General features: G+C 38.3%; 51 protein-coding genes (2 of these 51 cut by a window edge). 42 read left to right on the top strand and 9 right to left on the bottom strand.

Features of this window, described 5'->3' with window-relative positions; genetic code table 11:
* The 6 genes from purL to purD all read left to right on the top strand — a co-directional run.
* On the top strand, window positions 1-1,519 hold the 3' portion of the coding sequence (purL, locus tag KHA87_RS20550) for a phosphoribosylformylglycinamidine synthase subunit PurL (RefSeq protein WP_213096015.1). Its footprint begins 704 nt before the window's first position; 1,519 of the gene's 2,223 nt are visible here — the last part of the coding sequence; the start codon falls outside the window, past its left edge; its stop codon occupies window positions 1,517-1,519.
* Window positions 1,504-2,925 carry an amidophosphoribosyltransferase gene (gene purF, locus KHA87_RS20545; RefSeq protein WP_213096014.1) on the top strand — a complete coding sequence of 474 codons (1,422 nt, stop codon included), beginning with the start codon at window positions 1,504-1,506 and terminating at the stop codon, window positions 2,923-2,925. Before purL ends, purF begins: the two co-directional genes overlap by 16 nt.
* Window positions 2,926-2,938: 13 nt before the next feature.
* Window positions 2,939-3,979, top strand: a complete 1,041-nt coding sequence (gene purM / locus KHA87_RS20540) for a phosphoribosylformylglycinamidine cyclo-ligase (protein WP_213096013.1) — start codon at window positions 2,939-2,941, stop codon at window positions 3,977-3,979.
* Entirely contained in the window at window positions 3,979-4,578 is a 600-nt protein-coding gene (gene purN, locus KHA87_RS20535; RefSeq protein ID WP_213096025.1) for a phosphoribosylglycinamide formyltransferase, read from the top strand. The genes purM and purN overlap by 1 nt, the downstream gene beginning before the upstream one ends.
* Window positions 4,559-6,088, top strand: coding sequence for a bifunctional phosphoribosylaminoimidazolecarboxamide formyltransferase/IMP cyclohydrolase (gene purH / locus KHA87_RS20530; protein WP_213096012.1), 1,530 nt, complete (start codon window positions 4,559-4,561; stop codon window positions 6,086-6,088). Before purN ends, purH begins: the two co-directional genes overlap by 20 nt.
* 256 nt (window positions 6,089-6,344) lie before the next feature.
* Entirely contained in the window at window positions 6,345-7,601 is a 1,257-nt protein-coding gene (purD, locus tag KHA87_RS20525) for a phosphoribosylamine--glycine ligase (RefSeq protein ID WP_213096011.1), read from the top strand.
* A gap of 118 nt (window positions 7,602-7,719) precedes the next feature.
* Here the strand turns inward: purD and KHA87_RS22735 are convergent, their stop codons facing one another.
* On the bottom strand, window positions 7,720-8,076 hold the full coding sequence (locus KHA87_RS22735) for a YgaP family membrane protein (protein WP_213096010.1): 357 nt from the start codon (window positions 8,074-8,076) through the stop codon (window positions 7,720-7,722).
* 121 nt (window positions 8,077-8,197) lie between these two features.
* Between KHA87_RS22735 and KHA87_RS20515 the strand changes: the two genes are divergently transcribed.
* The 7 genes from KHA87_RS20515 to KHA87_RS20485 all read left to right on the top strand — a co-directional run bounded on the left by KHA87_RS20515 (window position 8,198) and on the right by KHA87_RS20485 (window position 15,454).
* Window positions 8,198-9,940: an adenine deaminase C-terminal domain-containing protein gene (locus tag KHA87_RS20515; protein ID WP_213096009.1), complete on the top strand. Its 1,743-nt coding sequence runs from the start codon at window positions 8,198-8,200 to the stop codon at window positions 9,938-9,940.
* A gap of 80 nt (window positions 9,941-10,020) precedes the next feature.
* The gene (locus tag KHA87_RS20510) at window positions 10,021-11,046 is read left to right on the top strand and encodes a DUF3048 domain-containing protein (RefSeq protein WP_213096008.1); all 1,026 of its coding nucleotides are present in this window, start codon (window positions 10,021-10,023) and stop codon (window positions 11,044-11,046) included.
* A gap of 21 nt (window positions 11,047-11,067) precedes the next feature.
* The gene (locus KHA87_RS20505; protein WP_213096007.1) at window positions 11,068-11,382 is read left to right on the top strand and encodes a YerC/YecD family TrpR-related protein; all 315 of its coding nucleotides are present in this window, start codon (window positions 11,068-11,070) and stop codon (window positions 11,380-11,382) included.
* A 295-nt stretch (window positions 11,383-11,677) separates the two neighbouring features.
* Window positions 11,678-12,628, top strand: a complete 951-nt coding sequence (locus KHA87_RS20500) for an ABC transporter permease (RefSeq protein WP_213096006.1) — start codon at window positions 11,678-11,680, stop codon at window positions 12,626-12,628.
* The gene (locus KHA87_RS20495) at window positions 12,621-13,568 is read left to right on the top strand and encodes an iron chelate uptake ABC transporter family permease subunit (RefSeq protein WP_213096005.1); all 948 of its coding nucleotides are present in this window, start codon (window positions 12,621-12,623) and stop codon (window positions 13,566-13,568) included. The genes KHA87_RS20500 and KHA87_RS20495 overlap by 8 nt, the downstream gene beginning before the upstream one ends.
* Window positions 13,565-14,323: an iron ABC transporter ATP-binding protein gene (locus tag KHA87_RS20490; protein WP_213096004.1), complete on the top strand. Its 759-nt coding sequence runs from the start codon at window positions 13,565-13,567 to the stop codon at window positions 14,321-14,323. The genes KHA87_RS20495 and KHA87_RS20490 overlap by 4 nt, the downstream gene beginning before the upstream one ends.
* Before the next feature lie 183 nt (window positions 14,324-14,506).
* Complete coding sequence (locus KHA87_RS20485) at window positions 14,507-15,454, top strand: siderophore ABC transporter substrate-binding protein (protein WP_213096003.1); 948 nt, start codon at window positions 14,507-14,509, stop codon at window positions 15,452-15,454.
* Window positions 15,455-15,836: 382 nt separating this feature from the next.
* Here the strand turns inward: KHA87_RS20485 and katA are convergent, their stop codons facing one another.
* Window positions 15,837-17,294, bottom strand: coding sequence for a catalase KatA (gene katA, locus KHA87_RS20480; protein WP_213096002.1), 1,458 nt, complete (start codon window positions 17,292-17,294; stop codon window positions 15,837-15,839).
* Window positions 17,295-17,606: 312 nt separating this feature from the next.
* Between katA and KHA87_RS20475 the strand changes: the two genes are divergently transcribed.
* Genes KHA87_RS20475 through KHA87_RS20460 form a run of 4 tightly spaced genes read left to right on the top strand, consistent with a single transcriptional unit; the run spans window position 17,607 to window position 20,216 of the window.
* A complete protein-coding gene (locus tag KHA87_RS20475) occupies window positions 17,607-18,365 on the top strand; it encodes a 2-phosphosulfolactate phosphatase (protein WP_213096001.1) in 759 nt (252 codons plus the stop codon).
* A gap of 2 nt (window positions 18,366-18,367) precedes the next feature.
* Window positions 18,368-19,198 (top strand): aminoglycoside phosphotransferase family protein, encoded by an 831-nt coding sequence (locus KHA87_RS20470; RefSeq protein WP_213096000.1) that lies wholly within the window; start codon window positions 18,368-18,370, stop codon window positions 19,196-19,198.
* A gap of 14 nt (window positions 19,199-19,212) precedes the next feature.
* Entirely contained in the window at window positions 19,213-19,818 is a 606-nt protein-coding gene (locus tag KHA87_RS20465) for a GNAT family N-acetyltransferase (RefSeq protein WP_213095999.1), read from the top strand.
* Between the two features lie 11 nt (window positions 19,819-19,829).
* Window positions 19,830-20,216, top strand: a complete 387-nt coding sequence (locus tag KHA87_RS20460) for a group-specific protein (protein WP_213095998.1) — start codon at window positions 19,830-19,832, stop codon at window positions 20,214-20,216.
* 38 nt (window positions 20,217-20,254) lie between these two features.
* On the opposite strand, the gene KHA87_RS20455 is transcribed toward KHA87_RS20460, so the two are convergent.
* The 3 genes from KHA87_RS20455 to KHA87_RS22490 form a co-directional block, all read right to left on the bottom strand.
* Window positions 20,255-20,434, bottom strand: a complete 180-nt coding sequence (locus KHA87_RS20455) for a hypothetical protein (RefSeq protein WP_213095997.1) — start codon at window positions 20,432-20,434, stop codon at window positions 20,255-20,257.
* A gap of 15 nt (window positions 20,435-20,449) precedes the next feature.
* Complete coding sequence (locus tag KHA87_RS20450) at window positions 20,450-21,715, bottom strand: helix-turn-helix domain-containing protein (RefSeq protein ID WP_213095996.1); 1,266 nt, start codon at window positions 21,713-21,715, stop codon at window positions 20,450-20,452.
* Between the two features lie 175 nt (window positions 21,716-21,890).
* Window positions 21,891-22,016 carry a hypothetical protein gene (locus KHA87_RS22490; protein WP_283249473.1) on the bottom strand — a complete coding sequence of 42 codons (126 nt, stop codon included), beginning with the start codon at window positions 22,014-22,016 and terminating at the stop codon, window positions 21,891-21,893.
* A gap of 457 nt (window positions 22,017-22,473) precedes the next feature.
* On the opposite strand from KHA87_RS22490, the gene pcrB reads away from it, so the two are divergent.
* The 15 genes from pcrB (at window position 22,474) to KHA87_RS20375 (ending at window position 41,152) form a co-directional block, all read left to right on the top strand.
* Entirely contained in the window at window positions 22,474-23,160 is a 687-nt protein-coding gene (gene pcrB, locus KHA87_RS20445) for a heptaprenylglyceryl phosphate synthase (protein ID WP_213095995.1), read from the top strand.
* Between the two features lie 177 nt (window positions 23,161-23,337).
* Entirely contained in the window at window positions 23,338-25,545 is a 2,208-nt protein-coding gene (pcrA, locus tag KHA87_RS20440; RefSeq protein ID WP_213095994.1) for a DNA helicase PcrA, read from the top strand.
* Between the two features lie 23 nt (window positions 25,546-25,568).
* Window positions 25,569-27,575, top strand: a complete 2,007-nt coding sequence (gene ligA, locus KHA87_RS20435; protein WP_213095993.1) for an NAD-dependent DNA ligase LigA — start codon at window positions 25,569-25,571, stop codon at window positions 27,573-27,575.
* 110 nt (window positions 27,576-27,685) lie between these two features.
* Window positions 27,686-28,834, top strand: a complete 1,149-nt coding sequence (locus KHA87_RS20430; protein ID WP_213095992.1) for a CamS family sex pheromone protein — start codon at window positions 27,686-27,688, stop codon at window positions 28,832-28,834.
* Between the two features lie 184 nt (window positions 28,835-29,018).
* Window positions 29,019-30,611, top strand: a complete 1,593-nt coding sequence (aceB, locus tag KHA87_RS20425; protein ID WP_213095991.1) for a malate synthase A — start codon at window positions 29,019-29,021, stop codon at window positions 30,609-30,611.
* A 15-nt stretch (window positions 30,612-30,626) separates the two neighbouring features.
* The gene (aceA, locus tag KHA87_RS20420) at window positions 30,627-31,901 is read left to right on the top strand and encodes an isocitrate lyase (RefSeq protein WP_213095990.1); all 1,275 of its coding nucleotides are present in this window, start codon (window positions 30,627-30,629) and stop codon (window positions 31,899-31,901) included.
* A 159-nt stretch (window positions 31,902-32,060) separates the two neighbouring features.
* On the top strand, window positions 32,061-32,663 hold the full coding sequence (locus KHA87_RS20415; RefSeq protein WP_213095989.1) for a Rok-like winged helix domain-containing protein: 603 nt from the start codon (window positions 32,061-32,063) through the stop codon (window positions 32,661-32,663).
* A 400-nt stretch (window positions 32,664-33,063) separates the two neighbouring features.
* A complete protein-coding gene (locus KHA87_RS20410) occupies window positions 33,064-34,269 on the top strand; it encodes an MFS transporter (RefSeq protein ID WP_213095988.1) in 1,206 nt (401 codons plus the stop codon).
* A 100-nt stretch (window positions 34,270-34,369) separates the two neighbouring features.
* Window positions 34,370-34,660 carry an Asp-tRNA(Asn)/Glu-tRNA(Gln) amidotransferase subunit GatC gene (gatC, locus tag KHA87_RS20405; protein ID WP_213095987.1) on the top strand — a complete coding sequence of 97 codons (291 nt, stop codon included), beginning with the start codon at window positions 34,370-34,372 and terminating at the stop codon, window positions 34,658-34,660.
* A gap of 13 nt (window positions 34,661-34,673) precedes the next feature.
* The gene (gene gatA / locus KHA87_RS20400) at window positions 34,674-36,131 is read left to right on the top strand and encodes an Asp-tRNA(Asn)/Glu-tRNA(Gln) amidotransferase subunit GatA (RefSeq protein WP_213095986.1); all 1,458 of its coding nucleotides are present in this window, start codon (window positions 34,674-34,676) and stop codon (window positions 36,129-36,131) included.
* Window positions 36,132-36,143: 12 nt separating this feature from the next.
* Window positions 36,144-37,574, top strand: coding sequence for an Asp-tRNA(Asn)/Glu-tRNA(Gln) amidotransferase subunit GatB (gatB, locus tag KHA87_RS20395; protein ID WP_213095985.1), 1,431 nt, complete (start codon window positions 36,144-36,146; stop codon window positions 37,572-37,574).
* 886 nt (window positions 37,575-38,460) lie between these two features.
* Window positions 38,461-38,646 carry a hypothetical protein gene (locus tag KHA87_RS20390; protein ID WP_213095984.1) on the top strand — a complete coding sequence of 62 codons (186 nt, stop codon included), beginning with the start codon at window positions 38,461-38,463 and terminating at the stop codon, window positions 38,644-38,646.
* Between the two features lie 70 nt (window positions 38,647-38,716).
* Window positions 38,717-39,280, top strand: a complete 564-nt coding sequence (locus KHA87_RS20385; RefSeq protein ID WP_213095983.1) for a thioredoxin family protein — start codon at window positions 38,717-38,719, stop codon at window positions 39,278-39,280.
* Between the two features lie 537 nt (window positions 39,281-39,817).
* Complete coding sequence (locus KHA87_RS20380) at window positions 39,818-40,624, top strand: arylamine N-acetyltransferase (protein WP_213095982.1); 807 nt, start codon at window positions 39,818-39,820, stop codon at window positions 40,622-40,624.
* Window positions 40,625-40,633: 9 nt separating this feature from the next.
* On the top strand, window positions 40,634-41,152 hold the full coding sequence (locus KHA87_RS20375) for a GrpB family protein (protein ID WP_213095981.1): 519 nt from the start codon (window positions 40,634-40,636) through the stop codon (window positions 41,150-41,152).
* Here KHA87_RS20375 and KHA87_RS20370 read toward each other — a convergent pair.
* The 3 genes from KHA87_RS20370 to KHA87_RS20360 are packed head-to-tail and all read right to left on the bottom strand — an operon-like array spanning window position 41,149 to window position 44,258.
* Window positions 41,149-42,243 (bottom strand): acetyl-CoA C-acyltransferase, encoded by a 1,095-nt coding sequence (locus KHA87_RS20370; protein ID WP_213095980.1) that lies wholly within the window; start codon window positions 42,241-42,243, stop codon window positions 41,149-41,151. The genes KHA87_RS20375 and KHA87_RS20370 overlap by 4 nt on opposite strands.
* The gene (locus KHA87_RS20365; protein WP_213095979.1) at window positions 42,240-43,685 is read right to left on the bottom strand and encodes an AMP-binding protein; all 1,446 of its coding nucleotides are present in this window, start codon (window positions 43,683-43,685) and stop codon (window positions 42,240-42,242) included. The genes KHA87_RS20370 and KHA87_RS20365 overlap by 4 nt, the downstream gene beginning before the upstream one ends.
* Before the next feature lie 15 nt (window positions 43,686-43,700).
* Window positions 43,701-44,258 carry a biotin transporter BioY gene (locus KHA87_RS20360; protein WP_213095978.1) on the bottom strand — a complete coding sequence of 186 codons (558 nt, stop codon included), beginning with the start codon at window positions 44,256-44,258 and terminating at the stop codon, window positions 43,701-43,703.
* A gap of 189 nt (window positions 44,259-44,447) precedes the next feature.
* Between KHA87_RS20360 and KHA87_RS20355 the strand changes: the two genes are divergently transcribed.
* The 9 genes from KHA87_RS20355 (at window position 44,448) to rlmD (ending at window position 53,503) form a co-directional block, all read left to right on the top strand.
* Window positions 44,448-44,993, top strand: coding sequence for an RNA polymerase sigma factor (locus tag KHA87_RS20355; RefSeq protein WP_213095977.1), 546 nt, complete (start codon window positions 44,448-44,450; stop codon window positions 44,991-44,993).
* A complete protein-coding gene (locus KHA87_RS20350; RefSeq protein ID WP_213095976.1) occupies window positions 44,990-45,439 on the top strand; it encodes an anti-sigma factor in 450 nt (149 codons plus the stop codon). The genes KHA87_RS20355 and KHA87_RS20350 overlap by 4 nt, the downstream gene beginning before the upstream one ends.
* Window positions 45,439-46,518: a hypothetical protein gene (locus KHA87_RS20345; RefSeq protein ID WP_213095975.1), complete on the top strand. Its 1,080-nt coding sequence runs from the start codon at window positions 45,439-45,441 to the stop codon at window positions 46,516-46,518. Before KHA87_RS20350 ends, KHA87_RS20345 begins: the two co-directional genes overlap by 1 nt.
* Complete coding sequence (locus KHA87_RS20340) at window positions 46,515-47,426, top strand: hypothetical protein (RefSeq protein ID WP_213095974.1); 912 nt, start codon at window positions 46,515-46,517, stop codon at window positions 47,424-47,426. The genes KHA87_RS20345 and KHA87_RS20340 overlap by 4 nt, the downstream gene beginning before the upstream one ends.
* 161 nt (window positions 47,427-47,587) lie before the next feature.
* The gene (locus KHA87_RS20335; protein ID WP_213095973.1) at window positions 47,588-48,505 is read left to right on the top strand and encodes a diacylglycerol kinase; all 918 of its coding nucleotides are present in this window, start codon (window positions 47,588-47,590) and stop codon (window positions 48,503-48,505) included.
* A gap of 173 nt (window positions 48,506-48,678) precedes the next feature.
* Window positions 48,679-49,686 (top strand): DUF3231 family protein, encoded by a 1,008-nt coding sequence (locus KHA87_RS20330; protein WP_213095972.1) that lies wholly within the window; start codon window positions 48,679-48,681, stop codon window positions 49,684-49,686.
* Between the two features lie 634 nt (window positions 49,687-50,320).
* A complete protein-coding gene (gene thrS / locus KHA87_RS20325; protein WP_213095971.1) occupies window positions 50,321-51,529 on the top strand; it encodes a threonine--tRNA ligase in 1,209 nt (402 codons plus the stop codon).
* 205 nt (window positions 51,530-51,734) lie between these two features.
* A complete protein-coding gene (locus KHA87_RS20320; protein ID WP_213095970.1) occupies window positions 51,735-52,016 on the top strand; it encodes a hypothetical protein in 282 nt (93 codons plus the stop codon).
* A gap of 98 nt (window positions 52,017-52,114) precedes the next feature.
* The gene (rlmD, locus tag KHA87_RS20315; RefSeq protein WP_213095969.1) at window positions 52,115-53,503 is read left to right on the top strand and encodes a 23S rRNA (uracil(1939)-C(5))-methyltransferase RlmD; all 1,389 of its coding nucleotides are present in this window, start codon (window positions 52,115-52,117) and stop codon (window positions 53,501-53,503) included.
* 404 nt (window positions 53,504-53,907) lie between these two features.
* Here the strand turns inward: rlmD and KHA87_RS20310 are convergent, their stop codons facing one another.
* Window positions 53,908-55,959 carry a S9 family peptidase gene (locus KHA87_RS20310; RefSeq protein ID WP_213095968.1) on the bottom strand — a complete coding sequence of 684 codons (2,052 nt, stop codon included), beginning with the start codon at window positions 55,957-55,959 and terminating at the stop codon, window positions 53,908-53,910.
* Window positions 55,960-56,652: 693 nt separating this feature from the next.
* Between KHA87_RS20310 and abc-f the strand changes: the two genes are divergently transcribed.
* On the top strand, window positions 56,653-57,671 hold the 5' portion of the coding sequence (gene abc-f / locus KHA87_RS20305; RefSeq protein ID WP_213095967.1) for a ribosomal protection-like ABC-F family protein. It continues 910 nt past the right edge of the window; 1,019 of the gene's 1,929 nt are visible here — the first part of the coding sequence; the start codon lies at window positions 56,653-56,655; the stop codon falls past the right edge of the window.

Here is a 57,671-nt window from a genome sequence, read left to right as displayed (position 1 = left end):
AAAATCGGATGAGAAACGTCCAGCTGTTCAAGTTGGCGACCCATTTATGGAAAAGCTTTTATTAGAAGCATGCTTGGAATTAGTACAAAATGATGCTCTGGTTGGTATTCAAGATATGGGGGCAGCTGGATTAACAAGTTCTTCTGCCGAAATGGCTAGTAAAGCAGGTTCCGGTATTGAAATGAACCTTGACTTAATACCGCAACGAGAATCAGGAATGACTGCATATGAAATGATGCTTTCAGAGTCGCAAGAACGGATGCTCATTGTTGTGAAACAGGGGAGAGAACAAGAAATTATCAACCTCTTCTTAAAATATGGTTTGGAAGCAGTGGCGGTAGGAAGGGTAACGGATGATAAAAAACTTAGACTGCTTCATCATGAAGAAGTTGTAGCAGATGTTCCGGTGGATGCGCTCGCTGAGGATGCTCCTGTATACTATAAACCTTCGAAAGAGCCGGCTTATTTCCGCGAATTTCAAATGATAGAAAATGAGATTTCAAATGTGGAAGATTATAAGGAAACCTTGCTTCAGCTATTACAACAGCCAACAATCGCAAGTAAGGAATGGGTGTATGGACAGTATGATTACCAAGTTCGTACGAATACAGTTGTTGCACCGGGTTCCGATGCAGCTGTGGTGAGGATTCGCGGAACACGTAAAGCATTAGCGATGACTACGGATTGTAATTCTCGTTATCTATATTTGGATCCGGAAACGGGTGGGAAGATTGCCGTTGCGGAAGCGGCACGCAATATAATTTGTTCCGGTGCAGAACCACTTGCTATCACAGACTGTTTGAATTTTGGGAATCCGGAAAAACCGGAAATCTTCTGGCAAATCGAAAAAGCAGTCGATGGCATGAGTGAAGCCTGTAGGATATTAAACAGTCCTGTTATTGGTGGGAATGTCTCTCTTTATAATGAGACAAAAGGAACAGCTGTTTATCCAACTCCGGTTGTTGGAATGGTTGGTTTAATTGAGGATCTTCAACATATTACAACGCAAAGCTTTAAAAATGCAGGGGATTTGATTTATATCATTGGGGAGACAAAGGCTGAATTTGGCGGCAGTGAGCTGCAGAAATATCAAAATGGAAAGATTTTCGGAAAAGCACCAGATATAGATCTGGAAATCGAGCTCCGTAGACAAAAACAAATATTATCCGCGATTAAAAAAGGAATCGTTTCTTCTGCTCATGATATTGCTGAAGGGGGAACAGCAGTTGCCTTAGCAGAATGCTTATTTGGAACACAAGGATTAGGAGCAAAAGTAATTTTACATGGTAATGCAACGGTTGCATTATTCAGTGAAACACAGTCACGCTTTCTTGTTTCGGTGCAATCAGGAAATAAGGAAGATTTCGAAAAAATGGTTGATCATGCGCAGTTAATAGGGGAAGTAACGAACACGGGAGAGCTTTTCATTAAAGATGAGCAAGAAGAAATAATCGTTCAAACGAAAGTGCAGGAATGTGAACATGCTTGGAGAGGAGCGATTGCATGCTTGCTGAAATAAGGGGATTAAACGAGGAATGCGGTGTATTTGGAATTTGGGGACATTTGGATGCAGCGAAAATCACGTATTATGGGTTACACAGTTTGCAACATCGTGGTCAAGAAGGTGCGGGAATTGTTGTTACTAATGGGGAAAGTTTGTACGGTATAAGGGAAGAAGGACTGCTCACCGAGGTATTTACTGAAGGCAAGCTTGATGGGCTGCAAGGTAAGGCAGCTATTGGTCATGTACGATATGCTACGGCTGGAGGTGGCGGTGCCCAAAATGTTCAGCCGCTTCTCTTCCATTCACAAACCAGCAGCATGGCACTTGCCCATAATGGAAATCTAGTCAATGCAAACGGGCTAAAGCATCAATTGGAATCACAAGGAAGCATTTTTCAAACGAGCTCAGACACGGAAGTGTTTGCACACCTTATTAAGAGAAGCGGATTTATTTCCCTTGCGGATAAAATGAAAAATGCCCTTACAATGGTAAAAGGTGCTTATGCCTTCTTATTAATGACTGAAACGGAATTGATGGTGGCGTTAGATCCGAATGGCTTGCGTCCGCTATCGATTGGTCGTATTGGGGATGCGTATTGTGTGGCATCTGAAACATGTGCTTTCGATATTATCGGAGCTAAATTTGTAAGAGATGTTATGCCAGGAGAGCTAATTACCATCAATGATCATGGACTTCATTCAGAACCATTTACCCTTTCAACAAACAGTGCTATTTGTACGATGGAATATGTGTACTTTTCAAGACCGGACAGCAATATTCATGGAATCAATGTCCATACAGCTCGAAAAAACATGGGGAAAAGGTTGGCGGCTGAGGCATTAATTGATGCAGATGTCGTGACAGGTGTACCTGATTCCAGCATCTCTGCTGCAATTGGATATGCAGAAGCAGCAGGTATCCCGTATGAAATGGGTTTGATTAAAAACCGCTATGTAGGCAGAACGTTTATTCAGCCTTCCCAATCACTAAGGGAACAGGGCGTTAAAATGAAGCTTTCAGCTGTTCGCGGTGTTGTTGAAGGAAAGCGTATCGTTATGGTGGATGATTCTATTGTAAGGGGGACAACGAGCAAACGGATTGTCTCTATGTTAAAGGACGCAGGTGCGAAGGAAGTTCATGTTTGCATCAGCTCACCACCGATGAAGAACCCTTGCTTCTATGGAATTGACACCTCAACTCATGAGGAATTGATTGCCTCTACCCATAGTGTGGAGGAGATTCGTGAGATTATCGGTGCAGACTCCTTAACCTTTTTAAGTGTAGAAGGAATGCTTGAGGCAATTGGCAGAACTAAGGTAAATGATAGCTGTGGCCAATGCTTGGCATGCTTTACAGGAAAATATCCTACCGAGATTTATCCGGATACAGAATTACCTCATGAAAAAGAACTTGTTCGCTAGGAGGACTATCTAAATGGCAAATGCATATCGACAAGCAGGAGTAGATATTGAGGCAGGATATGAAGCGGTTGAAAGAATAAAAAAACACGCCGATCGTACAAAACGGCTCGGAGTTTTGGGACAGCTGGGCAGCTTTGGGGGAATTTTCGACTTATCTGCAATAAATTTGAGGGAGCCGGTATTAGTATCTGGAACGGATGGTGTTGGTACAAAGCTTAAGCTAGCCTTTTTAATGGATAAACATGATTCCATCGGTATTGACTGTGTTGCGATGTGTGTGAATGATATCGTCGTGCAAGGCGCCGAACCTCTTTATTTCCTTGATTATATTGCTTGCGGAAAAGCAATTCCTATTAAATTAGAGCAGATTGTAAAAGGAATTGCCGATGGCTGCGAGCAGGCGGGCTGTGCTTTAATTGGCGGTGAAACAGCCGAAATGCCAGGATTATATGAAGAAGACGAATATGATTTAGCCGGGTTTTCGGTAGGAGCATGTGAAAAAAGTGAACTGATTACTGGGGAATCCATACAAGAAGGCGATGTTCTAATAGGGCTTTCTTCTAGTGGAATTCACAGCAATGGATATTCTTTGGTAAGGAAAATTTTCTTTGAAGATCATACTTTTTCCATAGAGGAAAAACTTCCAAAATTAGAACGCCCGCTAGGAGAGGAATTGCTTACACCTACAAAGGTTTACGTTAAGCCCGTTTTAAAAGCCATTAGGGAGTTTGAAATTAAGGGAATGGCACATATAACCGGCGGCGGTTTTATTGAGAACATTCCAAGAATGCTTAAGGATGATCTAGGCGTGTTAATAGAAAAGGGTTCTTGGCCTATTTTGCCGATCTTTCATGCTCTGCAAGAATACGGAGAAATTCCTCACGAAGAAATGTTTAATATTTTTAATATGGGAATTGGCTTTGTGTTGGCAGTGGATGAATCGATTGCAGACGCTATTATCAAGTTTTTTAAAGAGAACGGCGAATCAGCCTATAAAATTGGCTGTGTTACAGGAGAACCCGGAGTACGGTTCACAGGTAAGGGGACGTTATGATGGTCAAAATTGCGGTATTTGCTTCAGGGAACGGGAGCAACTTTCAATCTATTGTAAATGCCATTAAGTCCGGTCAGCTTGATGCGACAGTGGAGTTGCTTGTATGTGATAAGCCCGAGGCATACGTGATAGAAAGAGCTAAAGAGGAGAGCATTGAGACTTTCGTTTTCGATCCTAAAGATTATAGTTCAAAAACGGATTTTGAAAAGGACATTATACTAGAGTTGCAAAAAAGAGGAGTGCAATATCTTATTCTAGCAGGGTACATGAGGCTGATCGGCCCAACATTGCTTCATGAATATGAGAACAGAATCATCAATATCCATCCATCCTTGCTGCCGTTGTTTCCTGGAAAGGATGCCATTGGTCAAGCAATTGCAGCAGGAACAAGCATAACTGGGGTAACCGTGCATTATGTCGATGAGGGAATGGATACAGGACCAATTATTGCCCAACAAGCATTAATCGTTATGGTAGATGATACAGTAGAGACGCTTTCGGAGAGAATTCACGAAATCGAACATCAGCTTTATCCCCAAACATTACAAACCATATTTTCCAGTGGAGGTGTCAGGCATCATGAAAAGAGCACTTATTAGTGTTTCTGATAAGACAGGTGTAGTGGAGTTTGCAACAGGATTGCGTGAAGCCGGATATGAAATCATTTCAACAGGTGGAACAAAAATGATATTGGAGGATGCGGGACTCACGGTTATTGGAATTGATGATGTTACCGGTTTTCCAGAAATGCTGGAAGGACGAGTAAAAACCCTTCATCCCAATGTTCATGGCGGCCTTTTAGCCAAAAGAACTCCTGATCATTTGAAGCAAATTGCGGAGCAAGGCATTTCTCCTATTGATATGGTTTGTGTCAATTTGTATCCATTTCAACAAACTATTTCAAAGCAGAATGTTACCGAGGAAGAAGCAATTGAAAATATTGATATCGGCGGTCCATCTATGCTGCGCTCTGCCGCCAAAAATCATACCTATGTGACCGTAGTGGTAGAAGCCGATGATTATAGTACCGTGCTGTCAGAAATAAAAGAACTTGGTGAAGTAACACTTCAAACGAAGAAAAAATTAGCGGCCAAGGTATATCGTCATACCGCATCATATGATGCGATTATCGCAGACTACATGACTAATCTTGTTAATGAAGAAAATCCAGAAAGAATTACCTTCACATATGAACGTAAGCAATCTCTTCGTTATGGAGAAAATCCACATCAAAGAGCCACTTTTTATGTGAACCCATTAGGATCAACATTTTCCATCGCACACGCAAAGCAATTGCATGGAAAAGAGTTGTCCTTTAACAATATTCGTGATGCCGATGCAGCTTTGCAAATCGTGAAGGATTTCAAAGAGCCAGTTGCCGTTGCTGTGAAACATATGAATCCATGCGGTGTTGGTGTCGGAAACACTATTCTAGATGCATATAAAAAAGCGTATGAAGCAGACTCTACTTCCATATTTGGGGGAATCGTTGCCTTCAATCGTGAGGTAGATGAAGAAACAGCGAAGCTTTTACATGAAATTTTCTTAGAAATTATTATTGCACCTTCCTTTTCGGAGGAAGCCTTATCGATATTAACAGCAAAGAAAAATATTCGTTTATTGATAGTGGAAGCAAGTAAGAAAAAGAAACAGGAAAATGTGATTGCTTCTATTGAAGGCGGGCTGCTTGTTCAAGACCAAGATACATACACATTAGATAATGCTGAGATTACGATTCCAACCAAACGCGAACCAACCGAAGCGGAATGGCAAGCATTAAAGCTTGGCTGGAAAGTAGTAAAGCATGTAAAATCAAATGCCATTGTCGTTACGAATTCAGATATGACATTAGGAATCGGCGCAGGTCAGATGAATCGAGTGGGAGCAGCAGAAATTGCCCTTCAGCAAGCGGGAGATAAAGCAGAAGGAGCTGCCTTAGCATCAGACGCCTTCTTTCCAATGGATGATACTGTTGAGGCAGCAGCGAAAGCGGGGATTACGGCTATAATCCAGCCAGGCGGTTCCATAAAAGATGCAGACTCTATTAAAAAAGCCGATGAATATGGTATTGCGATGGTATTTACAGGGATTCGTCATTTCAAGCATTAAGAAGTTTCGGTGAATGGATTTAGCGAGCGGACACAGAATCCGTTATTTGAATAAAATACCCCAATTTTTAGAGCTAAGAGGCTATGGTTCCGTTATTTACGAACATAAGGGAATCACTGCTTTTTCCAAAATAACGGAACTATGTCCGTAAACATTGGAATAAAGGCAATTTTGTCACAGATAACGGAACTGGTGTCCACCAAAACTTTATCAATCCAATTGGGACGGAATCCTTCGTACCAGAAAGGTGGGGCAAATGAAGGTATTGGTTATAGGCAGAGGCGGCAGGGAGCATGCCATTTGTAAAAAAGTGAAGGAAAGCAATCTTGTATCAAAAGTATATTGTGCACCAGGCAATGGTGGAATTAGTGAGGACGCAGAGCTTGTTCCGATTTCAGAGGATCAATTTTCTGATTTAATAGCATTTGTTAAAGAAAATCAAATTGACCTAACAATTGTTGGCCCAGAAGATCCTTTAACAGGAGGAATTGTTAACGAATTTCAAGACGCTGGATTGAAGATTTTTGGCCCAAGAAAAGAAGCCGCTATAATCGAAGGAAGTAAGGTTTTTGCAAAGGAGTTAATGCAAAAATACAAGATACCAACCGCAGATTATCAAGCTTTTCAGGAATTCGATAAAGCAAAAGAGTATGTGGAAAAGAAAGGTGCACCGATTGTTATCAAAGCGGATGGACTTGCTGCGGGGAAAGGCGTAGTCGTAGCAATGACCGTGGAAGAAGCCATAGACGCATTGAAAGAAATGATGCTGGATGAAAAATTCGGAAAAGCCTCATCAAGTGTTGTAATGGAGGAATTTTTACAAGGAGAAGAGTTTTCCTTAATGGCATTTGTGAATGGTTTAGAAGTTCATCCAATGGTTATTGCCCAAGATCACAAACGGGCATTTGATGGTGATAAAGGTCCCAATACCGGCGGAATGGGAGCCTATTCGCCCGTACCGCATATTCCTGAGAAGGAAGTAAAACGGGCAATTCGTGAAATATTGCAACCAACAGTACTTGCGATGTTTGGAGAAAACAGGAGCTTTTGCGGAGTTTTATATGCAGGACTCATATTAACAAATGAAGGACCGAAAGTTATAGAATTTAACGCACGGTTTGGAGATCCTGAAACACAAGTTATTCTGGCACGTTTAAAGTCCGATTTTGTTCAATTAGTTTTGGATCTTTTAGATGAAAGGGAACCGGAGATAGTCTGGGATAACAGTTCAGTTATAGGAGTAGTCTTGGCATCAAATGGCTATCCGGAACAGTATAAAAAGGGTATTGAATTACCTAATCTAGATATGCTTTCTATGGGAACCTCAATATTTCATGCCGGCACAGAAAAAAAAGCAGACCAATTTGTATCGAATGGCGGACGAGTGTTAGTAGTTCAATCTAAGGGGAATTCATTAGAGGAAGCAATCGAAAAAGTTTATGAAGAAATGGATAAAATTTCATCTAATGATTTTTTTTATCGTAAAGACATTGGAAGAAAAGCAATTTTTTAAGCTCCAATATATTTCATACCACTATACTCGTGCTTATTAAGCAAGGAATTGTGCTATTCAAAGGACTTTTTGTGCAATGAAAATGCCGGACACATTAACTTGAGTCCGGCGAATACTTTTATTCCAGCACATTTTTAATTGATTCTGCCAATTCCGGAGGGATACTTGACTGCCCTTGCTGTTTATTATCCTGTTTGTTTTGCGATTGCTGTGCATTTTGCTGCTGACTATTCCCTTGGTTTTGTTCCATCATTCCTTGTCCCATCATTCCCTGCCCCTTTTGAAACATTTCTGTAACAGGACAATAACGCACGATGCCCTCCGCAACTTTCATTGCTCCCATAATGATCATAAATAGGTATGATTTGCACCATGGCTTCCTAGAAAGTTTTGCAGTACAGACTGCAACTATCGTTAATCCGCAAGTGATCCGGATGAGCGCATTAATGATTCCGATATTCGGAGATACTTTCATAAAATTCACACACCTTCACAAATATTTTACAATTTTTTTCAAAAACTTTAATGCGTTAAACGGTTTAATATGTTACCATTAGTAACAAACAGAGAGACGATCTCCCTTGGGAGGAATACTTATGCTAGATCAGCGTTACCGATGGAAAAACAAACAAATTCGTGATCATGTCGCAATTGTAGGCGGTCATAAGTCGCCAACATTATTATTAAAAAATACACGTTTTCTTCATTCTGTCCTTCGTGAATGGATGGTGGGGAATATTTGGATTCACGATGACCGAATTGTCTATGCCGGAGATAAACTGCCGGAAAATATTCGTGATTGTGAAGTGATGGATTGTACTGGGCTTACACTAGTTCCTGGTTATATAGAACCGCATGTTCACCCATTTCAATTATATAATCCCCAAACCTTTGCGAGATATGCGTCGCAAACAGGGACAACTACTATTATAAATGACAATATTATGCTGGTTTTGCTATTAGGAAAAAAGAAAGCGTTTTCTTTATTGAAACAACTAAGACACTCTCCAGTAACTATGTATTGGTGGAGCCGTTTTGATTCGCAAACGGAATTACGCGACGAAGAAACGACCTTTTCCCATAGTGAGGTAAAATCATGGCTAGAGCATGATGCAGTTCTTCAGGGAGGAGAATTGACGGGATGGCCAAAGCTATTAGATGGGGATGACTTAATCCTGCATTGGATACAGGAAGCGAAGCGGATGAGAAAGAGAATCGAGGGTCATTTTCCAGGTGCTTCCGAAAAGACACTCGCGAAAATGATGTTATTTGGAGCAGATTGTGATCATGAAGCAATGACTGGTAAAGAGGTATATGATCGGTTGTTGCAAGGATTTACTGTCTCGTTGCGCCATTCATCTATCCGACCCGATTTACCAGTGCTTTTAAAAGAAATGAAAGAGATGGGGATTACTCAATATCAATCGATGTTTTTCAATACAGATGGCTCTACGCCTGCGTTTTATGAAGATGGTATTCTCGATATGACTATTCGCATGGCATTGGAATATGGAATCCCAACGATTGATGCATACCATATGGCATCCTATAATATTGCAAAGTATTATAATATTGATCATTTGCATGGGATGATTGCAACAGGAAGAGTTGCCAGCATCAATTTCCTAGAGAATGAAATGAACCCAACACCAATTCATGTACTTTCAAAAGGAAAATGGCTGAAAAAGGATGGAGAAGCAATTATTCAAGATGAATATATTGATTGGGATGAAGCTGGTTTTTCCCCGTTGAATTTAAACTGGAAACTGGATTATGATGATCTACAATTTTCCATGCCTTTTGGAATTGAAATGGTTAACGATGTGATAACGAAGCCTTATTCGGTCACTTATGATGTTTCAATGGATGAACTGCCGACCGAACATAATGAAAGCTTTCTTGTTTTGCTTGACCGTAAAGGGGAATGGCGAATTAATACGATTATTAAAGGCTTTGCGAGTAAGGTTATGGGATTCGCCTCATCTTTTTCCAATACGGGTGATATTATCTTAATCGGGAAAAATAAAGAAGACATGGCGATTGCTTTTAACCGGATGAAGGAGATTGGCGGTGGCATTGTATTAGTAGAAGAAGAAAAGGTAATCCATGAAATTCCTTTGCCATTAGCCGGTGTAATGTCTAATAAGGATATGGAAACGCTAATAGTGGAAGAGAAACAATTAAAAAATCTGTTAAAAGAACGGGGATATCCTTTTGGTGATCCAATATATTCTTTGTTGTTTTTTTCAGCGACACACTTGCCTTATATTCGAATTACCCAGCAAGGAATATATGATGTAATGAATAAAACAGTACTCTTTCCGACTATAATGCGTTAAAATATTAAAGTGAATGTAGGGAATGCTGCAACAAGCTATTTCAATCAGACATACATTTCAAAGGGGTTGGGAACAGAGTAATGAATAAAAAGTTATTATATAGCTTTGCTGCCATATTATTATTAGCTTTAACTGCATGTAGCCATAAAGAGACTGTGCAGAATCCAAATAAATCACCGGATAGCAGGGAGATTTCAGGAACGGAAAAAGAAGCTCCTAAATATTTATATCCATTGACCGGTACGGAGGCAACAGCGCCATCCGAAGACCGATCTGTTTCAGTCATGATTAATAATTTTCCGGCTGCAAGACCGCAATCTGGATTGGCAGAAGCAGATATCGTTTATGAAGTGCTGGCAGAGGGAGATATTACAAGGTTCTTAGCTATTTATCAGAGTGAAAAACCGAAAAGAATTGGACCTGTCCGGAGTGCTCGGGATTATTTTATTAATTTAGCAAAAGGATACGGGAGTTTCTATGTTGCGCATGGGTACAGTCCTGAGGCAAAAAAGATGCTTTCTTCAGGGTACATCGATAATATCAACGGAATTCAATATGATGGATCTTTATTCAAGCGTTCCAATGATAGAAGGCCGCCTCATAATTCGTATATTTCCTATGACAATATTCTAAAGGGTGCCAAGTTAAAGCATTACAACATGGACACACCTCCTTCTAGTTTGGTTTTTACAAATGAGCCAAATCAAATAGAAGGACAGGATGCGAAAAGTATTATGATTCACTATTCTCATGATGCATCATTTAATGCTGAATATGTGTATGATGAGAAAACAGAAAAATATAAAAGATATTGTGATGGCCAGCAAACCGCAGATCTTGAATCAAAACGTCCAGTTCTTTTAGATAATTTGTTTGTAGTGGTAGCAGAACACAAAATCATTGATAGTAAAGGTAGACGGGACATTAATTTAACATCCGGTGGAAAGGCATACCTTTTCCAAAAAGGAAAATATCGGGAAGTTGAATGGGAAAATGTTGATGGGCGTATTCTTCCATTTGAGAATGGAGTCCAATTGAAGTTTGTCCCAGGAAAGACATGGATTAATATTGTTCCGAGTTTTAATATAGTAGGAATTGATAAGTAGCGGATAGAAGGAGATTAATATATGCAAATTGAAAAGTTAAGGGGAAAAGCTTTAGATCAATTATTTCAATCGATTTTATCATTAAAAGATGTCGAGGAATGCTATCGTTTCTTTGATGATCTTTGTACCATTAATGAGATTCAGGCACTTGCACAGCGCCTGGAAGTAGCAAGAATGCTACAGGAAAAAAAGACATATCATGTTATTGAGAAAGAGACCGGAGCGAGCACAGCAACCATTTCTCGTGTAAAAAGATGCTTGAATTACGGAAACGATTCATATGAAATGGTATTGAATCGAATCAGTGAAAAAAAGCAGGATGAAACGGAGAAATGAAAATATAACTATATAGGCGAAAAGGAGTGGTATACAAATGTATAGCACTCCTTTTTCCTTTGTAAAAGATGTTATATTTGTGGATAAATAGTGAAAACGGTTGAAAAATATTGACATAAAAGAGCCAAATCGTTAATAATATAATTGATAATGAATCTCAATATCAATAAAAAGTGAATCCGATTTGCTGGTATTCATTTTTTTAATGAAGTTAATTGATAATGAATTTCATTTTCATAGCTTATCTACATAAAATAACAGATTACTTCCAAACTGGGAAAGCGAATGGTTTTCTATGAGAAAGATGATTTTGATTTTAATATTTTTTGTCTTAGCCCTCATTTCATTGTTTGTAGGGGTGAAGAACATTACTCCATTTGATCTCTTCCATTTAAGTGAGGAACAGCAGGATATTTTACTCATTAGCAGACTCCCTCGATTGATTAGTATTATCATCGCCGGGATCAGTATGAGCATTTGCGGTCTTATTATGCAACAGCTTTCCCGTAATAAATTTGTATCACCAACAACAGCGGGAACAATGGATTCGGCAAGATTAGGAATCCTCGTTTCCTTAATCCTGTTTTCGTCATCAACTATGCTCGAAAAAATTATTGTAGCGTCCATTTTTGCCTTGGCCGGCACTTTTATTTTTATGAAAATATTAGACAAAATAAAATTTAAAGACGCTATTTTTATTCCGTTAGTGGGCCTAATGTTGGGTAATATTATTAGCTCCATTACAACTTTCTTTGCTTATAAACAGGATTTAATTCAAAGTATTTCTGCTTGGCTGCAGGGGGATTTTTCGATGGTAATGGCAGGGAGATATGAAATGATTTATATTAGCATTCCGCTTGTATTCATTGCCTATCTCTTTGCTAACAAATTTACACTTGCCGGTATGGGGGAGGATTTTTCTACTAATCTAGGATTAAATTATAGACTTGTCGTGAATATTGGGTTGGTTATCGTGGCACTTTCGACTGCTTCAGTGTTACTGACGGTTGGGACCATCCCATTTCTTGGGTTAATCATACCAAACATTGTTTCTATATATAATGGCGATAATCTAAAGAAAAATTTATTCCAAACCGCATTACTAGGAGCAAATTTTTTGCTGTTCTGTGATATATTGGGGAGAATTATCATCTATCCTTATGAAATTCCAATAGGTTTAACAGTAGGAGTGTTAGGAAGCGCTATTTTCCTTTACTTATTAATGAGGAGAAGGGCTTATGAATAATAAAGTGAAATTAACTATTTTAGGATCAACCGCCTTAATCTTAGTAGTAATCTTTCTATTTACAAGTATCGGTAACTATTGGGAGTATGTGGTGCCAAAGCGAGGAATAAAAATCCTGGCGATCATTTTAACAGGAACAGCAATTGCATTTTCAACAGTAGTTTTCCAAACAATAACCAATAATCGCATCTTAACACCAAGCATTATTGGTCTTGATTCTCTTTATATGCTGATACAAACCCTCCTAATTTTTGTTTTCGGTACAACAAGTACGATGGTGATGAATAAAAATATTAACTTTCTAATTTGCGTTATATTAATGGTTTTATTCGCTGGGCTTTTATATAAGTTTCTCTTTAAAAAGGAAGGGAAGAATATTTACTTTCTTTTATTAGTAGGATTAGTGCTAGGCACTTTGTTTCAAAGCTTCTCATCGTTTATGCAAGTTGTTATTGATCCAAATGATTTTATGGTCATACAAGATCGAATGTTTGCGAGCTTTAATAATATCAATACAGAATTATTGACGTTGTCAATTATATTAATAGTGGTCATTTTTATCTATTTTGCACGATTTATAAAATATCTCGACGTGTTGTCACTTGGGAGAGAAGAAGCGATAAATCTTGGGGTTGATTATGATTATGTCGTGAAAACACTGCTAATTATTGTGGCAATTCTAATTTCGATTTCTACAGCACTCGTAGGCCCAATTACGTTTTTAGGATTACTCGTTGCAAATGTTTCCTATCAATTTTTAGGTACTTATCGGCATTCTTATTTAATTACTGGTGCTGTATTCATTAGTATTATTGCCTTGGTAGGCGGTTTGTTAATTGTGGAAAGGGTTTTTACGTTTTCTACTACATTAAGTGTCATAATCAATTTTATCGGGGGAGTTTATTTTATCTATTTACTGTTAAGGGGGAACAAGGCATGATAACCATTCATAATGTTTCAAAAAGGTATGGTAATAAGAATGTTGTAAATGATGTTAGTCTAAATATCGAGAAGGGCAAAATAACTTCTTTTATTGGACCTAATGGAGCAGGTAAGAGTACGCTCTTATCAATGGTGAGCCGATTGATACCCAAGGATTCCGGCGAGATTATCATCGATGGAAAGGAAATTGGTAAATGGAAGCCGAATGAGCTAGCCAAAACACTTTCTATTTTAAAGCAGTCCAATCATATAAATATTCGTTTGACGGTAAGAGAGCTTGTTTCCTTCGGAAGATTTCCGTATTCGAAAGGAAAGCTGACTAAGGAGGATTGGATATATGTCGAAGAAGCAATCGACTATATGGAGCTAGAATCCATTCAGGAAAAGTTCTTGGATCAGCTAAGCGGTGGCCAACAGCAACGTGCCTATATTGCTATGACCATTGCACAAAATACCGATTACATTTTACTGGATGAGCCGTTAAATAATTTGGATATGAAGCACTCTGTACAAATTATGAAGGTATTAAGAAGGCTAACAGATGAACTTGGAAAAACCGTAGTGATTGTAGTTCATGACATCAATTTTGCCTCTTGTTATTCAGACTATATTGTTGCTCTTAAAAACGGAACTGTCGTTCAAGATGGTCCATCACAAAATATCATTGATTCATCCGTTTTAGGTGATATATATGAAATGGATATTGCCATTCAAGAGATAAATGATAACAAAATATGTGTGTATTACGTATAAAGAAAATGGTTTGTATTAGTTGATTAAGAATAAAACTTTGTGAATGAGATATAGAGGGGATAACTTACTAACGGAAGGCGCCCCGTGTTCACTTATCACATCTTTTATTGAGAATGAATTTCATTATCGTTAAATCGATAGCGATTTTTATATATAAATTTTATTAAATTGAGGTGTAAAACAATGAAAAGAAAATCTCTTTTACTTATAATCATTTCTATGTTAGCTATTATTGCAGTGGCTTGTAGTTCTAATAATACAGATAAGAAGAATGATAGTAAGGCCGATATGTTGGTTATTAATCATCTATTAGGAAAATCAAAAGTACCCAAAAATCCCAAAAAAGTAGTTGTATTCGATATGGGGGCGTTAGATACATTAGAAAAACTAGGTCTTTCTGATCGTGTTACAGGCCTACCTCAGGAAACTGTCCCAGCATATCTTGAAAAATACAAGAACTCCAAGTACAAAAATGCAGGAAGTCTGAAAGAGCCAGATTTTGAAGCGATTAATGCAATGAAGCCAGATTTAATTATTATTTCTGGAAGACAACAAGATTCATATGATAAATTTCAAGAAATTGCTCCAACTATCTATGTGGGGATTGATAATAAAAATTATATGGAATCCTTTAAGAATAACGTAACAACAATCGGAAAGATATTTGGGAAAGAAGAACAAGCAAAAAAGGAATTAACGGAAGTAGATAAGGATATAGAAAGTCTGAAGGAAAAAGCAGAGGCAAGCAATGCAAAGGCTTTAATTACGCTCACAACTGGCGGAAAGGTGACAGCGTACGGCCCAGCTTCAAGATTTGGGATTATCCACGATGTCTTTGGTGTAAAGGCAGCGACTGAAGATCTTAAGGCAGACCCCGTTCACGGACAAAATATCTCTATGGAATTTATTTTGGAAAAAAATCCGGATATATTATACGTTATTGATCGTGATGCAGCCGTTGGGGAAGGTGATAATGCAAAAAAAGTCATCGAAAACAGTCTAGTTAAGAAAACAAATGCTTATAAAAATGGAAAAATTATTTATCTTGATCCAGGCTATTGGTATTTATCCGGCGGAGGATTGGAATCTGTATCGGAAATGATTAAAGAAGCGGCAAAGGGCTTGGAATAGGTAACAAAGGGGACACTTAGAAAATCGTTCCGGTATTATTTGAAATGGTAATAACTCATTTAAGAGATATCGTTCAAAGTCTATTTACTTTGAGCGATATTTTTTATCGATATGTCGCATATAACATAGTTTTTTATTCCTAAATATCTGAAAGAGAATCAATTGGACAATCGTAAATTCTTTAGAATTCGATAATATTCTACAATCTTATAGATCAATCAAACGTTTGATTAAAAGGGAAAGAACATCATATATTAAACCATTTCCCGAGAAATAGAATGGTAAAAGCTTGTAGTTTTTGTCACATGAAATTTCTTTTTTTCGACAACTTTTTTATTAAAAAAAGGTATCCATATTCTAATATGGATACCTTTTAAAACTATTATACTAGCTGTGGTACTGGTAAACCGAGGCCTTCTGCAATTCGTGTTCCGTATTCTGGGTCCGCTTTGTAAAAATGAGTGATTTGGCGGAGCTTAATTTCTTCTTTCGTAACTGGTTTCATGGCCGCAACAATGTTTTGGATCAGTCTTGTTTTCTCTTCAGCACTTAATAATCGATATAAGTCACCGGCTTGGGTATAGTGATCATTGTGATCATAAGCAACACTATCGGCAACACCGGATACGGAGTAAGCAGCTTGTTTGTCTTCAGGAGATTCTGTAGGACCCTCATAACTGTTCGGTTCATAGTAGACAGACCCGCCTCCATTATTGTCAAAGCGCATTTGTCCATCTCGCTGATAATTATTCACTTCATTTTTGGCCCGATTGATAGGTAGTAATTGATGATTTGCACCAACACGATATCTATGTGCATCATGATAAGCAAATAGACGCCCTTGAAGCATTTTGTCGGGTGATACATCGACACCTGGCACTAAAGTTCCTGGCGAGAAAGTCGCTTGCTCTACCTCAGCGAAATAGTTTTCCGGATTTTTATTTAATACCATCCGTCCTACCTCCATTAGTGGGTAATCCTTCTGAGACCAAACCTTTGTTACATCAAAAGGATCAAATCGATACGTATCTGCATCCTCTAAAGGCATAATTTGAACATAAAGCTTCCATGCAGGGAAATCTCCCTTTTCGATAGCATTATAGAGATCCTCTGTATGGTAATCAGGATTCTCGCCCGCAAGCTTTGTTGCAACATCTACCGCCAAATTCTTTACGCCTTGTTCTGTTTTAAAATGATACTTAATCCAAACTCCATCACCATCGGAGTTGACCCATTTAAAGGTGTGGCTGCCATACCCATTCATATGACGAAATGTTGCCGGAATTCCGCGGTCACTCATAAGGATGGTAACCTGATGTAAAGATTCGGGTGATAAGGACCAGAAGTCCCAAACGGCATCCGGATTTTTTAAGTGTGTAGCAGGATGTCTTTTTTGTGTATGGATAAAGTCAGGGAACTTTATCGCATCGCGAATGAAAAATACAGGTGTGTTGTTTCCAACAATATCATAGTTGCCATCCTCAGTATAAAATTTTACAGCGAATCCTCTTGGGTCTCGAACCGTATCTGCTGATCCATTTTCACCGGCAACGGTAGAAAAACGAATAAATAAAGGTGTTTTTTTCCCTACCTTTGATAAAAACTTTGCTTTTGTATATTTTGTAACGTCATTCGTAACCTCAAAATAGCCATGTGCACCAGCACCCTTAGCATGTACAACACGTTCCGGAACTCTTTCTCTGTTAAAATGCGCTAATTTCTCAAGTAAATGAACATCTTGCAGTAAAGTAGGACCTCGAGAACCTGCAGTCATAGAGTTTTGATTATCTCCAACTGGTGCTCCCCAGCTAGTTGTAAGCTTGTTATTGTTCGTACTCATTATTAAAACCACCTCTTCATAATTTTATAGCTTACTATTATTATAACTATGCTAAAATAAAAATCAATATTTATTTATAATTATTATTAATAAATATAAAATACAAATACCTTTTAAGATTATATAAATGTGTTGACCCTATATATTTATTAATTTAGCACCGGAAATATGATTGCGAGATGAAAAAAGCCTAGATGAAAATAGGGTGGGGTTATTGATAATAACCTGTTTTATAAAAGAACTAAAGCATTTAGCATTCACCATTTGGGTGGTATAATTTTTAAAAGAGTTTGATTTTTAGGGGGCGATGCATTGTTCGATCAATCTCCTTATCCATGTCGCATTGAGTGGGGTGCACGTGGCGCAAGAGAGGCCGCAGAACGTGGCGATATAATCATAGTTGTGGATATATTAAGTTTCTCCTCTACTGTTGTCACAGCCATTCATCATGGTGCAATTATATATCCATATCCGTTTTATAAGGATGGAAAAGAATTGGAATATGCAATGAAGGTAGGAGCTGAACTTATTTTAGGAAGAGCTGAATCGATAAAATGCGGTAGCCCTACACTATCACCTATTACTTTTAACCATACCCATAGGAATAATAAATATGTATTATGCTCTTTAAATGGAGCACTTTGCTCATGGGTTGCTGGGAAAGCTTCTGTTTTATTAATTGGTAGTTTATTAAATTCTAGTGCTGTAGCTTCATATGCTAATCAATTACAGGATAATACCGGTTCTGCAATTACCATAATTGCTTGTGGTGAGCGTTGGGATAATGTAACTGATGGGGAAAATAGTTTGAGACCTGCAATAGAGGATTATCTTGGAGCGGGTGCAATCTTATCGAATGTAAAGGGAGAATTGTCTCCCGAGGCAGAGTTATGCGCAAATGCTTTTAAAAGTGTGGAACATAGAATTCAAGATTTATTATGGGAATGTGGAAGTGGCCGGGAACTTCGGCAAAAGGGGTACGAACAAGATGTAATTCATGCAAGTAGACTCGATTTATACCCTACTGTTCCTATATTATCCAGTGCTCATTTCGTATCCGTAGAGGTGTAAGGATGGAATCTATTTTAAAAGAATTGATAAAGGAAAAGGTTATCGAAAATAAAATATTGGATATTAGAATGTTAAATGGCGGAACTTCGAGTCAAGTTGGGCTTTTAATAATAGAGGATGGACAAAGAATTGTAATTAAGGCAAACAAGCCCCAAGTAATAGAAGCAGAATCTTACTTTTTGAGTTTTTATCAAGAGATTCAAATGTTTCCAAGATTAATATATACCGACCCTGCCTTCAACTATATTCTATATACATTTATAACTGGTGAGATGAATCCAGGAAGTTATAAAAATGCTTTGAAAGAATTGGTTAGTACGGTAATTAATCATTACGAGCCATTTTCGGAAACACATAAGTGGGGTTATATGGATGCCCCTACTGACTCATGGCAGAATTATTTATTATCGGAGGCAGCGTTTGCGAAAGAGCGTCTGACTTCCGTTTTAAGCAAAGAAGACTATCTGCTTGTCCTTTCATTAATTGGTAAACGTTCTTCGAATGAACCTTTTTTATTACATGGTGACTGTGGAGTTCATAATTTTCTTTTTGAAAATGGAAAGCTTTGTGGAGTCATTGATCCAACCCCGGTTATTGGAGCGCCAATTTTTGATTTGGTATATGCTTTTTGTTCCACACCAAATGATTTATCGAAGGAAACGATAATGGAAGCGGCAATTGCACTAATATTTCCTGTTTCTGAAAATGAAGTAATAGAAAATGTGATAATTGGATTATATATCCGGATCTCTAGATGTATTGCCCACCATCCACATGATTTACCACGATATTTGCAAGCGTGGGATGAATGGAAGAGGATATATTTTGAATGAGAGGGAAAATGGTAATGGGAAAACTATTTAATAATCAGCCTGTACTAGATCATAACCGTCTACAGCTTATACCTATGGAAGAATCCCATGCGAAAGCCTTACTGGATATTAATGACCCAAGTATATGGGACTTTATGTTACTTCGAGTCAGTTCATTAGAAGAAATGGAGAATTGGGTTAATGCAGCTATTAATGGGAGAGAAAATGAACAGCTTCTGCCTTATGTGGTTCGTTTGAAGGAAACCGGAGAAATAATCGGCACTACTCGGACTTATGGGTTTGATTTTCAAAATAGATCCTGCGAAATTGGCTCAACATGGTATGCTAAAAAATTTCAGCGCAGCTTTGTCAATACTGCTTGTAAGTTAACCCTGCTCCAATTTTGTTTTGAAGAACTTCACATGATTCGTGTCCAGTTCAAAACAGATGAAAGAAATGTTCGCTCTCAGAAGGCAATTGAGAGACTGGGAGCGAAAAAAGAAGGAATCCTCCGAAACGAAAGAATTTTACAGAATGGGTATATCAGAAATGCGTGCGTATATTCTATTACAGCAGAGGAATGGCCAGTGGTAAAAAAGGACCTCTTAGCTAAGGAAGATTATTATAAAACACAATCGTAAGGAGAAGAAAAATGAAGTTTTATATTGCTTCAAGCTTTCAAAATGTAGAGACTGTCAGAAATCTTTCTAGAAAACTTGTAGAAATAGGTATGCAGCAAACTTATGACTGGACCCAAAACGAAAGAACCTCAGCAGAAGAAGAATTAAGAAAAATAGGGGTAAAGGAGAAGGAAGCAGTTTTAGAAAGCGACATTTTTATTCTTGTTCTCCCAGGCGGAAAGGGAAGCCATACAGAACTAGGCATAGCCATTGGTTCGAGAGTTGGGAGGATATATATTTTTTCCCCAGGCTCAGTGAGTGGACAGGAGACTTTGGCAACAACTTTTTATCATTTGCCGGAAGTAGAGATTGTTCATGGATCTGTGGGGGATTTGGTGGAATTACTAATAAAAAATTAAAAAAAGATAACATCAGTTATCTTTTTTTTTCTCAATTATTAAGATTCAAATGAATAGAATGATGCGCTAAAAGTAGAGAATAGTTTGGGTTCCTTCTCTCCACCTGCACCTAAGTATTTTACATTATCTTTAGAACTATTTAATTGTGTATGATTAGCAAACACAAACCCACCTACTAGAAATGTACCAATAACAAAAGTCATAATTACCTTTTTCATTTTAGTCGTTCCTCCCTATATTTGCGTTATTTGTTTATATGAAAAGTTGACAAGTTTATAGTAATTTGTAGCGTTTTTATATTTATGAAACTTTTCGAAATGGTTTGCAAGTAGTTCTGCATATTCTGTCAACTTAGCATAATTTTTTTGTTCTTTTAAATATGGAATAAACTCATTAACCATCATATTTTCAAAGTTTTCATCGTCTTTTTCAATTAGATAAAGATAAGTCTTTATTTCATAATAATATGAGAGATATTGATCTTTATTACTATCATTTAACCAACTTAAAGCCTCAGAAATCCTTTTTTTTGCTTCTACAAAGTTATCCCTTCTATATGACTCATCAATGATGGATGTTAAAGCTAAAAGACGGTCATCTAAAGATACATCAATTTCATTTACTATTTTATCTAAATGTTCAATTGCCTTATCAGTATTTCCTTGAACGTAAAATAAATATCCTAAATTTAAATGAGTTAACTGTATTATTTCATTGTCATGAATTTGTTCGGCTAACTTTTTTGCTAATTCATAATTATTAATTGCTTCATCGTGGTTGTTAATTCTACGATAGGAAATTCCTAATAATAAGTGACATTCAGCACAACGTGAAAAATTATATATTTGTCTATAAATTTCTAGAGCTTTATAAGATGATCGTAATGCTAAAGATGTAATCCGTAATTTGCTGTATGTAAGTGCCAATGAATATTCCAAATCTGCAATTTCTTCATCAGAAAGCTCTAAATTAATTACTAGATCCTGTGCAATTGTGTAATATTTAATCGCTTCATTAAACTCATTATTCAGATAGTAGTAGTTTCCATTGAACTTACTCCAATAATATTTTTGCTCTAAAGTAAAAGTTTTATTGAAATCACGAAGGTAATTAATTTGGTCAAGTGCTTGTTTAAAGTCACCTGTTTTTAGAAAGTATCTGATTAAGTGAATCTTTAGTAGAATTTGTAACTCTAAGTCTTCAATTGAGTTAGAATATTCTTTTATCTCTTTATACTTCTCTTTCAATCTTTCTACATCATTATTTGACAATAGCAGTCGGAACCAATCGTGACATAAGGCTTTTGTTTCGTCATCGATTTGTCTGTTGATTTCTATCCCCAGTCTTAGACAGAGGAGCTTGATGACTTCATCGTTAGGTTCGATCTTGCCGTTTTCGATTTTAGATAAATAGGAAATAGAAATGATTCCTTCGGCAAGTTCCTCTTGAGTTAGGTTTTGTTTTATGCGATTTAATTTAATAATTGCACCAATGTTCATATTAACCACCTATAATACATTATAGCGCAAATATTATTTAAAGTGGTAATAATAAGAAAACTTTTAAGAGATTTATTAACTTTTTAATTTGAATATAATGCAGGGAAAGATTATTTCCCTGCGGTATGAAAATATTAGCTTCCAATAATGTATGTCTATTAGTCTGTGTCAATGGTCATACGGACAATTTAACTTTTTGAAGCTTTGGCTCCTTTTTATCATTCAGCAGAATATCAATTTTGTAAATTAAGGAATCAATGTCTTTTTTAGTAATTTTCGATGGGGTTGTTTTCTTACGCATTTTAACTCCTCCTTACAAATTTTTTGCTGGGTGAACTTCTTAATGTTATAATAACACACTTTATAGGACAATTAACTTGGGAAAATAACATGAAATATGGAGCATAAAATACTCATTTTCTTTCAAGTTTTCCTAAAAGAAATAAAAAATTGAGAAAAAAGGATGACTTTTTGCCTATTATTTGATCAACTTAATTTTTAAATAGGACGAAACTGTATCTTCAGTAACAAGTATTTTCAAAGTTTTATATAAGAATATTTCCTAAGGCTCTTTTCTTAAATTTTGTTGTTTTCCAGTTGAAAACCTTAGTAGCGGGATGTTTTTTGTAAAGAATGAGTATCTTTGTTAGAAAAGATGCCCCGAGCTAGGACATAAAATTGCTTGCCGGAAAATCTTTTTTGCAGGTTAACACAAATGCTATAATGATGTATGGAATAAAGGAATGGAGGATCAATCGATGTATGACGTTCGCGAATGGCGACACGCCTTTAAGCTTGACCCGAATAAGGAGATTTCTGATCACGATTTAGAAAAAATATGTGAATCCGGAACGAATGCTGTAATTATTGGCGGTACAGATGGAGTCACATTGGAAAATGTCTTGAATTTAATGGCGCGTGTACGCAGGTATACAGTCCCGTGCGTATTGGAAATCTCCAATTTGGAATCCATCACACCTGGCTTCGATTTATATTTTATCCCAACTGTTTTAAATAGTGAAGATGCAAAATGGATTAAGGGTGTACATCATGAAGCTGTAAAAGAATACGGTGAATTAATGGATTGGGAAGAAGTTTTAGTAGAAGGATATTGTATATTAAATAGTGATTGCAAGGCGGCAAAACTCACACAATCTATAACAAATTTAAGTAAAGAAGATGTGGAAGCATATGCCATGATGGCTGAAAATCTATTTAAGATGCCTATCTTCTATTTAGAATATAGTGGTGCTTACGGTGATGCTGAGATCGTAAAAGCGGTGAAGAAACATTTAACAAATACAAAATTATTTTATGGCGGCGGAATCAAATCCGTAGAGCAGGCAGAAGAAATGATTCAGTATGCTGATGTAATTGTAGTGGGCAATATTGTTTATGAAGACATTAATCAGGCTTTAAAAACAGTCCAAACCGTTAATAAATAACGCTTAATATTAAGACTCTAATGATTATGATTTGAATTTGGACATCTTTTCTTATTTTAATGGAAAAGTATAGCTTTCTAGACATAAATATAAAGCTCATGAAGATTGCTAGTAGTAATAGACACATAAAATAGAAAACGATATAATTAAGAACAAATGTTCTGGTGGTGAAAAGGAATGAAATTTTTAACAGATCGTTTGCTTACAGGATTAAATCCTGAGCAACAGGAGGCAGTAAAATCAACGGATGGACCCCTATTAATCATGGCAGGTGCAGGTAGTGGAAAGACTCGCGTACTTACACACCGTGTCGCCTATTTAATGGTGGAAAAGGGAGTGAATCCATATAATATCTTAGCGATAACCTTCACTAATAAGGCCGCACGCGAAATGAAGGATCGTATCGGAAAAATTATGGGCGGTGCAGCAGAGGAAGTATGGATTTCCACTTTTCACTCCATGTGTGTAAGAATTCTAAGACGTGATATTGACCGAATCGGCATTAATCGTAATTTTACTATTCTAGATCCAACAGATCAGCAATCCGTTATTAAAGGCATCTTAAAAGATAAGAATATTGACCCGAAAAAATTTGAGCCCCGTGCTATTCTTGGAACAATAAGCAGTGCGAAGAATGAATTAGTAACCCCTGAGGAATATTCTAAGCTTGTTGGAGGCTATTATGAACAAGTGGTTAGTGATGTATACGAGGAGTATCAAAGACGTCTTCGCAAAAACCAAGCACTGGACTTCGATGACCTTATTATGATGACGATTCATCTATTTAATCGAGTTCCTGAAACGTTGGAATATTATCAACGAAAGTTTCAATATATTCATGTGGATGAGTACCAAGATACGAATAGGGCACAGTATATGCTCGTTAAAATGCTGGCATCCAGATTTCAAAATATATGTGTGGTAGGGGATTCAGATCAGTCAATTTACCGTTGGCGTGGGGCAGACATTGCAAATATCCTTTCCTTTGAGAAGGATTATCCACGCGCTAAAGTCATTATGCTTGAGCAAAATTACCGTTCAACGAAAAGAATTCTTCATGCCGCAAACGAAGTAATAAAAAATAACGCTAATAGAAAGCCAAAGAAATTATGGACGGAAAATGATGAAGGACAGAAGATTTGCTATTATCGAGCGGATAGTGAACAATCTGAGGCCCAATTTGTGGCAGGGAAAATAAAAGAAATGGTGGATTCGGGTGAGCGCAAATTATCCGATATTGCTATTCTTTACCGTACTAATGCCCAATCACGTGTAATGGAAGAAGTTTTACTAAAATCCAATATTGATTACCACATTGTTGGGGGCATTAAATTCTACGACCGAAAAGAAATAAAGGATATCCTTGCCTACTTACGTTTGGTTGCTAATCCAGATGATGATATCAGCTTGCAACGTGTGATTAATGTACCGAAGCGTGGAATCGGCTCTACCTCCTATGATAAAATTGCCCGATACGCGGCAGATAATGATATATCCGTGTTTGCTGCACTGAAGGAAATTGATTTTATTGGTGTAAGTGCAAAAGTTGCGAAGGCTGCATATGAGTTTTATGAATTAATCAAGAACTATACACAAATGCAGGAGTATCTATCAGTAACGGAGTTGGTGGATGAAATTTTGGACAAGTCCGGCTACCGTGAAATGCTGCAAGCGGAAAAGTCATTGGAAGCACAAAGCAGACTTGAAAATATCGATGAATTCTTATCTGTTACCAAAAGCTTTGAAGAAACTGGAGAAGATAAAAGCTTAGTCGGCTTTTTAACGGACCTGGCCTTAGTTGCAGACATTGATCGCCTAGAAGAAAAAGAGGAAGACAATAATGATGCGATTGTCTTAATGACTCTCCACTCTGCCAAAGGCTTGGAATTTCCGGTTGTTTTTCTAATCGGATTAGAAGAAGGAGTATTTCCGCATTCTCGTTCATTAATGGAAGAGGTCGAGATGGAGGAAGAAAGACGTCTTGCATATGTAGGAATTACTCGTGCCGAACAGGATTTATATGTAACGAATGCAGCCATGCGGACATTATTTGGTCGGACAAATATGAATCCTGTGTCACGTTTTATTAGTGAGATACCGGAGGAATTGCTAGAGGTTCTACACAAGGAAGCAAAACAAAGGAGCCCATTTACAACACAACAGAGACAATTGAATCGTCCTGTAGCCCGACCTGTTCCAGTAAGTAGTGGAGCAGATGGACTGGAATGGAAGGTTGGGGATAAGGCGGAACACAAGAAATGGGGCATCGGAACCGTTGTTAGTGTAAAAGGAAAAGATCAATCGATGGAGCTTGATATTGCCTTTCCAAGTCCAATCGGCATTAAACGGTTACTGGCGGAGTTTGCACCAATTCAAAAGGTTTAATATTGAAATAAGGAGCTGTAGCTATGGATAGACAGACTGCTGAGCAGCAGATTAAGGAACTTCATCGTCTTTTAACTCAATATAATTATGAGTATCATGTACTGGATAACCCATCTGTTCCAGACGCGGAATATGATCGCCTTATGCAGGAATTGCTGCAAATTGAAAATGAATATCCAGACCTGGTAACACCGGATTCCCCTTCTCAACGGGTCGGTGCAGAAATCCTTTCTGCTTTTACAAAGGTAGAACATCAAATTCCAATGTTGAGTTTAGGAAATGCTTTTAATGAAGCGGATTTGCGTGATTTCGACCGTCGTGTAAAGCAAGGAGTGGGAGAAGATGTCGAGTATGTTTGTGAATTGAAAATTGATGGCTTAGCGATTTCTCTCCGGTATGAGCAAGGTTTATTCCGTCAAGGTTCTACAAGGGGTGATGGGACAATTGGAGAGGATATTACTTCCAATCTGAGAACTATTCGCTCTATTCCCCTGCGCCTTAACCAACCTATGTCGATTGAGGTTCGTGGAGAGGCTTATATGCCGAAGAGATCATTTGAAAACCTTAATCAACAAAAAGAGGAAAACGGTGAAGAACCATTTGCTAATCCAAGAAATGCAGCAGCAGGCTCTTTAAGACAGTTGGATCCAAAAATTGCAGCATCAAGAAATTTAGATATTTTTCTATATGCGATCGGCGATTTTACAGAAGCGGGTGTCACTACCCATAGTGACGGATTAGATTTATTAGAAAGGCTCGGGTTCAAAGTTAATAAAGAAAGAGAAAAGTGTGCAAGCATTGATGAGGTTATCCAATATGTAGAGAAGTGGACAACAGAACGTCCAAATCTTCCGTATGAAATTGACGGAATTGTTATTAAGGTTAATTCATTGCAACAACAGCAAGCACTTGGTACAACCGCTAAAAGCCCAAGATGGGCAATTGCGTACAAGTTCCCAGCTGAAGAAGTGGTGACAAAGCTATTGGATATCGAATTAAGCGTTGGCAGAACAGGTGTCATCACTCCTACTGCTATTTTAGAGCCGGTAAAAGTAGCGGGAACAACCGTTAAGAGGGCTTCTCTTCATAATGAAGATTTAATTCGTGAAAAAGATATTATGCTCGGCGATCATGTAGTCATTAAAAAGGCCGGAGATATTATTCCAGAAGTAGTGAATGTATTGGCCGAACGCAGAACTGGCGATGAAAAACAATTTTCCATGCCAACCCATTGTCCTGAGTGTGAGAGTGAACTAGTCCGATTAGAAGGAGAAGTAGCCCTGCGTTGTATCAATCCGAAGTGCCCCGCTCAAATTCGGGAAGGCCTTATTCACTTTGTATCCAGAGATGCGATGAACATTGATGGATTAGGAGAAAAAGTTATTAGTCAATTATTTAATTATGAACTTATTAAAGATGTAGCAGATATTTATGGCCTGCAAAGGGATCAGCTTCTTGCATTAGAAAGAATGGGAGAAAAGTCTGTTGCCAATCTTCTTGAGGCTATTGAGAAGTCTAAACAGAATTCCCTAGAAAAATTATTGTTTGGCTTAGGAATTCGTCATGTTGGAGCTAAAGCAGCCAAAACCTTGGCTCAGCGTTTTGGTACGATGGATCAGCTTATGTCCTCAACCAAAGAAGAATTGACAGATATTCAAGATATTGGTGAGAAGATGGCAGATTCTATTTTTACTTATTTTGAAAATGAAGATGCTCGTGAGTTAATTAGTGAATTAAAAGCATTTGGATTAAATATGGAGTATCTTGGACCTAAGCCTGTGGATACCAGTACAATTGAATCAAGTCTAGCTGGAAAGGTGATTGTCCTAACTGGAAAGCTGGAAAAGCTTACAAGGAATGAGGCGAAGGACAAGCTGGAAGCACTAGGTGCAAATGTAACGGGAAGTGTAAGTAAAAAGACAGATATCGTGATTGCCGGTGAAGAAGCTGGTTCAAAATTGACAAAGGCTCAGGAATTAGGAATTGAAATTTGGGACGAAGAAAGAATGCTTCAAGAATTTGGGGAATGAATTGAAACTTTTTATATGCTAGAGTAGTCTTTATATAGGTGGTATATCTGCTTAGCAAAATTGAATATAAGTGTGAACAGGCACTTATTGTGAAATAAGGTGGCATTTGCATGAAAAAGTGGTTGCCGGTGCTCCTAGCTGTTGTATTAACAGCAGGTTGTGCACCGAATTTTAGTAAGCAAGATCAAATTGTACAAAAGAAAAATAATAAAAAGGAAACAGCGATTGTTCCAAACTATCAAATTTCTAATCAATACTATCGAACAATCCTTCCTTTCAAACCAAGCAAATCGCGAGGACTTACGGTAAGTAATTTGAACACTCGCTATGACATAGATGAGTTTGAAACAGGACTAATGCGAGTCGCACAAAATCAATTTTCGCCAGATGACTATTTGTTCCAAGAAGGACAGTATTTAGATAAAAGTACTGTGTTATCCTGGCTAAATAGAAAATACACTTCGCAGCAATTAAAAGCTCAGAAGTTAAAACCCGAAGAAAATGTGGGGCTAAATCCGGTGGCAAGCGGTAAGGATGCAGCGAGCACACCAATTTATTTAGCACATATTTTAGAACAGGATTATTTAATTAAAACGAATAAAAATACAGTGAAACTAGGCGGAGTCGTAATTGGACTAGCTTTAAACTCTGTTTACTATTATCAAAAACAACAATATGGTGCTACCTACGATAAAACAATTAGTCATGCACAGGTAGCAAGCCATGGAAAAAGCATTGCACAGGAAGTCATAAAACGAATCCGTAATATCGATGGGTTGAAAAATGTTCCTATTACCATTGCACTATATGAACAAAAGGGAACAGATTCCGTTGTACCAGGAAACTTTTTTGCTTATACGACTGTTACAAATGGAAGTTCATCCATTGATAAGTGGAAATCGGTGAAAGAAAAGTATTACTTATTCCCATCGGATCAAGTGGATAAAGATTATCGTGATGACTCTCAATCATTTAATAATTTTAAAGACGATGTGGAGAAATATTTTCCAAATTATAACGGTGTGGTTGGCCGAGGACTATATGAAGATGGACAGTTAACAAAGTTGGATATTGAAATCCCAATGCAGTTTTATGGTCAATCCGAAGTAGTCGGATTCACTCAGTATATTACTGGATTAATTAGTGATTTTCCAGATCACATATCTTTAGAAATTAGCGTAACTTCTGTAAATGGTCCAAAGGCTCTGATAGTGCGGGAACCGGATCAGAAAGAACCTTTTGTTCATATTTATCAATAGAAAAAAAACTGCTGACAATTTTCATTTGTTAGCAGTTTTTTTTTGCAGTAATTTAAATTTTTGCTATTTGTTGTCGTAATAAATCGACCGAAAGATTCTGAAAAGTGGTTGCATTTCGAATCATCTGTTATATAATACAAATATGTTTGTTAAACTGTATTATAACATAATACGAGGTGAAGAAATGAGCACACAAACAAGTGGGATAGTAGTAGTTGGGGAGCTTAAGCCCGGATTTGAGGAGATACTGACTCCTAAGGCGCTTCATTTTGTGGAACAGCTTGAGAGACATTTTGGTGAAAAAAGAAGGCAACTGTTACAGAAAAGAAATGATAGACAAAAAGAATTGGATAAGGGAGTTCTTCCTCACTTTTTATCAGAAACGAAGCATATTCGTGAAGGCGAATGGTCGATTGCACCACTACCGGAGGAATTACGTGATCGGCGTGTGGAAATAACTGGACCCGTTGATCGAAAAATGGTTATTAATGCTCTTAATTCTGGAGCTAAGATATTCATGGCATGTTTTGAAGATGCGACCTCACCCACGTGGGGCAATGTATTGGAAGGACAAATTAATTTAAGAGACGCGGTTAATAGGACAATTACGTATGAAGGGATTAGTGGGAAAAAATATGAGCTTAATAAAAATACAGCTGTATTAGTTGTAAGACCACGCGGATGGCATTTAGAAGAAAAGCATGTGACAGTAGATGGAAAACCAATTTCTGCGAGTCTTTTCGACTTTGGTTTGTATTTTTACCACAATGCTGTTCGCCTAACCGAAAATGAAACTGGTCCTTATTTTTATTTGCCGAAACTGGAAAGTTATCTTGAAGCAAGGCTTTGGAATGATATATTCCTTTTCTCGCAGAAATACATCGGAATACCGAAAGGGACGATTAAAGCGACGGTTCTTATTGAAACTATTATGGCAGCGTTTGAAATGGATGAAATTTTATATGAATTGAGAGAGCATTCCGCAGGTTTGAATTGCGGGCGCTGGGATTATATTTTTAGCTTTATAAAAAAGCTTCGAAATCAGGAGAATGTGATTTTACCAGACAGATCGGTTGTAACAATGACAGTACCTTTCATGAGATCTTATTCACTATTAACTATTCAAACCTGTCATCGCAGAGGGGCACCTGCAATCGGTGGCATGGCTGCACAAATTCCGGTTAAAAATGATGCAAAGAAAAATGAGGAAGCATTTGCAAAGGTGAGGGCGGATAAAGAAAGGGAAGCGCGTGATGGCCACGATGGCACATGGGTGGCACATCCAGGTCTGGTTCCTGTTGCCATGGATGTCTTCAATCGTGAAATGCCGACACCAAATCAAATACATTCATCCAAACAACAACACATCCAAATAACAGAATACGATTTATTAGAGATACCGACTGGCTCTATTACAGAGGATGGAGTTCGTCAAAATATAAGCGTGGGGATTCAATATATTGAGTCATGGTTAAGCGGACACGGGGCAGCACCGATTAATCATTTAATGGAGGATGCAGCAACAGCTGAAATCTCCCGTGCGCAGATATGGCAGTGGATACGGCATCCTAAAGGTGTGCTAGAGGACGGTCGAAAAATAACGATGGAAATGTATGAGGAAATGAGAGATGAGGAGATGGAAAAGATTTGCAGAGATATCGGAGACATTGAGTATAGGGCAAGACGTTTTGATGAGGCAGTGCAACTATTTGATCGGCTAATACAGGAAGAAAATTTTATTGAATTTTTAACCATACCAGGTTACGAGATTTTATAAGGAGGACGGAAGAAAATGAACGAAAGAGTGGAAAGGCTGCAAAATGAATGGGAAATGGCAGAGAGATGGAAAGGGATTACGCGAAAATACAGCGCAGAAGAGGTGATTAAGCTAAGGGGTACTGTTGATATTGAGCACACTTTGGCGCGCAGGGGAGCGGAAAAGTTATGGGAATTACTCCATACGGAGGAATATGTTCCAGCACTTGGAGCTTTGACTGGGAACCAGGCTGTACAGCAGGTGAAAGCAGGCTTAAAGGCAATATACCTCAGCGGGTGGCAGGTTGCTGCCGATGCAAACCTAGCAGGTCATATGTATCCTGATCAAAGCTTGTATCCCGCGAACAGTGTCCCGCATGTGGTAAAGAGAATCAATCAGGCATTGCAGCGTGCGGATCAAATTGAGCATGTAGAGGGAAACACTTCGACTGATTGGTTTGTCCCAATTGTTGCAGATGCTGAAGCAGGATTTGGCGGGCAATTAAATGTATTTGAATTAATGAAGTCAATGATAGAAGCTGGGGCGGCAGCTGTACATTTTGAAGACCAGCTTTCGTCTGAGAAGAAATGTGGTCATCTTGGAGGGAAGGTGTTGCTTCCAACCCAAACAGCCGTCCGGAATTTGATATCTGCACGTCTTGCAGCAGATGTAATGGGAGTACCAACAGTATTAATTGCACGGACAGATGCAAATGCTGCCGATTTAATTACTAGTGATGTAGATCCATGTGACGAGAAGTTTATTACTGGTGAAAGAACTTCAGAGGGTTTTTATCGAACGATAGCCGGTATTGATCAGGCGATCGCCAGAGGATTAGCATATGCTCCTTATGCAGATCTAATTTGGTGTGAAACCTCTGAGCCTAATCTGGAGGAGGCAAAACAATTTGCAGAAGCAATTCATGAAAGGTTCCCTGGTAAATTGCTTGCGTATAATTGCTCACCTTCTTTTAACTGGAAAAGAAAACTTGGTGAAGAAACAATTGCATCCTTTCAAAAAGAGCTCGGGAAAATGGGCTACAAATTTCAGTTTGTTACCTTAGCTGGCTTTCATGCACTGAACAATAGTATGTTCGAGCTTGCAAAAGGATATAAAGAAAGAGGAATGTCCGCCTATTCCGAATTGCAACAGCGAGAATTCACCAATGAAAAATACGGTTACACTGCCACAAGACATCAACGGGAAGTAGGTACAGGATATTTTGATGAGGTTTCTTTGATAATCACTGGAGGCTCGTCCTCGACTACCGCCTTAAAAGGCTCGACGGAGGAAGAGCAGTTTACAAGTTAATGATATTTAGGAAAATTCATCCTTTACTGGGTGAATTTTTTATATATTTAGTTTGAAACTAGTAAAATATTCACAATTTTAAATATTTTATATATTAGCTGGTTTAATAGTTGTAAAATAGAAGGTGAAAAACCAAAAATTGAAAAGAGGTGGATATTTTTGAATTTAGAACAGGAATGGAATGAAAGGAAAGCCATTCATTTGCGGATGCTACAACTGCAGGAGGAATCAAAAGCTATTCGAACAGAATATGAAAAATTATTTAACAGGTTGCGAGAATTGGATTCTCTTAATATGGAAGCTGATAATAGTCATGAAGAAATCTATGAGCAGAAAGTAGAACTTGGATTGGAACCTACTAATGCAGAAGGCGCCGATATTTTTTCAAAGATTGATGAAATAAGAAGAAGTATAAGGGGACAATATTACGACGTTTCTACCGAAGAAAAGGAAATTACAAGAAAATCAGAGGAAGAGGCAGCTATCGTAATGGAACGTCGTCCAAGATCTCGCTCTAAGAAAATTACAGCTGCGGAATTACTTAGTGTACCGCCAATAAAGAAAAACCCCCAGTATAAAGATTATCTTATTTTGTCTAATTTAAAGAATAAAAAAAAGATGAGGACAGCGGAGGTTAAAAGGCTTCTAACCGAAAACGAAATTGATGTGAAAAATACCACTGTCATATTAAAGATTTTAATGGACAGATACCCTGAGGTTACAAAGGTAGGACATGGAATTTATGAATGGATAGAACAATGAGAAATTTACATAGTGCCGAAAGGTAAATTTACTTGTATTCAACCGGGTGATTAGCTCGGATTTTTTTATTTATATCATTTTATAAAGGAAATACCTTGGTGGAAGTGTTGGGATTTGTCCTTAGAGCTGAATAGAAGAGGAATATTGTAAAGTGTATCGCTGAAAACTTGGAGATAATATATAAGCACGTGGAGGTATTTGTAAAAGGCATATTTAAAAACTATACATAATGAATATTTACATCTGTTATAATATTCATAACTATTTACAAGGAGGAAATACCAATGACAAAAATGAGTACAAGATTGCTGAATCAAGAAGTAGGAGTGAATAATTTTTAATAGAATGTAAACACTCCTGCTTCTTCTAAAAAAAATATTAAATGAAGTGGGAGAAAATAATGAAGAAGAATACGATTGCAAAACACAATATATCTATATTATTTTGGGTGCAGTTTTTTTCGACTATGAGCTTTTTACAGCCGGTGATAACACTTTTCTATATGGAACGCGGCCTTAGCGAAAAAGATATTTTAGTAGTGTTAATGTTTTGGAGTGTTGCGGTTATGCTGGGGGAAGTTCCTTCCGGTATATTTGCAGACCGTTTTGGAGCTAAAAAGTCCTTTTTGGCAGGGGCTCTAATTAATATAATTAGCTATAGTTTGCTGTTTTTTGCGCATTCGCCAGGACTTTTCTTTTTGTACAGTGCATTGAACGGCTTGTCGGTTACCTTCTTTTCTGGGGCAGATGAAGCATTGATTTATGAATCCTTGAAGGAAAGTGATGAACAGCATTTAATGGATAGGGCGATGGGGAAAATTCAATCAGCCGGATTTATTTCAGCAATGATTGCCGTTCTTTTTGGAGCCTATATTGCCAAGGATCTTAAGGAAGGTCAGTTTCAATTATTAATTGCGTTGGGATTGGTTTTTTATAGTGTCCAGCTAATCCTGCTCTTTTGGATTAAAAACCCAAGTTCTTTTACTCCATACCGTGAGAATCCTTTTAAACAGGTAACAGAAGGGTTAAAGGTAATAAAAGAAGCACCTCAGCTGTTATATATGTTTTTAAATGTAACGCTCGTATTTATCCCTGCCAGTGCAGTATATGAAAACTTCAATCAGCCATTGTTTACTCATGCAGGCTTACCGGTTTATTTAATTGGAATTGTCTATGCGGTTGCAGCTATTATTGGCTATTTTGCCTCTCATTCAGTTGGATGGCTGTGTGATCGATTTTCCAGAGTACTATTGATGAATATTACCGGTATATTAGCAGTTGTCGGACTTCTACTATCCGCGATGTACGGTGAAACACTTTGGCTTGTTCTGGGGGCTTTCTTTGTATTAAAATTTGTGCGCGCAATCAGATATCCTATTTATTCGCAGCTGAGCAATGATATTATTCCATCGGAAGTAAGAGCAACAACGATATCCCTGCTTTCGATCTTAGATTCTATTTGCGATTTAGTGGTATTTGGAATTATTTCAGCAGTTGCATTAAAAGGAATATCAAGTATTTTTGTGGGTTGTGCAATCCTTGCTTTAATTGGAACCTTGCTTCCAATCAAGATGGTGAAGACAAGGGTAAAATTGGAGAATAATTGATGTTAGGTAAGGACAAGTCTAATGAAGGCTTGTCCTTGCTTATTTATATACGATTCTGATATTATCAAAGATAAATTATTATCGCGAGGAGCCATTGGATATGTCAAGAATTTCAAAGGAACAAGTATATCATGTTGCAAATTTGGCGCGCCTGGATATAAAGGAACAGGAAGCTGAAAAATTCACAAAACAGTTAGATGACATTATTAATCTGGCAGAACTGCTGAATGAAGTTGATACTTCAGGGATAAAGCCAACCTCCCATGTATTAAATATTCATAATGTGATGCGCGAGGATGAGGCGGAAGAGGGACTTCCACGTGAGGAAGTACTAAAGAATGCACCAGATCACAAGGATGGGCAAATTCGGGTACCATCCATAATGGAGTAGGGAGGGAAATAAGGTGTCGCTTTTCGAACATAAGATTTCAGAGCTGCATGAATTTATACATAAAAAGGAAGTAAAGATATCTGAATTGGTAGATGAATCATTTAAAAGAATTGGGGATGTCGAGCAGAAAGTTCAGGCCTTCTTAACATTAGATGAAGAAAATGCCCGTAATGTCGCACAGCAACTAGACGAACAGGTAGGAACAGAAGCATCGAGGAATCCTCTATTTGGATTGCCAATTGGAATTAAGGATAATATCGTGACAAAGGGATTGCGTACAACATGTGCGAGTAAAATTCTTGAAAACTTTAATCCTATTTATGATGCGACGGTCATGGAAAAATTACATAAGAGCGGTACGATAACAATTGGAAAATTGAATATGGATGAATTCGCAATGGGTTCATCAACGGAAAATTCAGGGTTCCATAAAACATTTAATCCGTGGAATTTAGAAGCAGTTCCAGGTGGATCTTCAGGAGGTTCCGCTGCAGCAGTTGCCGCCGGGGAGATACCTTTTTCATTAGGTTCAGATACAGGTGGGTCTATTAGACAACCAGCGGCATTTTGCGGGGTTGTAGGACTGAAGCCAACATATGGCCGAGTATCGCGCTTTGGACTTGTTGCATTTGCCTCTTCCTTTGATCAAATTGGTCCGATAACGAGAACGGTAGAAGACAATGCTTATCTGTTACAAGTAATTGCCGGAGGAGACAAGCACGATTCTACATCTGCAAATGTTGAAGTACCGAACTATCTAGCTTCGCTTACCGGCGATGTAAAAGGATTAAGGATTGCTGTCCCGAAGGAATATTTAAGTGAAGGAGTAAGTCCAGAGGTTCGGGAGGCTGTGCTTACTTCGCTGAAAACTCTCGAAGGTTTAGGTGCAACATGGGAAGAAGTATCACTGCCACATTCTAAGTATGGTGTAGCAGCTTACTATCTTTTATCCTCATCTGAGGCATCCTCCAACTTATCCCGTTTTGACGGTGTGCGTTACGGGTACCGCACACTAAATGCAGAGAACTTGTTAGAATTATATAAGAAAACCCGTTCAGAGGGATTTGGAGAAGAGGTTAAACGCCGTATTATGCTTGGAACCTTTGCCTTAAGCTCCGGTTATTATGATGCCTATTATAAAAAAGCACAACAAGTCCGCACCTTAATTAAAAAGGATTTTGATGATGTTTTTGCAAAGTATGATGTAATTATTGGACCTACGACTCCAACCCCGGCTTTTAAAATTGGGGAAAAAATTGCGAATCCACTAACCATGTATGCGGAGGATCTATTGACCATCCCAGTAAATCTTGCGGGAGTCCCGGGAATATCCATTCCATGTGGTTTCGCGAAGGGTCTGCCAATTGGTATGCAAATTATCGGAAAGCATTTTGATGAAGGTACAGTTTATCGAGTCGCTCACGCATTTGAACAAGCAACCGATTATCATACAAAAAAACCGCAGCTGTAAGGGGTGAAAAAAATGAAATACGAAACGGTTATAGGACTTGAAGTACATGTGGAATTAAAAACAGATTCCAAGATTTTTTCTTCCGCACCAGCTCATTTCGGAGCAGATCCTAATACAAATACAAATGTTGTTGACCTTGGGTACCCAGGTGTTTTGCCAGTATTAAATAAGCGAGCTGTTGAATTTGGAATGAAGGCAGCAATGGCATTGAACTGCCAAATCGCAACGGAAACAAAATTTGATCGAAAAAATTACTTTTATCCAGATAATCCAAAAGCGTATCAAATCTCTCAATTTGACCACCCAATAGGGGAGCATGGATGGATAGAGATAGAAGTAGATGGTTATAAAAAGAAGATTGGAATTACTCGTATTCACTTAGAAGAAGACGCTGGTAAACTTATGCATACCGCTGACGGCTATTCACTTGTAGATTATAATCGTCAAGGTACACCATTAATTGAGATTGTATCTGAGCCAGATATCAGAACACCAAATGAAGCATATGCTTATCTGGAAAAATTGAAATCCATCGTTCAATATACAGGCGTTTCCGATTGTAAGATGGAAGAAGGCTCACTACGCTGTGACGCAAATATTTCTCTACGGCCAGAGGGTCAGAAAGAATTTGGAACAAAGACAGAACTTAAAAACTTAAACTCTTTTAACTTTGTCCGTAAAGGCTTGGAATTTGAACAAAAGCGCCAAGAGGAAATTCTTCGATCGGGCGGCGTGATTGAACAAGAAACACGCCGTTTTGATGAGGCAACTGGCCATACGCTATTAATGCGGGTGAAGGAAGGATCAGATGATTATCGTTATTTTCCGGAGCCGGATTTAGTTCCGATTTTCATCGATGAGGAATGGAAGGAAAGAGTTCGTGCTGAGATTCCTGAGCTTCCGGATCAACGCCAGAAACGCTATGTTGAAGAGCTTGGATTACCCGTTTATGATGCAGGAGTGTTAACGGTAACAAAGGAAATGGCTGATTTCTTCGAAGCGACGGTTGCAGCTGGAAGCGAAGCGAAGCAAGCTTCTAACTGGATAATGGGTGAGCTTTCCGCTTATTTGAATGCAGAGCAGAAGGAGCTTCATGATATTTCATTAACACCGGAAGGCTTAGCCGGCATGATTAAGCTTATCGAGAACGGAACTATCTCATCTAAAATAGCTAAGACCGTATTCAAGGAACTTGTAGAAAACGGCGGAGACCCAGAACAAATCGTGAAGGATAAAGGGTTGGTGCAAATTTCTGACGAGAGTGCCCTTTTAAAAGTGATTACAGAGATACTAGATTCTAACCAACAATCTATAGATGATTATAAGAGCGGTAAAGCAAAAGCAGTGGGGTTTTTAGTTGGACAAGTTATGAAAGCAACTAAAGGACAAGCAAACCCACCAATGGTAAATAAATTGTTAGTACAAGAATTGAATAAAAGATAATGATAGAAAAGGTAGATTTCAATTGAAGTCTGCCTTTTTTATTTTGGGGTAAGCCGAAAAAGATAGGAAGAACGCCGAAAAGAGAGGGTAGAGTGCCGGATTATAGGGTGAAAGTGGAGAAATCAGTTAAGAGTTGCGGCAAAATTGGAGGAAACGCCGAAAATAATAGGAAGAACGCCGAAAACAGTGAGTAGAATGCCGAATTTTAGGGTGAAAGTGGAGAAATCAGTTAAGAGTTGCGGAAAAATCGAAGAAAACGCCGAAAAAGATAGGAAGAACGCCGAAAAGAGAGGGTAGAGTGCCGAATTTTAGGGTAGAAGTGGAGAAATCAGTTAAGAGTTGCGGAAAAATCGAAGAAAACGCCGAAAAAGATAGGAAGAACGCCGAAAAGAGAGGGTAGAGTGCCGAATTTTAGGGTAGAAGTGGAGAAATCAGTTAAGAGTTGCGGAAAAATCGAAGAAAACGCCGAAAAAGATAGGAAGAACGCCGAAAACAGTGAGTAGAATGCCGAATTTTAGGGTGAAAGTGGAGAAATCAAGTTGAGGTGCGCAAAAATGGAGAGAAGTCGCTGAACTCTAGTGGATACGCTGTAAATACCAATAAGAACGCTGAAAAAAGGAAGAAGGTTGAGTAATTAATAGAGGAATTCGTGGAACACAAATAGAGCCTCATAAAAAGAACGATAAAAAATCGACTAGATTTCCGTTTTAAAAAAGGAAAATCACTAACCACTAGGATGGACGCTGATTTTTTAAACCGTACAGATTTCAAAATCACCTACAATATAAGAAATTTGTCGAAAAAAAGCCATGCACTTCTAAGTTAATTTTAATCTTTTGGTGGTAAAAAGAAGATGTAAATAAACATAAGGGTGTGAGTACAAACAATGTGTTTAGGCCAATTTAAATTTACCGAAACATGTGCATATTGTTTGAAAAAAACAGGCGAAGGAATTGATTTTGTGTTGCCTGTTTATGACTGGAAGAGTGAAAAGCTGCTTGGATATTTTTGCAAGGAGCATTATTTAAAGGTAAAAAGCCGTAACATTATTCAATATAAAAAGGCAAATTAAACAGACAGAATCTGAAAAGTGTAATTTCCGCTCTTGTCATATATAATGAAGATAAAAAGGAGTGATCGAAATGACCGCTTTACATGAATGGTTTGAAAAAGGCATGACTGCAAAGGAATATATTGATTCAATGCAGGTACATAAAGATAGTCTTCTATCGATTTATGATGGCTTCCGTTTGCAAAAGGAGGACGAGGCTTTTTTAAATGCGCTCAGTGAAAAAGGCTTACGAGCTATTGTTTTAACAGAGGATTGGTGCGGGGATGCTATGGTGAATGTGCCTATTCTATTAAAACTTGCGGAAGCAGCCAATATAGATGTCCATATGCTTTTAAGAGATCAAAACCTAGAGCTAATGGATCAATACTTAACTAATGGTACAGCACGTTCTATTCCTATTTTTATCTTTATTGATAAAACAGGTAATGAAGTTGCCAAATGGGGACCTCGTGCACCTAAGATTCAGGAAATGGTGATGGAATTGCGCTCTGTCCTTCCTTCAAAGGAAGACCCAAGCTTCGATGAAAAACAAAAAGAAGTTTTCGCAAAAATGCATGCAGCGTTTACACAAGATACTTCTGTTTGGGAAACAATCTATAGTAGCTTAAAGTCAACTTTGAATACAGTGATATAAAATTTTTTAGAGGTTCCGCCCTTTTAGGACGGGTCTCTTTTATTATTTCCAAAGATTAAGTAAGTGGTCATATTGGGAATTCTGCCCGCTATCCCGTTTTTTATAATCTTGATTGACTGTGAAATCAGTGAGTAGTTTTTAACTTAAAGTATATGGATGGAGCCTGTCCTTTGGACGGGCTTTTTTGTATAGAAGTTTTGTTGTTTTTTAGGGATAGTTAGTCAAGATTACGAGATTAATCAATTGTTTCGTGAAATTATTTTCTTCGTCTATGAAATCTTAAGCGGAATCAGTTATTAGTATAGTAGTTCCATACCCGATCTTTTGATTATAAAATATTGAATTATAACAAATAAATTAAATCTCATGGATAGCGTAAATAATTTGCAAAAAAATGGTATAATTTTATCCAAAGCTATTTTCGTATAGATTGTGGTTTACCTTTCCAATTACAAATAGTTTAAAAAAGAGCCTTATCCAATAAAGAATTTTCATCTTTAAGAGAACATATCCTTTAACGGGAAGGATTGATCGGTTATGGATAATACGATTCATGCATACTTAAAATATTTAAAGATAGATAAGGAAGCACCGACTTTAAACTACTTACAACGATTAATTCAACATCATTTATCGCTTATCCCATACGAAACCTTCAGTAAGTTTCACTATTATCAGGAAAAGACGAATTTTGTTCCTGCATTGGAAACATTCGTAGAAAACTTAATGGAAAGAGGCTGGGGAGGCACTTGCTATACATTAAATATTAATTTTTCAAGATTAATATCTGCTTTAGGATTTAATTGCTCGCTAGTAAGGGTAATTCCTGGCCATGTGGCAATTATGGTGAAAATAGATGAACGTAAATTTTATGTGGATGTTGGATACGGATCGCCAATTATGAAGCCTGTCGAGCTTGATTCAAAGAGAAGACATGTACTGCATGGATTTGGTGAAGAGATTATTTTTGAAAAAAGAACCGCGGAACGGTATGAAATCGATCGTCGTTCGAATGGGAAATCCTTTGTTCGTAAAGAAATAGAATGGGTACCATTAACGGAGGAAGACATACAAGAAGATATTGAATCCTCCTATTTTGATCATGACCATAATACAACGATGAGACGAATTACCGCGGTTCGTTTTAACGGACATGAATGTTATTTTCTTCGTGACCGTACAATAAAAGTAATGACTTATCGGAATATAAGAGAAATCCAGCTGAAAGATATGAAAAAATGGCTTCATCTTGTCCGGGAAGTCTATCAAATCGATCAAAACTCTCTCATGGAATCGGTAGATTTTTTAGAACAGCGTGGAGTCCATTTATTTAGGAAGGGATGAAGAGGAATCATGAGACAGGTAGAGGTAGTCCCATATAATCTTAACTGGCCAAAACTGTTCGAGGAAGAGGCCCAGAGTATTAGGAATGTAATGAAAAATATCATTGTAAACATACATCATATCGGCAGTACTTCTATTCCGGGAATGGCAGCAAAACCTATCATTGATATTATGATTGAAGTGGAATCGATTGAAAAAGTAGATTCCTATAATCAGGAAATGATTCAGTTAGGCTATGACCCGCAAGGGGAGAATGGAATTCCTAATAGACGCTATTTCTCTAAGGGAGGAGATAACCGTACACATCATGTCCATATTTTCCAAACTGGAAATCCGGAAGTAGAACGGCATTTATTGTTTCGCGACTATCTAATTGTCCACCCAGAGGAAGCGAAAAGCTATAGTAATTTAAAGAAATCCCTTTCCTTACAGTTTCCATTCGATATAGAACAATATATCGATGGAAAAGATTGCTTAATAAAAGAGCTGGATGAAAAAGCAAAAGCTTGGAAATATAAGAGAAGTTAAATACATGTTTCAAATAGCATAGCTAATCCGATGCCTCCGCCGCTTCCAATGGCAGCAATAACATACCTGCAATCCTGCCTTTGCTGCACTTCATAAAATAATCGGGTTACTAATATGCTTCCAGAAGCGCTATAAGGATGGCCGAGCGCGATGCTGCCCCCACGTGTGTTTAACTTTTCATATGGTATACCTAGCTCTTTGGCGCAGGCAACTGCTTTAGAAGCAAAAGCCTCATTTATTTCAAATAAATCAATATCGCGAATATCTAAATTTCTTTTTTTTAATAAACCTTTTATCGCAAAAACTGGAGCTATACCCGGGAAAAATGGGTGTACTCCAAATACCTCGCTGTCCACAAATCGTAGGATAGGTTGTAAGGACAAACTTTTCGCTTTGTTTTCGCTCATCACTACGACCGCACAAGCTCCGTCATTGATGCTGCAGCTGTTTGCAGCCGTTACGCTACCGTTTTTTATAAATGTAGGAATGGCTCTTAATAAAATGCGTTTTATATCTCTTTTACGGACTAATTCTTCATCCGTAGTCTGCCCTTCGATTGGAAGTATTTCCTGCTTATAGAACCCAGTCTCCAGTGACTCCCAAGCCCGTTGATAGCTTAACTCCGCAAATTCATCTTGATCATCACGTGTAATTTGATATGTCTTAGCCACATACTCCGCTGCCAATCCCATATCAGGGTCGCCGATATCTTCTGGAGAAAATCTAGCCCTTTTCTCAAATGGAGAGGTACTCACGCTCTCCGCTCCACCAGCTATATAGCAGTCTCCTGCACCAGCTTCCACCAGGCAACATGCAAGCCTGATTGCTTCTAATCCCGCGCTGCATTGCCTGTCAATAGTAAGTCCAGGCACATGGAGGGGTAGACCAGCTTGTAAGCCTGATAATCTGGCAATGTTTCCTCCTAGCCCAACAATATTGCCTAAAATGACATCATTAAGGTGTTCCTCTATTCCTTCACTTAAATGCCTAAGAAGAGGTGCCAATAACTGTTGAACCTCTAAGTGTTTAAAAAATCCGTTCTCTTTTCCAATTGCACTTCGTTTTGCTTTCACAATTACTGCTTTACTCATCTTTTCATCACCATTCTACTTACCTCCGCCCGTGCGACTTTTCCTCCGGCAGTATGCGGAAGTTCATCAACAAAATACCACGATCGTGGAATTTTAAAGCTTGCTAATTTCCCCTTGCAAAATTTCCTTAACTCACTCTTTTCACAGGACCCTTTAATAACAGCAGTGACAAGCTGTCCCCAATAAGCATCTGGCATACCGATAACAGCTACCTCTTCCACATTGGGATGTGAAGAAAGGACAGATTCAACCTCTTCTGGAAAAATATTAATCCCTCCGTATAGAATCATCGAATTTTCCCTACCGATAATATATAAAAAACCGTCTTCATCAAGATGTCCTATATCCCCTACAGTCATCCATTCATCTGTCATCGGCGCGTTTGCGTCCCCATTTTCGGTTAAATACCCTATAAAAATCATTTCGCTTTTCACAAATATTTTTCCAGACTCATTGGGTGATGCGATATTGCCATTTTCATTAACAACCTTAATCTCCACATTATGGCAAGGTCTTCCTACGGATGTCGGCTTCCGTATAAAATCTTGTTGGGATAAAACCGATACAAAGCTTAATTCCGAAGCTCCGTAAAATTCGTATAGTATAGCTGATGGAAACAGTGTCTGTAATCTTGCCTTTGAAACATTCTCCCATTTTGCACCCGAAGAAAAGATTTTTAATGGGAGGGTAATCCTTTTCTCCTCTTTTAATATCGCCTCAATCATGGTGGGGACAGAGTACATGATGGAAATTGGCTCGTTCTCTAGAATTTGAAGGACCAATGCAGGACTAAAGCTGTCAAGCAGATGAACGGTTCCTCCTAAAAATAGAGTACTTATGGCTCCATATAAAAAGTGGGAATGTATAAGGGCTCCAGGTATCAAAACATGTTCATTTAGACCCATATGGAAATCAATCGTGTTGCAATCAAAGCTCTTTACCCATGAAAGATGTGATCGAATAAACGCTTTTGGTTTACCTGTTGAACCGGAGGTAAATCCCATATAAAAGGGTTCTTCCGCATTAATAGGCTCCATAATTATTTCTTTCCATTCTTGTATAGCCTCTTGAAGCTCAGATAGATAAAGAATATTTTTATTTGTATGTGCTAAGCATTCAAAACGTTGATCGGAAATAATAAGAAGGTCCGGCTTGCAAAGATTGATTCTATCCTCTAGTTCTCTGAGACTCGATTTAATATCTAGCGGAATGGCAGTCCAACCAGCCATTGCTGCTCCGGAAAAAATTTGCAGAAAGGACGAGCTATTTGGCAACAATAGACCAATTCGTTTTCTTTCGGAGAACTGTGATTGCAGCCAGCAGCTTGTTTTAGAAACAAGCTGGGACCATTCTTGATAGTTTATTGTTTTCTCTTTCGTCCGAATAGCAATCCGATTAGGATGACATTTTGCATGAGCATTGTATGTATCTGTTATGAGCATTATTTTTTCCCTCTCTTATTTTTCAAAAGAATAGGGGAGTAATCTCCTTGGTAGTCTCTTTCTTACAGCAATTGTTAATATGGATGCAATAATTGCTTTTAGCAGATCACCGGGGATGTATATAAGGCTTAATTTCGCTGCTTGTAACACGCTAATTTTCATAACCAGTGCTTGAATCGAAATACCGAAGCAATAAAGAAGGACAATTCCCCCGATAATATTTACTAGCAACACTTTTGTAAAAGATATCGCCTTCACTTTTGTTAGTAACCACCCGATAAAAAACGCAGCAATTATATAGCCAGCAAGAAATCCAGCGCTAGGACCTACAAAAACACTAAATCCACCCCTACCTCCCGATAGAATTGGAGCACCTGCCGCGACTAGTAGTAAGAACACTAATTGACTCAAGCCTCCAAGCCGAGCTCCTAGCAAACTTCCAGAAAGCATTACTCCAAGTGTTTGGAGCGTGACGGGAACAGGGGTAAAAGATAGAAAAATAGGCGGCACAAACCCTAATGCAGCCATTATTCCTGCAAATAGTGCGACAAATACCATATCTCTGATTTTCATATAAGATTCTCCCTTTTTTATTTTATAGTAAAATCAAATTAGAACATAAATATTCTATTAATTTTCTTGTTTATATGTCAACCTAAATATATTTATGGTTAACAATTATTTTTTTGAAATTTACTGTAGGGTTTTATTCCTTTTATATCGTTTATTAAGTGGATTTAAGAGAAAGGGGGGAGAGGAAGCTTGGATGCAGCTTTAATTAAGAAAGTGAAAAATGGCAATGATCATGCCTTTCGGCTGCTGGTTGAAAAATATCGTTTACATATATTTCACACTGTTTTTGCCATATTGCGTAATCAGCAGGATGCTGAGGATGCAGCTCAAGAAGTGTTTTTGAAAATCTATGCCTCTCTCCCCCAATATGAGGATCAAGGCTTTAAAACTTGGATTACAAGAATTGCAGTCAATCATGCAATTGATATGAAACGAAAGCAAACAAGAAGACACGAAGAACTGACAACAGAATTTCAGCCGGAATACCACATTTCTGGAAAAGCAGAAACAGCAGAAGTAATAGTTTTAAAAAATGAGCAAAAGAAGATTTTTCAAAAGCGTCTGGGTGATATCCCTGCTAATTATAGAGATGTCATTGAAGGCTTCTATATTAATGAAAAATCCTATCAGGAATTGGCAGAGGAACAGCAGGTTCAAGTGAAAACAATTGAAACTAAACTGTACCGGGCTAGACAGTGGATGAAAAAGCATTGGAAGGAGGACGATTTTAGGTGAATCATATTTCTTATGAAAAATGGCTTCAATATACACGAGGTGAATTAGATTCTGCCACACAGAAAAAGTATGAAGATCATTTATATGACTGTGACCAATGCTTGACCGTCTATTTGGAGGCTGTGGATGCTGAGGAGAAGCTGCTGCCGGTTATGAATAATGAGGATACATTTACGGACCTGATTATGCAGCAAGTGGAAAGTCAAAAAAAGGCAACGAAGCCGCAAAAACAAAGCTTCTATCAAAAGGCTGTCTTTCACTATCTAGTAGCAGCGGCAATGACTATTATTTTGATGACCTCTGGAGTGTTTTCGCATTTAACTAATGCAATAAATGAATTTGAAGCAAATAAAAAGAAGGAGCCTTCCGTTGTAATGGGGCTCATGAATAAATCAGTGTCATTGATTGATAAAGTGGAAAAAAATCCTAAGGAGGGGAACAAGTAATGAATAATAATAAGAATCCTATTATAGCCTTTTTACTCGGCTTTTTTCCGGGTGGGGGTTTGCTTTATTTAGGAATCATGAGCGGATTGTTTTACACGATTTCCGTTTGCGGCCTTGCTGTCATAGCGTTCTTTCTAGCTGTTACATGGCCATATAATGAAATGCCCGCGGTATTAATGACATTCATTGGATTTGTAATTTATGTGGTTAGCATCATAGTCACTGCGGTGAAAGCGTCTAAGGTCACACAAACAAAACAACAAGAAGAAACTGCTGTAGACTTTAGAAAACAAGATACCGAGCGTTTTTACACGATTCTATTATCCTTTATCCCTGGGGTGGGTCATTTCCAGCTAGGTTTAATGAATCGGGGATTGACTATATTAACTACCTTTTTGGGATTAGGTGTGATGGTCATTTTCATCACAGCTCTCACACATCGTGCTGAATTTATGGTTTTCCTAGCTTTCTTACCAATTATTTGGATATACGGTTTTTTTGATGCGGTCCGCCAGCTGACGAAAAAGCAGCAAGGGGAGGAACTGGTAGACCGTTCTATCTTTGAAGAATTTGAAATGAGAAGGGAAGATGGAAAGAAGAGCAAATCCATCGCAACATTCCTGTCTATTTTTCCAGGTGCTGGTCATTTATATTTAGGTCTGCAAAAACGTGGTATTCAATTAATGGCGGCTTTTCTTTTCTCCATTTATATATTAGATATTCTGAGATTAGGGATATTTTTATTCCTAGTACCCATCATTTGGTTTTATAGCTTTTTTGATGGACTACAAAAAGCATCTAAGTATAGGAAGGAAGAACTGGAGGACAAACCGATTATTTCATACTTAATTAATAATCAAAAATGGGTAGGGATTACGCTTATTCTTCTTGGCTTATATTATTTGATCTCTAATATTGTCCTGCCAGTCTTTTCACCAATGCTGTCAAGGATAATTCATATTGATCTATATTATTGGTTTAATAATTATTTCCAAACAGTATTCGTCTGTCTCCTTCTTATTGGCGGCGGAATAAAGCTGATGGCAGGAACGAAGAGAAAGGGAGATGAAAAAGGATGAAATCATGGCGAGTCGGTAGCATTTCCATGGGGGCAGCTCTATTGTTTTTGGGTGTATTTCTCTTGCTCACTCAAATTTTTCATTGGAAGATGGCAACAGCATTGGTCGCTTGGTGGCCGATTTTACTCATAATATTGGGAGTTGAAGTTCTTCTATCCCTTTATTTTTCCAAGCAGGAAAAGCCGATAGTAAAATATGATATTCTTAGTATCTTTTTCATCGGCATCATTGGAATGTGCGGTATTGCATTAACGATATTTAGTTCGACAGGGATATTAGATAAAGTAACATATGCAGTGGCTGCGGAAACCAAAACCTTAGATTTACCGAAGTTTAGCAAGGATTTAGATAATCGAATTAAAAGAGTAGTTCTAGAAACACAAAATCAGCCAGTAACGATTGAAACAACAGATGAAAGAACACTTTCTGCATTCGGAACATATCGAACAGAAATCGTTCAGAACCGTTCCGATATGAAAAACGTGGATGATTATTTAATGGTGGAACAAAAAGGAGACACTATTTATTTGAAGCTAAAGGATGGTCCGAATCAGCTTGAACCATTTACAAATCGGACAGAGCTTTCAGAAACGATTTTAATTCCTTCCAATATTCGACTAGAAGTAGAAGGAAACTATAACCTTATTTCACTAAAGGTGAGAAGCCTATCAAGTAATTGGTTTATTCGTCACGCATCAGAAATAAATATTCAAGTAATGGGCAATCCTGATTTAATGGTAAAAGCTAATCAAGTACAGGAATTAGCTGGAGACGGGTGGATAGAAAGGAAGAATAAGGGCAATAATGAGGAGGCTGAGGAGAAACATGGCAGTCTCACATTTGGTGCGGGAACACATCATATCGAAATATCTCAAACATCCACCGTTTCGTTCGAACACTTGCCATAAGTGATAGACAGCTGTTCACTAGATTTTTACAAAGAAAAGAGTTATGATAATCGAGAGAAAATGTTGAATCTGGCTTATGGCCAGTTTTTCTTTGCAACGGACTTTTAGTAAAATCGAAAAAGAGAAAATTCATCGCAAAAGATTAGATTAGGATGATGAACATGAAAAGAGCAAGAATAATATATAATCCCACTTCTGGGCGAGAGCTTTTTAAAAAGCATCTGCCTGCTGTTTTGCAAAAGCTTGAAATAGCAGGGTACGAAACTTCATGTCATGCAACAACTGGAGCAGGAGATGCTATTGAAGCAGCTAAGTTAGCAGTAGAACGCAAATATGATTTGGTCGTTGCTGCTGGTGGAGATGGCACTATTAATGAGGTAGTTAATGGACTTGCCGAACAGGAATATCGTCCTAAGTTGGGAGTAATTCCGGTTGGAACAACAAATGACTTTGCTCGCGCTTTGCATATCCCCCGTGATATAGAGGCAGCAGCAGATATTATCGTAAAAGGTGAAATCCTACCGGTTGATATTGGAAAATACAATGAAGGCTATTTTGTTAATATTGCCGGCGGCGGAAGGCTGACGGAGTTAACGTACGAGGTTCCAAGCAAACTAAAAACAATGATTGGTCAGCTAGCCTATTATTTAAAAGGTATTGAGATGCTTCCGTCTATTCGGGCGACTGATATGAGAATTGAGTATGATGGAAAGCTTTTTGAGGGAGAAGCTATGTTGTTTTTAGTCGGCTTGACAAACTCCATTGGCGGCTTTGAAAAATTAGCTCCAGATTCCTCGATTAATGATGGACTATTTACTTTAATGATTTTAAAGAAAACAAATCTTGCAGAGTTTATTCGCGTGGTCTCCCTTGCGATACGTGGGGAACATGTGAATGATCCAAACGTTATTTATGCTTCTGCCAATAGAATTAAAGTGAGCTCCAGCGAGAAAATGCAGCTCAATATTGATGGAGAGTTCGGGGGACTTGTTCCAGCTGAATTTGAGAATTTGTATCGACATTTGGAAGTATTTGTACCTTTGGATCAAATACGTCCGCAGGATAAGATTGATGAATGAGCAAAAACGTTTACCAATGAGGTAAACGTTTTTGCTGTTTTTATAGACCTCTAAAAGATGATTCCTCTGATCTGTGAAAGTATTCCTTGGGTACAAGTTATGAACAGTTATACATAGTAACGAAAAAGTGGTGTTAAAATAACGTTATGTATATGAAAGGGGATCAAGGGAAAATGGAAACGGAGCACAATATTAAGTTAACAGCAAGTGAAATTTCCCAACTATGGGCAGCGTATTTAGATAGTAGCCTGAGTCATTGTATTTTTACATATTTTTTGGAATATGTAGAGGACACGCAAATTAAAGCTGTCATTGAAAAAGCATTCAATATAGCACAAACACATCTCCAAAAACTGGTTACTATTTTTACAAGTGAGGGTTATCCTGTTCCGCATGGTTTCAAAGTGGAAGAAGATGTTAATCTATCTGCTCCCAGATTGTTTTCAGATCCTTTTATCCTCTACTTTATGCACCATATGAGTGAAACGGCTCTTGGATTTTATTCAATCGCTAAAACGGTTTGTGCCCGGGCAGATGTTCAGTCCTATTTTTCGGAATGTATCCGTGAACTCGATGAATTTGAGACATTATCGAAAAATTTGCTTCTATCGAAAGGTTTATATATACGTTCTCCACAAATTAACCCACCAGAGAAGGTGCATTTTGTGAAAAATGAGCATTTTTTGGCAGGGTGGTTTGGAAGGAGAAAAACATTAACAGTAGGTGAAATCTCCAACCTAGTTGTTAATTTTCAAAGAAATGCGTTAGGAAAAGCCACTATGATCGGATTCAGCCAGGTTGCACAATCTAAGGAAGTAAGGCAATTCATGAAAAAAGGTAAGGACATCGCTGAAAAACATTTGACCGTATTCGGGGAAGTATTGAAGGAAAGTGATTTGCCAGTTCCAATGAGCTGGGAAACCGGTGTTACTTCCTCTACGATTGCCCCTTTCTCTGATAAAATGATGATGTTTATGACCACAGCATTGATCGGTTTAAGCATTGGATTTTATGCAACGAGCATGGCCACAAGCTTTAGAAAGGATTTATCGCTGAACTATGTTCGACTATCAGCGGAAATCGGCACTTATGCAGAAGAAGGCGCAAAAATTATGATTAAAAATGGATGGCTGGAAGAGCAACCGCTTTCAGATGACCGCGATCGGCTAGCTAAAGGGTAAAAAATTAAAAAATTGTCTTGCACTTCTAAAAATTTCATGATATTCTACATTTCAATTACAAACATTTTTTAAGGCTATGAAAAGGATATGAATCATTCCATCACTTCTTACCAGAGAACAGGGTCACCGGCTGAAAGCCCTGAAGAAAAAGAATGATTTACCACCTTGGAGCCTGTGGTGGGGAAATGCGTTAGACGCAAAAGTAACCATCATCGGAAAAAAACCGTTATCTTATTGGAGCATAAATACAGACTTTTTGTATTTATGGAATTAGGGTGGAATCACGGCCGCACTCGTCCCTTGGATTGGGATGAGTGCGTTTTTATTTTTTTTTTACAAATTCATATAGAATAGCGATGATAAGGACATGATTCATTCAAACATTTCTTTGACAGAGAACAGGGTCGCCGGCTGAAAGCCCTGAAGGAAAAGAGAATGATTTACCACCTTGGAGCTTGTGGTGGGGAAATGCAAGATATGCAGATTAACCATCATCGGGATAACCGTTATCTTACTTAAAGCATAGTTTCAGCATGGGCTGTACTATGGAATTAGGGTGGAACCACGACACACTCGTCCCTTCGTTGGGATGGAGTGTGTTTTTTTATTATTAAAATGTGTAGGAGGAATCAAAATGTCAATGAATATAGAAGCGGAAAAAAGAAATCATCGTAAGTTAGGTCAAGAATTAGAATTATTTGCTTCCATGGAGGAAGCACCTGGAATGCCATTTTTCTTGCCAAATGGTATGGTAATCCGAAATGAGCTCGAGAATTTTTGGAAAAAGAAGCATCAGGAAGCAGGTTATCATGAAATTAAGACTCCTATTATGATGAAGCAGGAGCTTTGGGAGCAATCGGGTCATTGGGATCATTATCATGAAAATATGTACTTCTCCAATGTAGATGAGCAAAGCTATGCTATCAAGCCAATGAGCTGTCCAGGAGCAATCCTTATTTTTAACCATAAGAAAAGAAGCTATCGCGAATTGCCAATTCGCTATGCGGAGCTTGGGCTAGTTCATCGTCATGAATTATCCGGCTCCGTTAATGGATTGTTAAGGGTACGCTCCTTTACTCAGGATGATGCTCATATCTTTGTTAGAAATGATCAAATTGAATCGGAAATTAGCAAGGTTTTGGAGCTTATTAACGAAATTTACTCCCATTTTGGTTTTGAGTACAAAATCGAGCTCTCTACTCGTCCAAATGAATTTATGGGATCCGCTGAAATATGGGATCAAGCGGAATTAGCGCTGGAATCTGTTTTAAAGAAACAGGGCTTGAACTACCAAATTAATCATGGCGATGGAGCCTTTTATGGACCGAAAATTGATTTTCATATTTTAGATTCATTAGGACGAAGCTGGCAATGCGGAACAGTACAATTAGATTTTCTAATGCCGGAAAAATTCAATTGCTCTTATATTGGTGAGGACGGTAAGCCTCATCGTCCCGTTATGATTCATAGAGCAATTTATGGATCCATTGAACGGTTCATGGCTATTTTGATTGAACACTTTGCAGGAGATTTTCCACTTTGGCTTGCACCGGTTCAGGTGAAAGTTCTGCCAATAGCGGAATCCCATTTAGACTATGCCTACTCCATTAAATCAATGCTGGAAATGGCAGGAGTTAGGGTAGACATGGATGAAAGGTATGAGAAAATAGGCTTAAAAATTAGAGATTCAGAAAAACAAAAGATTCCATATATGCTTGTCATTGGGGACAAAGAGGTGGAAAACCAATCGGTTGCAATCCGAAATCGAAAGGACAAGAGCCAAAGCTCCATGAGAGCAGATGAAATTTATTATTATTTAAAGGGTGAGATGATGAAAAGATAGTGGATTGGTTGTACAAGATGGAATGTTAGAATTATTGTGGTTCGTGAAAAATGAATGGCGGCTACCGAAATAAAAAAGGTTTTGGCCGAAAAATGGATATGAATTGCCGAAAAAAGTGGAGTAAACGTTGAAAAAAGCAGGTAGTATGCGAAATCCAAGGTGGAAGCTGAAATAAATAGGGAAATGGCCGAAAAATGGATAAGAATTGCCGAATAAAGTGGGGAAACCGCCGAAAAAAGCAGGGTATATGCCGAAAATCAAGGTGGAAGCCGAAATAAAAAGGAAAATGGCCGAAAAATGGATATGGATTGCCGAAAAAAGTGGGGAAAACGCCGAAAAAAACAGGGAGTATGCCGAAAACCAAGATGGAAGCCGAAATAAAAAGGGAAATGGCCGAAAAATGGATAAGAATTGCCGAAAAAAGTGGGAAAACGCCGAAAAAAGCAGGGTATATGCCGAAAACCAAGGTGGAAGCCGAAATATATAGGAAAACCGCCGAAAAGTGGATTTAGGCTAATGCCGATTTAGCATTGAACCTGTTGATATGGTACAATCATCTCATAAAAAATTAAAGGAAGACAATCAATGACCAATCAAGCACCAGTTCAGAAAAATGATTATATAGATGTTACATTTGAAGATTTAACGCATGAAGGAAACGGGGTAGCAAAGGTAGATGGATATCCTCTTTTTGTACCAAATTGCCTTCCGGGCGAAAAAGCGAAAATCAAAGTCGTAAAGCTGAATAAGGGCTACGGTTTTGGACGCCTCATTGAACTCTATGAAAAAAGTTCAGACCGAGTAGAACCAGAGTGTCCTATTTATAAAGAATGCGGTGGCTGTCAGCTCCAGCATTTAAGCTATTCGGGCCAATTAAAAGCTAAACACAAACAAGTTCGAGAAGTGCTAAATCGTATCGGGAAGCTGGAAGACGTCGTTGTTCATCCTGTCCTTGGAATGGAGAACCCATGGAGGTACCGCAACAAAGCACAAGTTCCAGTCGGAGAACGAGAAGGCGGCTTAATTGCAGGATTTTTCCAAAAACGCAGCCACGATATCATTGATATGGAAGCCTGTCTCATCCAGCAGGAAAAAAATGATATAGTAGTTCAATCCGTAAAACGAGTCTGTGAAAAATATGGCGTGAAGGCGTATAACGAACAAACACATAAAGGAACACTTCGCCACATCATGGCTCGTTATGGAATGAAGACAGGTGAAATCATGATTGTGCTTATTACTCGCACAGCAGAGCTTTCAAACAAAGACAAGATCATAAAAGAAATACGAAGCACAAATCTCAATATAAAAGCAATTGTTCAAAATATTAATCCTAAGCGCACGAATGTAATTTTCGGAGAGGAAACAAAAGTGCTTTGGGGAGATGAATACATCTATGATTACATCGGAGATATCAAATTTGCCATTTCTGCTCGTTCTTTCTATCAGGTAAACCCGGAGCAAACAAAAGTCCTCTATGATCAAGCATTGAAATACGCAGGATTAACCGGGGAGGAAACGGTTATAGATGCCTATTGTGGTATCGGAACGATTTCTCTTTTTCTAGCTCAAAAGGCGAAAAAGGTATTCGGAGTAGAAATTGTACCTGAGGCGATTGAGGATGCAAGACGGAACGCCGAACTAAATGGATTGGAAAATGTAGAGTTTGCCGTTGGGGAAGCGGAAAAAGTGATTCCTAAATGGTATCAGGAAGGTGTAAAAGCGGATGCTCTAGTGGTGGATCCACCACGAAAAGGCTGTGATGAGACCCTCCTCCAAACCATTATTGAAATGAAACCGAAAAAAGTGGTTTATGTATCCTGTAACCCGGCTACTTTGGCCCGAGATTTAAGGATTTTAGAAGATGGGGGATATAAGACGGTTGAGGTTCAGCCAGTGGATATGTTTCCGCAGACGATGCACGTGGAGTGCGTCTCACAATTAGTATTAAAGGAAGGAGCAGGCTCCCGATAAGGGATGACCTGCTTCTTTTCAATATAGAGGTGTCGAGAATGGGGAATGAATTATTCTAAACCCTCCTCCTTCTAAACAATTTTTGAAATTCTTTAATTAAAAAGTGTTAAGCATGGAAAATATTCAGATACATAAATCCTTTCGTCATAATTACCTTACTGCTTTCAGTAATTTTTAGAGGAGATTTTAAATGCGTGTTGAAGGAGTTTATACATATCTGTGCAATAACTGCGAAACTCTATGGAATAACATATATCACTTGCACACTTTCTCCCCAAAAAGCGTTGTATTAGATTAGAGTTAGTAAGGTTAAAAATTTATGGGCACCCGGATATACTCAGGGTAAATTCGAGGGTGCCCCTATGACCATTATGAACCCCCGATTTTCGGGGGTATTAATTTGTTTATTTAGTATCAACGTCGAGCTTATCGAGAATGAATGCATAGCAGGCGGCGGCTTCCTTTAAGTGGTTGAAACGGCCCGATGCCCCAAAGTGGCCAGCGCCCATATTCGTTTTAAGCACAAGGATGTTTTCATCGGTCTTTGATGCTCTTAGGTGTGCAACCCATTTGGCCGGTTCCCAATAAGCTACCCGAGGATCGTTCAGACCGGTTGTAACATACATATGTGGATAGTCCTTCGTTTCTACATTGTCGTATGGGCTATACGACTTCATATAGAAATAGTCCTCCTGGTTTTGAGGATTGCCCCATTCGTCCCATTCGAGGGTGGTAAGGGGAATCGTGGCATCGAGCATTGTAGTGACTACATCGACGAACGGTACTGCCGGAATGATGACCTGAAATAGCTCACCGGCCATATTGGCCACTGCGCCAACTAGCAAGCCACCAGCACTACCTCCGCGGGCTGCCATTTTACTTGAGGTTGTGTAGCCCTGCTCAATCAGATATTTAGCTGCTGCGATAAAATCAGTGAACGTGTTTCGTTTATTTTGCATTTTTCCATCTTCATACCAACCCCGTCCCATTTCGGAACCGCCACGTACTTGCGCCGTGACAAATATGATTCCTTTATCCAAGAGAGGAAGACGGTATGGGTCAAAATGCGGATCGCTGTTTGCTCCATACGATCCATACCCATGCAGAATCAACGGGGCTGGCCCATTGTCGAACGCTCCTTCCCGATAGACAACAGTCATCGGCACTTTGATTCCATCCTCCGCTGCCGCCCACAATTGCTCTTGACGGAAGCGGGATGTATCATATTCCCCGCTGACTGTAGCAACTTGCAAACAATTCTTCTCGCCAGTTTGCAGATTCAACCCATAGGTTGTTTTTGGAGTGAGCAAGGATTCATATTGGATTAATACTTCCGTTGCCTCATAGCTTTGCCCAGGTAAAATGGATACTGTGTAGAGTGGTTCATCCCATTTGATTTGCTCCAATTCACTATCGCGTACTACCCATATTTGCGTCAATCCGTTCTCGCGGCCAAAGAGAAGCAACTTGTCGCGAAACGGGTACATGGCTTGAAGATAGCGCTTCTCGCTATGCTTCACTACCTGTATCCTTGAATGGATATCATTCAGAGGACAACGGAGCAATTGAAAGTTTGCCGCACTTTCATTTGTCAGTATGAGTAGGTCATCTCCCCAATGCTCGACATCATATTCTATTCCTTCACGCCGTCCATCTAATAGTTGCAAAGGTGATAGAGGGGAATCTGCATCTAACAGACGAATCTCGCTAGTTGTTTTCGATCTTGAATGCACAAAAATAAACTTTCCGCTCAATGATTTATACATGCTTAATGTAAACGTAATATCATTTTCTTCAAAAATCAGCTGATCGCTTTCCGCTTTACTGCCCAAACGATGCCGCCATAACTGATATGGGCGTTGACTTTCATCAACGGTAATATAAAAGATATATTCACCGCACTGACTCCATTCCATACTGCCATATAAGAAGACATCTGGTATCCTGTCGGGCAGAAGATTACCAGTATCCATGTCTTTTACATGGATAGTATATCGGTCCGTGCCATCTCGATTCTCTAAATAAGCCAGACGGTTGTGATTGGTACTCATACGCTGCACTGTTATGCTTAAATATTCACCATCTACGGCTAATTCATTCAGATCGAGTACCACTTCCTCCGGAGTTTCAGACAGTAGCTCGCGGCTTGCCGCCTGCTTACGAGCATAGATTGGGTATTGTTTGTTTTTGTCTAAACGGGAATAGTAGTAGAATTGTCCATGCTGAACCGGTACTTTCAATTCTGAATCGGGAACACGGTCTACCATGCTTTGGTAAATTTGTTCGGTTTGTTCCTCTAATGGTCGCATGATTTCATCGTAATACCGATTTTCTTCCTCTAGATAATGGATAACCTCCGGATTATTACGATCCCTTAGCCAATAATAGTCGTCTTCGCGCACATCGCCATGCAATTTATGGGGATGAGGAATGCGTTTTGCTACAGGTGGTTTCATAAGCTCTCAGCTCCTCTTTTCATTATAGTTACTATTTTTCGTGACATGGTCCATGAATTCCTCTTTTTATACCCGGGCGGTGGACATAATGGACTGGAAGACTTCGAAGAAGGATTCTAATTAGCTTCAAAGTTGCTGTTTACAAAGATACAAAAAAATGGGATAATAGTGAAAATTCATGGGGGAGGGAAAAGTAAGTTTATGGAACCAACTAATTGCCAATATTAATTTATTCAAAAATTAATATGAATTTTGTATGGAGTGTTCAAAACACCTAGTTTATTAGGTTTATTTGTTATGCTCTTTATGGAATGACGGCAAATTAGAAGGTAACTTACTTTACTAGAAACCGATAAAATAATTTATTCAGTATTACCCGGTATTAAAGACGTGTCTTTTTAGCACGGGCTTCATCCGGATCGCTGTATAATAAATTATTAATGTTTTTTCACGGATAAATGACTGTAAGAAGAACCATCTTCTTATGGTCTTTTTTATTTTATAGGCTTTGTTATTTAGGCAGGTAATCACCAGCAGTGTATGCACCTTGTTCTATGGTGTGTAAAGAAATTATTTCCGCGTATACACATAGATACTTTTAACATAGCCATTATGAAAATAAATAGTAATGAGTCTTCTTTGTCATGTCCATAAAATGCATAACATGAATTATGGATGAAAGAAGGGATTAGAATGTTGGAATTAAAGCTAAATGGTGTGAAAAAATTTATGGAAGCCACCCTTGTGGTGAAGAATATAACCTTCGAAGCCTATGAGGGAGAGAAAATTGGAATTGTAGGTGCAAATGGAAGTGGAAAAAGCACTATTCTAAAATTAATTGCTGGAATAGAGCCTATGAATTATTATCCTGGCTATCCGCAAACCTCGAGTTATGGTTATGATGAAGGCTTAATTCATAGGCCAAACGGTGCTACGATCGCTTATCTTGAACAAATGCCTGTGTACCCTGAAGGCTTAAGGGTGATTGATGTGTTAAATATGGCTTTTAAAGAAGTGGACGGAATAGAGCAGCAAATGCGTGAACTAGAGGAAAAAATGAAGGCTATAGAAGGAGAGGCCCTTGAAAAAGTGCTGAACAAATATAGTAATCAGCTTCAACTATTTGAGGTGAAAGGTGGATATGACCGTGAGGAAAAATTAAGCAAGGTTTGTACAGGCTTGAAATTCGATGATCACTTTTTAAACAAGGATTTTGATTTACTAAGCGGTGGGGAAAAAACAACCGTAATACTAGGAAAGCTTTTAATTCATAATCCAGACATCTTGCTGCTGGACGAACCGACTAATCACTTGGATATGGATTCTATTGAGTGGCTCGAAGGTTATTTGAAAACTTATAAAGGAATCGTTATCATCGTTTCTCATGATCGCTTTTTTCTCGATAATGTGGTTAGCAAAATTGTAGAGATAGAGGATATGGAATCCATTTCTTATAAGGGCAATTACTCGTCATTTGTGAGTCAGAAAGAAGAAAATATGCGGATTCAATATGAACATTACAGGGAGCAGCAAAAAAAGATTCACAACATGGAAAAAACGGTATTGAGTCTGAGAGATTGGGCGATGCGGGCGGATAATAATAAATTCTTTCGAAGAGCCGCCAGTATACAAAAAAAGCTCGATAAAATGGAACGAATAGATAAACCAATATTCCAGAGACGGAATATGAGGCTTGATTTCAAGACATCTGA

The organism is Bacillus sp. FJAT-49736 (assembly GCF_018343615.1).
GTDB lineage: Bacteria > Bacillota > Bacilli > Bacillales > Bacillaceae_C > Margalitia.
This window is presented reverse-complemented; position numbering and strand designations above follow the sequence as displayed.

Coding starts and splice junctions, on each gene's coding strand:
- purF (WP_213096014.1), top strand. CDS start 1,504: ATGCTTGCTGAAATAAGGGGATTAAACGAGGAATGCGGTGTATTTGGA.
- purM (WP_213096013.1), top strand. CDS start 2,939: ATGGCAAATGCATATCGACAAGCAGGAGTAGATATTGAGGCAGGATAT.
- purN (WP_213096025.1), top strand. CDS start 3,979: ATGGTCAAAATTGCGGTATTTGCTTCAGGGAACGGGAGCAACTTTCAA.
- purH (WP_213096012.1), top strand. CDS start 4,559: ATGAAAAGAGCACTTATTAGTGTTTCTGATAAGACAGGTGTAGTGGAG.
- purD (WP_213096011.1), top strand. CDS start 6,345: ATGAAGGTATTGGTTATAGGCAGAGGCGGCAGGGAGCATGCCATTTGT.
- KHA87_RS22735 (WP_213096010.1), bottom strand. CDS start 8,076: ATGAAAGTATCTCCGAATATCGGAATCATTAATGCGCTCATCCGGATC.
- KHA87_RS20515 (WP_213096009.1), top strand. CDS start 8,198: ATGCTAGATCAGCGTTACCGATGGAAAAACAAACAAATTCGTGATCAT.
- KHA87_RS20510 (WP_213096008.1), top strand. CDS start 10,021: ATGAATAAAAAGTTATTATATAGCTTTGCTGCCATATTATTATTAGCT.
- KHA87_RS20505 (WP_213096007.1), top strand. CDS start 11,068: ATGCAAATTGAAAAGTTAAGGGGAAAAGCTTTAGATCAATTATTTCAA.
- KHA87_RS20500 (WP_213096006.1), top strand. CDS start 11,678: ATGAGAAAGATGATTTTGATTTTAATATTTTTTGTCTTAGCCCTCATT.
- KHA87_RS20495 (WP_213096005.1), top strand. CDS start 12,621: ATGAATAATAAAGTGAAATTAACTATTTTAGGATCAACCGCCTTAATC.
- KHA87_RS20490 (WP_213096004.1), top strand. CDS start 13,565: ATGATAACCATTCATAATGTTTCAAAAAGGTATGGTAATAAGAATGTT.
- KHA87_RS20485 (WP_213096003.1), top strand. CDS start 14,507: ATGAAAAGAAAATCTCTTTTACTTATAATCATTTCTATGTTAGCTATT.
- katA (WP_213096002.1), bottom strand. CDS start 17,294: ATGAGTACGAACAATAACAAGCTTACAACTAGCTGGGGAGCACCAGTT.
- KHA87_RS20470 (WP_213096000.1), top strand. CDS start 18,368: ATGGAATCTATTTTAAAAGAATTGATAAAGGAAAAGGTTATCGAAAAT.
- KHA87_RS20465 (WP_213095999.1), top strand. CDS start 19,213: ATGGGAAAACTATTTAATAATCAGCCTGTACTAGATCATAACCGTCTA.
- KHA87_RS20460 (WP_213095998.1), top strand. CDS start 19,830: ATGAAGTTTTATATTGCTTCAAGCTTTCAAAATGTAGAGACTGTCAGA.
- KHA87_RS20455 (WP_213095997.1), bottom strand. CDS start 20,434: ATGAAAAAGGTAATTATGACTTTTGTTATTGGTACATTTCTAGTAGGT.
- KHA87_RS20450 (WP_213095996.1), bottom strand. CDS start 21,715: ATGAACATTGGTGCAATTATTAAATTAAATCGCATAAAACAAAACCTA.
- KHA87_RS22490 (WP_283249473.1), bottom strand. CDS start 22,016: ATGCGTAAGAAAACAACCCCATCGAAAATTACTAAAAAAGACATTGAT.
- pcrB (WP_213095995.1), top strand. CDS start 22,474: ATGTATGACGTTCGCGAATGGCGACACGCCTTTAAGCTTGACCCGAAT.
- pcrA (WP_213095994.1), top strand. CDS start 23,338: ATGAAATTTTTAACAGATCGTTTGCTTACAGGATTAAATCCTGAGCAA.
- ligA (WP_213095993.1), top strand. CDS start 25,569: ATGGATAGACAGACTGCTGAGCAGCAGATTAAGGAACTTCATCGTCTT.
- KHA87_RS20430 (WP_213095992.1), top strand. CDS start 27,686: ATGAAAAAGTGGTTGCCGGTGCTCCTAGCTGTTGTATTAACAGCAGGT.
- aceB (WP_213095991.1), top strand. CDS start 29,019: ATGAGCACACAAACAAGTGGGATAGTAGTAGTTGGGGAGCTTAAGCCC.
- aceA (WP_213095990.1), top strand. CDS start 30,627: ATGAACGAAAGAGTGGAAAGGCTGCAAAATGAATGGGAAATGGCAGAG.
- KHA87_RS20410 (WP_213095988.1), top strand. CDS start 33,064: ATGAAGAAGAATACGATTGCAAAACACAATATATCTATATTATTTTGG.
- gatC (WP_213095987.1), top strand. CDS start 34,370: ATGTCAAGAATTTCAAAGGAACAAGTATATCATGTTGCAAATTTGGCG.
- gatB (WP_213095985.1), top strand. CDS start 36,144: ATGAAATACGAAACGGTTATAGGACTTGAAGTACATGTGGAATTAAAA.
- KHA87_RS20390 (WP_213095984.1), top strand. CDS start 38,461: ATGTGTTTAGGCCAATTTAAATTTACCGAAACATGTGCATATTGTTTG.
- KHA87_RS20385 (WP_213095983.1), top strand. CDS start 38,717: ATGACCGCTTTACATGAATGGTTTGAAAAAGGCATGACTGCAAAGGAA.
- KHA87_RS20380 (WP_213095982.1), top strand. CDS start 39,818: ATGGATAATACGATTCATGCATACTTAAAATATTTAAAGATAGATAAG.
- KHA87_RS20375 (WP_213095981.1), top strand. CDS start 40,634: ATGAGACAGGTAGAGGTAGTCCCATATAATCTTAACTGGCCAAAACTG.
- KHA87_RS20370 (WP_213095980.1), bottom strand. CDS start 42,243: ATGAGTAAAGCAGTAATTGTGAAAGCAAAACGAAGTGCAATTGGAAAA.
- KHA87_RS20365 (WP_213095979.1), bottom strand. CDS start 43,685: ATGCTCATAACAGATACATACAATGCTCATGCAAAATGTCATCCTAAT.
- KHA87_RS20360 (WP_213095978.1), bottom strand. CDS start 44,258: ATGAAAATCAGAGATATGGTATTTGTCGCACTATTTGCAGGAATAATG.
- KHA87_RS20345 (WP_213095975.1), top strand. CDS start 45,439: ATGAATAATAATAAGAATCCTATTATAGCCTTTTTACTCGGCTTTTTT.
- KHA87_RS20340 (WP_213095974.1), top strand. CDS start 46,515: ATGAAATCATGGCGAGTCGGTAGCATTTCCATGGGGGCAGCTCTATTG.
- KHA87_RS20335 (WP_213095973.1), top strand. CDS start 47,588: ATGAAAAGAGCAAGAATAATATATAATCCCACTTCTGGGCGAGAGCTT.
- KHA87_RS20330 (WP_213095972.1), top strand. CDS start 48,679: ATGGAAACGGAGCACAATATTAAGTTAACAGCAAGTGAAATTTCCCAA.
- thrS (WP_213095971.1), top strand. CDS start 50,321: ATGTCAATGAATATAGAAGCGGAAAAAAGAAATCATCGTAAGTTAGGT.
- rlmD (WP_213095969.1), top strand. CDS start 52,115: ATGACCAATCAAGCACCAGTTCAGAAAAATGATTATATAGATGTTACA.
- KHA87_RS20310 (WP_213095968.1), bottom strand. CDS start 55,959: ATGAAACCACCTGTAGCAAAACGCATTCCTCATCCCCATAAATTGCAT.